Genomic DNA, 55,653 nt, shown 5'->3' on the forward strand with positions numbered 1-55,653 from the left:
CCGCAACATCGCCTCACGCGGTGTGGCGGACTGGGCAGTGAGTCACGCTGCCTGACGCGGACCTCGCCGCCGAAGCCAGCGACGGTGAGGAGCTGCAAGCTCGGTCGTTTACGGCCGAGAAGCTGACGCTCGGGTGTTCTTCGCCACCGTGTCATGGAAGGGAGGCGGCCATCGCGTGGTCCTTCGAGTGCGCAGTCCAAGATCGAAGGAGAACACGGCGATGGCCGTTGACAGCAGTGTGACGCCCGGCGAGCGGCTGGCGAAGCAGATCGGGGCGGATGGCCGGGACATGTTGCGTTCCATGGTCAAGGCCATGGCCTTACAGCCCGTCTCTCCTCGGGCGAGGAAACGTTCGGCATGGTGGGGAATTAGCCCACCGTCACGGCTGCCCCATCGAGCAGGGCCGGCCAGACACCCTGCGTTCCGATCTTCGTACGGACATGATGCTCGGCGCGCGGGATCTCACGGCGCCACCGGGCCCGCCACTTCATCCGCCGTGGCGGTTTCCGACGAATACTTCAAGGAAGCGCTCAACGGCTTGGGCGAAGTCGCTGGCGCCGCCGAGCGTTCACTGTTACCTGCTCTTACCGGAGGATGCGTGAAGGAAAGACTGCGGAAGCTCGGCCTTGCCTTTGTGGCGGTTCTGGTCCTGGGGCTGGTCGCTCTGACGGTGGTGATCTTTGTGCCTGATTCGCTACCGTATGTTCTTTTTGTCGTGGTGACCATTCTCGTGGTGGGCTCCATTCTCTTTGAGCGCTTCGTCCTATCCGACCCGGAGCCCCCCGACCTGCCGCCGCGGTCGGCTCACGACGTGAGGAGGGAACAACATCGTCGTGATTCCTGGTGACGTGCTGCCCCGGCTCGCCAGCCGATGGATGCTGCGTGGCAGGTGAGTGAAGGCGAGGGCGGGCGCGCGGTCGCCCTCGGTAACCGCGTTGGTGGTGGTGCAGTAGCCGGGGATGGATCCGCCGTGGCGCCAGGCGGTGTCCCCGCAGGTCAGCTTTGATGCTGCTCAGGCCGAGCCCATACCGGCTGCCTGGCGCCGCGCTCCGGGGGCGTCGACGGTGGTCCGCATCTGCTTGTCGGCTTGCCTTCGAGGAGCGCGGTGAAGAAGCGGTTGAGGTCACTGGGGTGGCGACTATCTGCGTAGCGATCCAAGCCTGAGACGGGTCGAACGTGGTGACGGCGGTCATCGGCTTGGCCGGGTCATCGCGGTGGTAGCCCTTGGCGTGCGGAGTGGGAAGGCTCCGGTCGCCGACGTTCGGGAAAGCCGACGTTCGGAAGGGGGTGTGGCGCAGGCCGATGCGGTCGATCGCGCGCTTGCTGCGGATTGACCACGGCGCAGCGTCGCAGCGCACGTCGCACGCGGGCTGACCAACAGGGAGACGGCCGCGGAGCTCTTCATTTCGCCGCACACCGTCGACTACCACCTACGGCAGATGTTCCGCAAACTGCGCCTGGAGCTGGCCCGGATGCTGGCCGACCGTCGATGAATAATCGAGTGGCCCATGTTCCCCCTCCTCATTAGCGTGACCAGATGCTGAGCTATGACGTGCTCGTCGAGCAAGCCATCCAGGCATCCGTCCGCGGATGGGACTTCAGCTGGCTGCGCGGCCGAGTGAACGGTGGAAATCCGTCGTGGGCGTACACCGAGCGAGCCTTGTCGCTGCTTCCGACGGCGCGGCGGGTGCTTGACCTGGATACCGGCGGTGGTGAGGTCCTGGCGTCCTTGTCTCCGCTTCCGCCCTACACGGTCGCCATGGAGGGATGGCAACCCAACATCCCCATCGCCGGCAAGCGGCTGAGGCCGTTGAGGGTGCCGGTATTGGGCGGTACCGCCGATCACATCCCCGTGCGCGAGACCACGTTCGACCTTGTGCTCAACAGGCACGGTGCGCTGAACGCGGCCGAAGTCGCCCGGGTTCTCGTCCCTCATGGCCGACTGCTTACGCAGCAAGTCGGCAGCCGCAACGGGTTGGACCTGAACGCCGCCCTGGGTGCGCCACCCCCGACCGATCCGGAGAGCTGGACATTGGCCGTCGCGGTCGACCGCCTCCGCCACTGCGGGCTGCACGTGCTGGACGCTCGCGAGGAGATGGTCGAGTACGTCTTTCACGACATCGGCGCGGTCATCTTCCAGTTACGTGCCGTTCCTTGGCAAGTCCGCGACTTCGATCGCAACCGCTATGACCGGCCGCTACGTGCACTCCATGAGCGCATCTGTTCCGAGGGCGCTTTCACTACTCGCGATCACCGCTTCCTCATCGAAGCCGAACTCCCTCGTCTCTGACGGCACTCCCGGACCGGCAAACCGCTGCTCATCAACGTGATCTTTCGCTCGGTAGCATCGGTCGGGGAATCAGGGGCGTGAAGGGGACACATGGAGTCGGAGGCACGGTTCACGCTTCTCGGGCCGGTGTCGGTCCATGGACCTGACGGGCCGATCGCGCTGGGCTCGCCGAAGCAGCGGACCGTGCTGGCCGCGCTCCTTCTCAATGCGGACCACACGGTGTCGGACGACCGGCTCGTCGCTCTGGTCTGGGGCGAGCGGCCGCCGCGCACGGCTGTCGCGCGCTTGCAGGTGTACGTACACGAGCTGCAGGCGCTGGTCGGCAAGGGGCGCATCAGCCGGGTCGGCGCCGGCTACCGCATCCACATCGGCGCGGACGAGCTCGACCTGCGGCTGTTCGAGCGGTACAGAACAGCCGCGCGCGCCGACGCCGAAGAGGGGCGACACGCCGACGCCGTGGCGCGGTTGCGTGCCGGGGCAGCACTGTGGTGCGGGCCCGCGCTGGCGGGGACCAGCGCAACGCTCATCGACCAGGAACGCCCAGGCCTCGAGGACAGGCGGATCTGCGCCCTGGAGGAGCTGTACGACGCGGAGCTGGCATCCGGGCGGCACGCCGAGATTCTCGGCGAACTTCACACCGCGGTGGCCGAGCACTCACTGCGCGAGACCGCTGGGCTCTCATGACCTACTAGGGGGTGGTCATGTAACCACGGTCGTGCTTGTAGTCCCTTTTCCTCTCCCTGATCGTGTCGTTCAGTCGGGGGCAGGGAGAGGAAAAGGGGTCGGTCTCGTCAGGCCTGCTTGAGGGTGGCGCCCACGTTGCCGCAGCGGCGTCGAACGACCCACGCGCCGCCTCCAGGCAGGCCGGCCTCACGAGCCCGAACGAATGCCGCTCGACCGGCAACACCAGCGCCGCACCGGCAACCTGCCAGCAGGCATGACCAACGTCCGCCGCGCCTTGGAAACCGACGGCACTCGCCGAATAGCGATCACCCACAACCTAAAAGACGCCTTTATTGGCGCTCTCCTCATTCCGGATGGCGTCGCGGCCTACGACGCTGAGGCCCGGTCCCGCGCGGAGTCGGCACCCACCGTTTCTCATGTCTGATCGCCAGTCGAACCGCCCAGTAGATGAGGAAGAACAACAGCACCACGGGGCTGATCCATAGCACCACCAGGGACAGGGCCTCAATCATCAAAATCGCCATTCGATCATCGACATAAGGGGCACAAGGATGCCCGATCTACTCGTCAGCGTCTACCAGCGGCTCCACGTCTACTAACGCCACCAACCGCCGCCGCGAAGAACGAAACGACGCGAGGAGCTGAGGTCATAGAACCTCCGGCAGGGCGCTCCGTCCGGATGATCGCCGCACGGGACGAACCCTTGCGTCTCGCGGCCCTGGCCTGTTTTCCCTTCGGGCGGGAGGGACAGCGCACGGGCCGTATCTCGAACGACAGAAATCGGCCCGTCGTCGTAGCATGATCAGGACAACGGAGGAGCCAATGTGCGCATCGCCATCCCGCTGTTCGATCGGTTCACCGCTCTCGACGCAGTCGGCCCGTACGAAGTGCTCAAATTCCTGCCGGGCGCCGAGATCGTCTTCGTAGCCACGGAGCCTGGACCCGTGCGGGATGTTCCCAAGTGGTTGGCCATCAGTGCCGACGCGACGTTCACTGAGATTGACGCGTGCGATGTGCTGCTTGTGCCTGGAGGCCCCGGCGCCCGTGGACTCCTTAAGGACGAGGAGCTTCTCGGCTGGATCGGGCGAATGCACGAAGGGAGCAGCTGGACCACCTCCGTATGTACGGGATCACTGCTCTTGGCTGCCGCTGGACTGCTTACGGGGCTTTCCGCGACGACGCACTGGGCAGCCATCGATGTCCTGGAGTCGTTCGGGGCGACGTACACGGCCGAGAGAGTCGTGTTCCAGGACAGAATCGTGACCGCCGCAGGAGTCTCCTCCGGTATCGATATGGCGCTCGCATTGGCAGCGCACATCGCAGACCAGACCACGGCAGAAGCGATCCAACTGGCGATCGAGTACGACCCTCAGCCGCCGTTCGACGCAGGTTCCCCTGCCAAGGCCCCGCAGGCCGCCAAGGATCTTCTTGCCAGAGGGATCCGCTGACATCGAAGCGGACCGCATACAGTGCCGCCGTGCTGCTTCTCCAGTACACCGAGGTTGACCACCGCCGCGGGTGCCTCATCGGGGTGCGCGTAGGTGTCACTGTCGAGCAGCGCGCGGCGTTCGGCCGATCCGATCGCGTCAAGGTCGGCCTGAACGGCGTGCTGGTCGAGGTCCGGAAGGCGGGGGTCGTCGTGGATGCCTCGCCACTGCCGCGGAGTCTATGTTCAGCTACCCTTTGGGCCGTGAATCAGAACGAAAGTGTCGAAGGAGCCGAGCAAGCTCTGGCTGGTCTTGGGGGAGATTCCTCTCGCGTGACCGTGCGCCGGCTCACCATCGACGATCAAGACGAGTTCATCGAGTTGGTCCGTGCCAGTGCCGACCTGCACCATCCGTGGATGGCCTTGCCCAGCGCGCCGCCGGAATTCCGCAAATTCCTCGCACGATTCGACGACCCTCTGTCTGCCGAGGGCCTACTGGTCTGCATGCGTGACACCGGTGCTATAGCGGGCAACATCAACATCAACAGCATTATCCGGGGGCGGTTCCAGTCCGGCTCGCTGGGCTATGCGGCCTTCGCTCCCGCCGCCGGCCGAGGGTACATGTCCGAAGGTCTCGGTCTAGTGCTGCGCTATGCGTTCGAGCACTTGCGCCTTCACCGGCTGGAAGCCCAAATCCAGCCCGACAATCATGCTTCTCTGAAGCTGGTTCAACGCCTCGGGTTCCGATCCGAGGGTTACTCGCCTGACTTGCTCTTCATCGCCGGCGCCTGGCGGGATCACGAACGGTGGGCCATCACCAACAGCATGAGTGGGATTGTTCCGAGCGCTCCGCATCCAAGCCTGCCTATCCCTTGAGGTCACTCCGTATCGGATGGTTCGGCGGGGGACTCGTTTCAGACAATAGTTGTGCGGCGGCTTTTGCGCCGTCGGTGCGTACTGTGGTGGCGATGGATTGGGCGCGGGCTGCCACGTCCGGCTGGAGAGTACGGCTGAGAGCTTCGGTCAGGGAATTGGTGGTCGGCGCGCCGGGCGAGTGCGCTGTTCCGATATTGAGGTCGTTGATTCGTTGTGCCCAGTAGTGCTGGTCGAAGTGCTGGGGGATGGCGACCTGGGGTGCTCCGGCACGTGCGGCCGCGGTGGTGGTGCCCGCGCCGCCGTGGTGTACGGCGGCGGCGACCCGCTGGAAGAGCGCCTGCTGGTTGACCTCTCCGATGGACAGGCAATCGGGTTCGCTGTCGAGTAGCGCCAGGTCGGCCCAGCCGCGGAGCACGATCGCGCGGCAGCCGAGCGCGCGGGCCGTTTCGATCATCGTCTTGCTGAGGTCATGGGGCGCGCGGATGCTGCCGAAGCCGAAATAGACGGGTGGTTCGCCGGCCTCAAGGAATGCCTCCAGCTCCGCAGGCAGCGGACGCTCGTCCGGCAGGATCCACGCGCCCGTCTGAACCACATCCGGGTCAGCGGGCTCAGGCCAGGGCCCCAACGTCGGGTCGGCTGCCAGCCAGGGCTGGTCGGTGAACATATGGCTCCGGACGTCAGGGACCGGAGCCAGGCCGGCCGAAGCCCGATGGGAGTCGAGAGCAGCGCCCCAGAGGTCGTTCCAAAGTTGTGCGTCCTGAGCCCAGAGAGTGCGGTTGTCGCCCTTTCCGTCTCCTGGTGTGCCTTCCCGCATCGGCATGAAGGGTGGCGCATGGTGGGGGGAGGGTAGAGCTATGGGGCAGTAACCGGCGAAGACGTAGCGGATTCCCATCTGCTCGGCCACCGAGCGAGCGGCCATCACCAGGTATCCGCCGGCCATGATGACGTCGCAGCCCTCGGCGGCCGCCGGCAGCGTCTCGAACTGGGTGGCGACCGTGGCTTCCACCATCTGACGCCGCTGTTTGGGCGAGGGCGGGGCTGCGGTGGGGCTGGCTTTCCCGGTTGACCGCAGTTCGGGGCCGAGGGGCACGAACGGGATTCCGAGGCCGTCGATCCAGTCGCGGAAGTCAGGGGGCGCGCATACGCGGACTTCCTCGCCAAGGGCCCGCAACTGCACCGCCAGCGCCACTATCGGCTGGACGTCGCCACGCGACCCGATTGTCGACAGCAGTACACGCATCGAAACTCCCCCCGTGAAGGTTTCGGCCGCAATTGGCCGACACATTGTGAATGTGAGCCGCATTCGCGTCCATCTCCGTTTGGCGTGCGCTTGCGCTGATTCAGCTCACGCCCAGAATTCTGGACCGGCACTGGGGTCTTGCCGCAAGCCCCCCTCGCTGCTATAGCTTGGAAATGGCGGGGTTGCGTGGATGGGATCGTCTTGCAGTGAGATTGCGTGTCGAGAAAGTGCGAACGTTGAGCAGAACCACAGGGGCTTCTCTAGGTGGAGGGCAGTGAAGGTCTCGTCGGCCAGGATGGTTTTATCTGGGCCGATGGTGAAGCGGGTCAACATCACTTCATCATCTGGTTCTTGGCTGCCGAGGGAGGTCACGGTGAAGCCTGCGTTGTCCGTGGCCTGCCACTCGCCAGAGAAAGATTGCTGATGGCGTAATTCCAGAAGAGCGGGCTCGGGGCAACGCCAACGGAATCGGGTCATCTCCATTCCGCCACTTGCGCTCTCCCAGCCGCTCCAGCCTCGTCCATCGGGGAGGAAGCCCAGCCAACTGCTTTCCATCGCTCCGTAGTCGTAGGGGCCGCTGTCCCAGAGGCCAACGAGGAGTTCGGTTTCCATGTTCGCCAGGATGTCATGAGTACGGACTGCCGGCTCGGGAGGTGCGGTTAGCATTATCGGTATGAACGAGCCCCAGCCCGTCACACTTCCCCACGGCGCCAACCTGAGCTGTGACACCTGCCAAAACGAGCTCTTCGAGAGCTATCAGTGGAAGCTCCAGACCACCGGGATGACATTCTTCGGCCTTGACTGGGCCAACCGTGATGCGACCTGCTTTGTGTGCACCACGTGCCGTCGCATCCATTGGTTTCATTTATGAACAGGGGTGTCGCTGAGGATCTTCGAATACACATACATGTCCCGACGCTCACCTCCCACCTCCTGCCAACTACGCAAGAGACCCTCGCGAACGAACCCCGCCCGCTCGGCGGACTTCCACGACGGTGCATTCCACGGCTCCACATGTAACTGCAGCCGGGGAATCCTCAGCCGTTCCAAGCCCCAAGACGAGATCGCCCGCAAGGCCGTACACGCGATCCCCTGACCCCGGGCCGACTTCGCAACCCAGTAACCCACCGACGCTCGACCATGAGGGCTCGGCCACAACCCGATCTGGCCCACGGCTCGGTCGTCGCCGGTGTTCGCGATCGCGAAGGAGTAGCCGACCCTGTCGGTGGCCCTGCTCCACTGACGTTGGATGAAGGCGGCGCCCTCCGCGTCTGAGTAATTCGGCGGTACGCCGGTGATCAGAGGGATGTACGCGTCTTCGGACGCCTCTCGCACCACCGCGACATCATCCAGCCGCCATGGGCGAAGAATGAATTTCTCGCCAGCCGGGAGTTCGGGAACGACGAGCGGGTTGTCCATTCCCGCATCATGCCACCGGAGGTGATCATTTCCCTCACCGTCAAGTGATCCTCGGCTCGCGGGGTGGAATAGCGGGTGCCGAATAGACTGCGGCGATGACCGCGTACCGGATCCTGGCGGTGGACGACGATCAGGCCATCCTGCGCTCGCTGCGGCGCGGCCTGCGGTTGGAGGGCTTCGCCGTGGATACCGCCGAGTCGGGGCGGCAGGCGCTGGAGCGGGTGGATGGCCGGCCCGATGCGATCATCCTTGACGTGTCTATGCCGGAAATGTCGGGCATCGAGGTGTGTAGCCGGTTGCGTGGGGCTGGGTCGCAGGTGCCGGTGTTGATGTTGTCGGCCATGGATGAGGTGGCCGACCGGAAGGCCGGGCTGGCGGTGGGCGCCGACGACTACGTCGTCAAGCCGTTCGATCTGGGTGAGCTGGTGCTCCGCCTGCGCGCTCTGTTACGCCGTGCCGGATGTGCCCCGGGAACGGTGGTGCGCGTCGGAGCGCTGGTCGTCGACCCTGACGCGCGCCGGGTCACGTTGCGCGGTCGGGAGGTGGAGGTGACGCGGCGTGAGTTCGATCTGCTGGAGGTACTGGCGCGTAACGCCGGCATCGTGTTGTCCCGATCTGTGCTGCTGGAACGCGTCTGGGGCTATGACTTCGAGGTGACCGGCAACGCGGTGGACACGTTCGTCGGCTATCTGCGGCGCAAGCTGGAAGCGGGTGGCGAGCCGCGCATGCTGCACACGGTACGCGGGGTGGGGTTCGTGCTGCGGGAAGCGCGGCCGTGAAGCTGTCCACGCGGTTCGCGCTCTGCCTCGCTGTCGCCGTTCCGCTGCTGGTCGCGCTGGCGGGGCTGGTCTTGCTCGGGCTGGTCTCGCAGGACCTGCGCGCTGAGCGGGACGACCAGCTCACGGCGCGGCTGCGGGCGCTGACTCCGATGGCGGCGACGTTCGCGTGGCGGACCCGCGTACTGCCCGCCATCCCGCCCGACTTCCTTCAGCAGCGGCTGACCGCGGCCGCCGGCGTGGGCGGGGTCTGCGTCGTGGAGAAGGGGGAGAAACTGCTGGTCATCGGGGATGTTCCGGGTACGCTGCCGGTCGGCGCCGGGCCTGCCGACCATGTCGAGGGGGAGCGGCGCTGGCGGTTCGTGGCCGCCGACGTGGGGCGGCAGAGGACCGCGCGGCTGATCCTCTTCGAGCCGGAGGAGCGCCTCGGCGACCAGATCGCGGTGCTCGGCAAGCGGCTGGTATCCGTCACGCTGGTCGCGGCCGGGGTGGGCGCGGTGGCCGGGTTGGTGCTGGGCAGGTTCGCGGTACGTCCGCTGTCGAGGCTGGGCAGGCAGGCACGTACGATCGGCAGACAGCAACCGCCGCCCCGTACGATCGGCAGACAGCAACGGCCGCTAGACCGGCGGGCACGTACGATCGACACGCCATCTCGTACGGAGACGCGCCTGGCGACCACGGCAGGCGTCGCCGAGATCGACGAGCTGGCCCGCCTCCTGAACGATCTCCTGGACCGGCGCGACGCGGCCGTGACCCGTACCGGCGAGGCACTGGAGACCGCGCGCGCCTTCGCGGCCACCGCCGCGCACGAGCTCCGTACCCCGCTCACCAGCATGGGCACCAACCTCACCCTCCTGGACCACCCCGAGCTGGACCCCGCGGACCGCGCCGAGATCATCACCGACCTCGCCGCCGAACACGGCCGCATCCAGCGGCTCATCACGATGCTGCGCCGACTCGCGCGCGGCGAACTGCTCGCCCCCGACGCCTTCGCGGATACCGACCTGACCGAGATCATCAACGACGCGGTCGAGGACGCGCGGCACCGTCACCCGCACGCCACGATCACGGCCCGTCTGGTGGACGGCGTGCGCGTACGCGGCTGGGCCGAGGGGTTGCGCATGGTCGCCGACAACCTGCTCGACAACGCCGCCCTCCACGGCGCCGACGGGTCCGGCCGGGTGGCGATCACCGTGACGTTGGAGGTGGGGGAGGAGGTCGTCCTCGCCGTTCAGGACGCGGGCTCGGGGGTGGTGCCGCGGGGGCGCGATGCGATGTTCGTCCGCTTCCGTCGTCGCTCCGGCAGTCCGGGCTCCGGGCTCGGCCTCACGCTGGTGCGGCAGCAGGCGACGCTCCACGGCGGCACCGCCACGCTGGGCGCTTCGCTTGACGGTCCGGGAACACGGGCCGAAGTACGTCTTCCCTTGACCGGCCGGCAAGCGCCGGGACCTGGGCCTTCCTGGCTGGAATAGCCCGTCGGCATGCCAGAGAGCTGCCAAGAAGGTGCGTCACCATCTCGCTCGGAGCACAACACCGCATCCTCCGGAGGAGACGACATTGCGCATCATCCGTTCCGCGCCCGCCGCCGCCGCGCCCGCCGCCGCGCTTGCCGCCTCGCTCACGCTGGCGATCGTTGCCGCGTCAGCGTCCGTGCCAGCGTCGGTATCGGCGTCCGCGTCCGTGCCAGCGCCAGCGTTCGTGCCCGCTGTGTCCGTGAGCACTGTGGCCGAGACCGCCGACGTGCTGAAACCGTCGGCGCACCCCGTCAAGCTGCGCACCGCGCCCAGGAAACTCTCGGTGACCTACACCTACCAGGGGCAGGAGCACACCTTGAACGACTTCCTGTCTCGTACCAAGACCAACGGCTTCGTCGTCCTGGACGGCAAGGACGTCGTCGCCGAGCGCTACACGGACGCGAGCCGAGCCACCCGGTTCCAGTCCTGGTCGATGGCCAAGTCGTTCACCTCGACGGCCATCGGCATCGCGCTCAGCGAGGGGCGGATCCGGTCGATCGACGACAAGGTGGACAGGTATCTGCCCGAGTTGGCCGGCTCAGGCTACGCGGGGGTGTCCATCCGCGACCTGCTGCGTATGTCGTCCGGCATCGACTGGGATGAGCTCACCGACGTGCCGCGCCTGCAGGCCGCCGCCAACAGGGGGTATTCGATCAGGAGGATAGCGGCCCGCCAGGTGCGGGGCTGGGAGCCGGGCAGCAGGTTCGAGTACACCAGCATGAACTCCTTCGTCCTCGCTCGGCTCGTCACCAAGGTCACCGGCATGCCGTACCACGAGTATGTGGAGCGGAAGATCTGGCGGCCCGCCGGGATGGAGTCGACGGCCACTGTTGGCAAGGACTCTCGGGGTGACAGCCTCGGCTACTGCTGCTACTACGCCACCGATCGCGACTTCGCTCGTTTCGGCCTGCTCTACCTGCGCGGCGGTAAGGTCAACGGCCGCCAGGTCGTCCCGGCCTCCTGGGTCAAGGCGTCCACCAAGCCGTCCTCCGCGGTCAACCCGCGATATGGACTGCACTGGTGGCTCGGTGACGGCGGGGACTTCATGGCGGCTGGGTTCGGTGGTCAATACATCTACGTCTCGCCCGAGTACGGCGTGGTCATCGTCAAGTCGGTCACCGCCGCGGGCCGCCCGGACCAGGACGAAGCCCTCACCGCGTTCCGCGCCGTGGCAGCCGAAGTGGCCAGGACCCGCTGACGCCGGAGGGCGCGTCCCCGGATGGTGCGCCTCTCCGGACGGTGCGCTTCCCCGGACGGTGCGTCCCCGGGCGGCGCGCCTCCCTAGACGGTGCGTCCCCTCGGACGGGCAGCGTTTGGTGCCTTATTGCCAGAGATCTGCCAAGGAGCCTTGTCACCATGCCTCGCATGATCACACCAAGACTGGGTGCCGCCCTGGCCACCGCCACCCTTCTCGTCACGTTTCCGCAGTACGCCGCCGCAGCCGCCCCGCCGGTGACGCCCGAGTGCGCATGGGGGGTCAAGGTCTCCGCCGACACGCGCAACGTCTTTTACCCCGACTCCGCCGCCACGTACTGGGTGCTGCCGTTCACCGTGCAGGAGGGGTTACGGATCACGCTGGCCGGCCAGTACCCCGACAGCCGGTACGCCTCCGTCCAGGTGTACAAGGAGGGAGGCGGTCTGTTCGAGGCGAACGGTGTCGCCTCGTCGCTCACCGACCATCGCATCCAGCCGGACGCGGGCAGCGTCAACCCCTGGCAGCAGCAGGCGTCCCCAGGCGGCCACTACACGCTCACGGTGACCGCCGATGCGGCTCCGGGACAGGTCAACACGCTGCCGCTGGCCCCGTCCGGCACCCCTGAAGGGGCCAAGGGGAACATCGTCTACCGCGTCTACCTCCCCGCCGACGGGGACTTCAGCCAGGTGCGGCTCCCCGCCGTCACCTTCGAGCGCGACGGCGTCACACAGCCCGTACCCACCTGCACGCAGCTCACGACCAGCGCCGCCGCGACAAATGCTGGGGGTGTGGCCAGCGCCACCACACCACCTGCGCAGGAGGCGGGGAGCGCCACCAGCGCCGCCACACCACCAGCGCAAGGCACGGGCGCATCCGCGCGAGGCATCGGCGCATCCGCGAGAGGCACGGGCGCAGCCGCGCAAGACGCGCCCGCGTTCGCCCGCGCGGACCTCACCGACCGTCCGACCGGCGGCTTCCCGAACGGAGACTCCGCCTATCTCTACGCCGACGTCACCCCACCCCTCGGCCGCCAGGTCGTCGTCATCCGCGGCAAGGCCCCGCGCAACGCCCAGGGCTCGCACCCGGCGCCCTGGCCGGCCCCGGGCAAGGACGTGCGCTACTGGTCCATGTGTACGAACCTGACCCTGCCCCCGTACCAGGTCGTGGTGAACCCACTGCCCGACGGCACCTCCGACTATGGATGCCGCGCCGACGACCACACCGGGCTCGACTCCGACGGCCGCTACAGCTACGTGGTCGGCGGGGAGTCGCAGCGGCAGGCGATCGAGCAGGTGCCCGGGGTGACGTTCCTGCCGTTCTCGGCTGCCCGGCCCGCGGCGACGCATCGGATCATCCTCCGCAACATGGTCGTGGACGCCGGCTTCGCCGAGGCCGTGCAGAACGTGCCGGAGGACGGCGATCCCGCCTCCGCCGCGGCCGTCATGGGCGAGTACTACCCGGTCACGAAGGTCTGCTCGCTGGCCGCGCTCACGTCGGAGGGACCGGCGGACTGCTGAGTCGCGGGAGGCCAAAGCGCTGGTGCACGAGCACGACGGTGGGCGAGTCCCGTTGTAGGGGAGCCGTCAGGCTCGGGACCGCTGGCCGGATCGGCAGTCCGTCGTGTCCTGCTGAGCGCGGGTGTTGTGACCGCGTTCCTCATTCGGAGCGCCGCGACTTCATGGAAGGCGGTCCGGACCCTTAGAGGAAGTCGCCGCCCTGGAGATCACCAGGCGGCTCGCGCCGGCGAGCGAGATGCCGAGGCGCTGAGCCGGCTCGCCGGTGGTACAGCTTTCGGCGAGCGCGGGGTCACCAGCGGAGTCTTCTCTTTCGATCGGGATTTCGCCGGCGCAGCATGACCGCCAGCCGTGGCATGCCCACGAGCAACTCCACGGTGAAACGCCTGCGGGCGCGTTGGTCGGGAAGTGCGTGGAGTTCGCCAAGCCACTCCGCGATCCAGCGAGCCCGGACAGCATGCGGAAGAATGGTCGCCCCCGCGGTGATCACCCGGAGAATCGCCTGCATTCCGGCATCACCGGACACACCGAGTCTTGCCTGTGCGAGACCTTCGAGTTCCCGGCCGATCTCGTCCATGCCCAGCCGGCCGGCGATCGGCACGAAGACGTCGAGGGTCTCGCGTGCTTTCCGAAGCTGTTTCTCCGGCGGGAGGAATCGCATGGTCCGCTGGTTGTGCAGGCGATCGGCCAATTTCAGGGTCAACACCCGCTCATCGGTGGTGTCCCGCCAGTCTTCAGCCGGACGTGCGGGGTCCTCGAGCTGCCGCAGGTCCGTCACCAAGCGCACGATCGTCTCGCCGAACTCCGCCACCAGTTCCGTCTCGGGACACGCGGTGTCTTCGAGGAGGTCGTGCAGGAGTGCCGCGCAGAGTAACTCGTGGTCAGCGCCAAGATCGGCGAGGATGGCGGCGACCGCGAGTGGGTGGGTGATGTACGGCTCCCCGCTCCTCCGTGTCTGGTGGCGGTGCCAATAGGCGGCCACCGTGTAGGCACGCTCGACCATCCGCGCCTGATCCGCTGTCAGGTAATCGGGTATGGCTTTTTCCAGGGTGCTCATGCCGTGCCTCCAGCGATGCCGGGACGTCGGCTTCCGGTGGCCCGCCTGCGCTTTTCGGCCGCCCGAGCGATGGCCTCACGGCCGCGTTCGAGGCCGTCTTCGGTGATTCTGTAGTGCCGACGTGGTGGACGACCCTGGTGGGCGGCCGGGTCATCCCAGCGGCTCTCCACCCAGCCGTACTCCTCCAGGCGGATCAGAATGGGATAAAGGGTGCCACCTGCGATTCCGGTGGCTTTACATAACCCCAACCCGTAATGCTCGGCCAAGGGGTCATTCAGCAGCTCCCGCAAGACCGAGAGGGTCTGCGGCGTCATTCGGGGACTGTCTGCCATGAGTCTTAATCTAGCTAGGTAGAGATGGCCTGCCATGTCTCTCGAAAGTGACAGCGATGTGCGGCTGATCTCCGGCGAGGAAGGCGCGGACCGCGTCCTGGAAGGCCTGCGGCTCCTCCGAGAAGACGAAATGACCGGCATCGGCGATCTCCACCAGGTGGGCGCCGGGGATCTGCGCGGCCAGGAGGCGGCCGGCGGCCGGCGGGCACACCCAGTCATAGCGGCCCACGATGGACAGCGTGGGAACCGAGATCTCCGGCAGACGCGGTCGTAGGTCGTACGTGGGTGCCAGCGTACGGAAGAAGTACGCGGCGACGTCGAGGGAGACGTCGGTGAGTCGCATGATCCGCCCGGGGACGTCGGTGTGCTGCGGGCCGGCGTAGAACGGAAGGACCAACCGGCTGAAGGCGTCGAAGGTCTCAGGCGAGAAGTCGCCGCCGAACAGGCGCCGCGCGACCAGGACCGCCTCGGCGGACGCGCGCTGTTCCAGGCTCGGCGGCGGGTCCTCGTCGGGCAGCGGCGCCAGCGTGGGCGCGGTGCCGCACAGGATGAGTCCGCCGACCGAGTCCGGGTGCCGCAGCGCCAAGTGCAGGGCGACGAACCCGCCGGCGGAGTGGCCGAACACGATGGGCGCGGTGATCCCCAACCGGTCGCACAGCCGCGCGACGTCGTCGGCCATCCGCTCCAGAGTGCAGGTCCTGGCGGGCATCCGTTCCGAGCGGCCCTGACCGCGGAGGTCGACGAAGACCAGTTGTACGTCCGCGCTCAGCGGGCCCAGTCCCGGCCGGAGGTATCCCTGGTCGAATCCCGGACCGCCGTGCAACACCACCATGGTCGGCCGCTGGACCAGCCGGTCCCCGTCAAGGTGGAGCTGCGGTCCGTCGACGTCGATGTACAGCTCTGTCCCGTTCACGCTCACGCGCATGGCGTGCCTCCCCGCGGCTCGGCGCGAAAAACTCCCGGCGTCACACCCGTAGGGCGTTCCGTCGCGTGCCTGGCCGTTCCACAATCAGCGCAGAGGTGGGCGGCGGGCCCAGGTGGCCCAGCGCCAGAGCCACTCGAGGGGACCATGCCGGTACCGGCGTAGCCAGAGGGTGGACCAGAGCCACTGGACGGCGAGGATGGCACCAGCGATCAGCAGCACCGTCGTCGAAGACCAGTCGTCCGACTGGCCGCCGAGGATGCGGCTGATCGCCAGGACGAGGATCGTGGCGGTCAGGTAGTTGGTCAGTGCCATCCGTCCCAGCGGTGCGAAGACCGCCTGCAGCGCCGGTCGGACCGGTGTCCTGAGCAGGACCAGCAGGGCGCACACGTACACCCCGGCGATCAGCAGCCCGGCCAAGGCGAACGAGCCACTGAACCCCGATGCGTCGACGTGAGTCTGCCACCACAGGGCGGGCGCGGCCCCCACCGCGAGGACCAGGCCGAGCACGGCAGGGCCGCGGGTGGACCGCTCGATCCGGGCGATCACCCCGTACCGGGTCAGCGCTGAGCCCAGCAGGAACAGCCCGGGGACCAGCGCGAGAAAGCCACTGCCGACGATCAGCGGCGCCACGAGGAGCGCGGCGGCGAGGCCGGCCACGGCCCACCGCGGCAGCCAGGACGAGGGCAGGAGCACCACCAGGCCGACGACGGCATAGATGGCCAGGATGTCGCCCTCCCAGAGCAGAAAGTGGTGCACCAGGCCCATCGCGAGCAGCACCAGGAGCCGGCGCAGCAGGAGGAGCCGCGGGTGAGTGGCGCGGTCGGTGGCGGAGTTCAGCAGCAGCGAGAACCCGACGCCGAACAGCAGGGAGAAGATCGGGAAGAAGCGCTGATCGACGAGCAGCCCCATCCATTCCTCGCCGGGTATCGGCGCACGGTCCACGGCGAGGCTGCCGACGTGGGCTATCGGCTGGACGTTGGCCACCAGGATTCCGCACAGCGCGAACCCGCGTACTACGTCGAGCGCGGCGATACGCGGCCGGCCGGGGGAGGTCGTCTCGGCGCGGGCGGTCTGGCGGCGGTCGTATCGCTGGGTCAGGCCCTCGGTCTCCGGCACCGGAAACGGATCTTGATATGGCATGGGCTCATCCTGCGAGCCCGGCCCGCCGCCGGGCATCGGGCGAAAGCAGGGTTGCCCGGTGCACGACGGTACTTTCGGCCGTTTCGGTGCGCGGTGCCCATCTCCTAGCCTGAACCGTGTGAATGTGCGGGCCGGGATCGCCGCCGACGCCTTGCTCGGCGTCGTGTTCGCGACGGCGCTCGCCTTCCAGGCGTACCGGGTCGCGGGCAGCTGGGGCGACGGCTACTGGCAGTTCGACTGCGTCGCCGGAGCGGTGGTGTGCGCGATAGCTCTGGTACGCCGACGCGGCCGGGCATGGGCGGCGGTGGCGGGACTGGCCGTCGCGGCGGCCGCCATTCTCACCACCCACTTCGTCCATCTCCCCAGCGAGCCAGGCCTGGCCATGGCCCTGGCGCTGTCCGTGCTCGTCGGCTCCGCGATCAGGGCGCTCCCGGCCTCCTCGGCCTGCGCGGTCGCGGCCGGTGGATTCGTGGTGGTCGCCGGCAGCCTGCTCGCCGCCCGCACTCCCTCCGCCGGCGTTTCGCCCGTCGTGATGCTGAACGGCGCGGGATGGCTCGCCGCACTCGCGCTCGGGCTGGGCCCGCGGCTGCTCGCCGCCCGCCGGCGGACCGTCGCCGAGCGGGTACGCCGCAACGAACGCCTGGTCCTGGCCAGGGAACTCCACGACGTCGTCGCCCACCACATCACCTCCGTCGTACTCCAGGCCCAGGCCGCCCAGCTCGTCACCCGCAAGCACCCGGAAAAGACGGAAGACTCCCTCGCGAGCATCGAGGCCGCCGGCTCCGACGCGCTGGCCGCGACGCGCCGCGTCGTCGGCCTGCTGCGCGACGCCGATGACGCGACCCCCGCCACGCCCGGCCCCGACCAGCTCGGCGAACTGGTCGAACGCTTCGGCTGCCACGGCCCCGAAGTACGCCTGAGCTTGCCCGACGACGGATCGGGGTGGCCGCCCGAGGTGTCCAGCACCGTCTATCGGGTCGTCCAGGAGTCGCTGACCAACATCTCCCGCCACGCCCCGCACGCCCGCTCGGTGACGGTCAGCGTCGCCCGCGAGCGGGACGCCGTCACCGTCGAGGTCGTCGACGACGCCCCGCCGGCCCCGGCCCGCTCCCCCCACCGGGGCGGCTACGGCCTGGTCGGGATGCGCGAACGCGTCGAGGTCCTCGGCGGCCTGCTGTCCGCAGGCCCGCGCAACGGAACCGGCTGGTCCGTACTCGCCACTCTGCCCGTCTCCACACGGAAACGCCGATGACCAACCTGCCCGTCTTCACGCGGAAACGCCGATGACCATCAGGGTCCTGCTGGCCGACGACCAGGCGATGATCCGCGGCTGCCTGCGGCTCATCATGGAGGACCAGCCTGACATCACCGTGGTCGCCGAGGCCGCGGACGGCGCCGAGGCGGTCGCCCTGGCCCGGCGCCTGCGGCCGGACGTGTGCCTGGTGGACATCCAGATGCCCCGCCTCAACGGCATCGAGGTCACCCACGCCCTGGCCGGCCCCGGCGTCGCCGACCCGCTGCGGGTCATCGTGGTCACCACCTTCGACCTCGACGAGTACGTCTACGGCGCGCTGCGCGGCGGGGCGGTCGGCTTCGTCCTGAAAGACGCCGGCCCCACCCTGCTCGTCGAGGCCGTCCGCGCCGCGAACGCCGGGGACGCCCTGATCTCCCCGTCGATCACCCTGCGGCTCCTACGCCACCTCACGGCCGCCGCGGCACCGCCCGCCCGCAGGGCCGCCCAGCCGCTGTCCGAACGCGAGGTCGAGGTCGTCCGGGCCATCGCCCGAGGCCGCACCAACCAGGAGATCGCCGCCGAGCTGTTCATCTCACTGAGCACCGTCAAGGGCCACACATCCGGCATCCTGGCCAAACTAGGCATGCGCAACCGGGTCGAGATCGTCGCCTGGGCCTGGGAGAACCGCATCGTGGGGTAGAGAAATACGCAGATCAGCGTAGACGCCCTGGTCGTGAAAGTTGACCCCGCGCCCGCACGTCGGCATCGTGAACCGAATGACCAGCGATGAAACGCGGGACGGAGTGTCGCTGACCAATCTCGACCAGCCGCTGTTCGACGGATCGAACGCGACGAAACGGGATCTGGTCGACTACCTGGACGCCGTCCGCGACCGCATCATCCCAGCCCTGCGGGACCGCGCGCTGTCGGTGATCCGCGTACGGCCCGGCCAGGCGCCGTTCATGCAGAAGAACGTGCCCAAGTACGCCCCCGACTGGATACGTACGGTCTCCGTCTGGGCCGAGGCGTCGCACCGGCAGGTGTCCTACGCCCTGTGCGACGACCGCAGGACCCTGCTGTGGTTCGCCAACCAGAGAGCGGTCGAATATCACCCGGCGCTGTTCCGCGGCGAGCATCCCACCCATCTCGTGCTCGATCTCGATCCGCCGGTCGAGGACGCGTTCCCGCTGGCCGTACGGGCGGCCCGGCTGGTCCGCCAGGCCCTCGACGACGCGGGGCTGGCCGGGGCGGTGAAGACCAGCGGGGCGAAGGGGCTGCATGTGTTCGTGCCCGTGGTGGCGGGGACCGCGATGGACGACCTGGCCTCGGCCACCCGCGCCCTGGCCGCCCGCGCCGAACGCGTCGACCCGGCGCTCGCCACCACGGCGTTCATCCGGGAGGACCGCGAGGGCAAGGTGTTCCTCGACTCCACCCGCGCGGGTGGCGCGACGGTGGTGGCCGCCTACAGCCCGCGCATCCGGCCGGGCGCGCCGGTCTCCTTCCCCCTGGCGTGGGAGGACCTCGACCGGGTCACGCCGTCCGACTTCACCGTCCACACCGCGGCGCGGCTGCTCGCCGACGGCGATCCCTGGGCGGAGCTCATGCCCGAGCCGCAGCCGTTGCCCGCCGACCTGGTCGAGGAGGGGCACACGATCCCGATCGCCCGGGTCCAGGCGATGCACGAGGGCAAGCGGCGGGCGAAGGCCAGGAGAGGCGAGTGATCAGCGGGCCGGGGTGGCCTGCTTGAGTGAGCGTAGGGCGGCGTCCGGGTCGTCGGCGAAGAAGCGGATCGTGGTGGCCTCGGCCCGGCCGCCGAGCGGGCGGACCACGGTGATCGGCTCGGTCAACTGGACGATCACGTTGGTCTGGGAGGAGACCGCCACGCTGAGCCGCCCGTCCGCCACGGAGACCATCCTGCTCTCGTTGTAGTTGCGCGACAGGCGTACCGACGAGATGAGGTCGCGGGGAACGCGCAGGTCGAAGTAGACGCCGAACCGGATGCGCAGTTCGCCGGGCGTCACGACGTGCGGCCGGGTGACGCAGGCCGCGCCGAGCGCCAGGCAGTACAGGATGCCGTAGACGTCGCCGATCAGCACCACGGCGCGCAGCCCCTCCGGGACGTCGATCGCCCGGAGGAGCAGGTCTATCCCCACCGTCTCCACAACCATCACGAACAGGAAGATGAGCAGGATCGGCGCCTGCTCTCTCGCGTACGGCACGGCGGTGGCGCCGGCCGGCACGCCGTGACGGCGCCGCGCGATCCACAGGACGAGGCTCACCAGACTGAGTAGTTCGATCTGGATGATCCGAAGCACCTTGCGTGCCATCACAACTTCTCCTTGAGCGCGATCATGATCAGCCGGAACACCTCGGACTGGGCGGGGGTGAACTCCGAGAACATCGCCTCCAGCCACCCGCCGTCCCCGGCGGAGCCGTCCGGCAGGTACGCGATCATCTGCCGCGCCATCTCGTCGGGCAGGTGCTCGGCGAGGTCGGTGGCCAGCTCGGCGAGGCGGGGGTCGCCGGGATCCGCGTAGGCGAGTTCGTCGAGCCGCCGGTAGAGGGCGTGCCCCCGCACGAGCGCGCCGGGCTCGGTGAGCGGGCGCATCAGGTCGAGCATCCGCGTCTGGGCGGCCGGGTCGGCCACCGTGTTGACCAGGGTCAGCAATTCGCTATCGAGCTCGGCGAACTTCGAACCCGCCGCGGGCAGGTCGCGCAGCACCGTCGCGAGCTCGGGTGGCACCATCGAGCCGGAGTCGAGGTCGGCCCGCTCCAGGAGGGTGGCCAGCCGGTCCCGCTTGGCGTCGATCGCCGCCCGCTGCCTGGCCAGGTCGGCGTCGAGCTCCTGGAGCACCTCGCGCAGCTCGCGCCCCTCGTCGTCGGCCAGGACGTCGCGGAGCTCGTCGAGGGACAGGCCCAGCTCGGCCAGTCGCCGGATGCGGGCGAGGGCCACCGCATCGCGCAGCCGATACTCACGGTAGCCGTTGGCCAGCCGCGCCGGCTCGGGCATCAGGCCCAGGTGATGGTAGTGGCGCACGGTCCGGGTGGACACCCCGACCAGCGCGGCAAGCTCGCCGATCCGCATGTCCTCATTACACACGTTGACCTTACGTCAAGGTCAATCCATCACAGAGCGTACGCAAGCGCCGCTTCCACGATGACCAGCAGCGGCACGAGCGGCACGGCGTACAGGGCCGCCTGGCGAGCCCCCGCGTACCGCTCCGGGACGGCCGTGAGCAGGGCCAGCAGCACCGCGCAGCCGATCGGCGCGAGCAGCCAGGTCGACAGGGTGACCGTGCCCCACGTGCTGACCGTGTCGCAGTCGTCGCTCTGATAAGAGGCCAGCGCGTCGAGACCGCACGCCTTGTCGCCGAGGATCGACACGGCCAGCCAGGCGATGAAGCCCGCCAGCCAGATGACGACGGCGAGAACGGAGGTCAACGCGACGGCCGCGCCGCTCGGCGAGGTCGTCCGGGTGGCGGAGGGAGAGGGGGCGATCACGGCAGGACTCTAATGGCGATCAACGCCGGCCGGGGCCGGCTTTGATCAACCTGGCGGCTAGCGGATGGCCCTCAGACCGGGGAGCACTCGGTCGGCGTAGTCGAACAGGGCCTGGTTCTCCCAGCCGTTGCCCGAGGACGGGTCGGTGGGATCCCAGCCGTTGCCCGGCACTCCGGTCCAGGTCGCCTCCCAGTAGAACAGGCCGAGGCCCCGCCCGTTCGGCACCGCCCTGACGATGTCGCTCACCGCGCGCATCAGCGCGGCCTGGCCCTCGGGGGTGGCGGGATAGCCGGGGTACGGCTCGGCGGAGGTGATGATGTTCGCCCAGCCGTCCTTGTCGGCCGTGGTGAAGGGGTAGGCCGTCTCCGCCACGAACACCGGCTTGCCGTATCGGGTGGCGACGTCGTTGATGTTCGCCTGGAACGCCTCCAGCGTGCCGTGCCAGAACGGGTAGTACGACAGCCCGATCACGTCGTAACGGATGCCGTTGGCCGCCGCGTTGTCGAACCACCACCGGTACAACCCGTTGTCACCCCCGTCGGCCAGGTGGATCGCCACCTTGGTACGCGGGGAGACCGCCTTGACCGCGTCATAGGCCGCGCCGAGCAGCCCCGCCATGCCCGGCCAGTTGTCGTAGCGGCCGTCGGGCCACAGCAGCCCACCATTGAGCTCGTTGCCGGTCTGCACCATGTCGGCCGTCGTGCCCTGTCTGCGCAGCGCGTTCAGCACATCGTAGGTGTGCTGGTAGACGGCCTGTTTGAGCTGCTCGTACGGCAGCGCGGCCCAGGTCGCGGGCTTGTTCTGCTTGCCGGGGTCGGCCCAGCTGTCGGAGTAGTGGAAGTCGACCAGCAGGCCCAGGCCAAGCGCCTTGGCCCGCTTGGCGATGGCCAGGACGTGCGCCTTGTTGTTGTAACCGTCGGCGGGGTCGACCCACACCTTCAGCCGGATGTAGTTGAGGCCGCCGTCGCGCAGGATGCGCAGGGCGTCGCCTCGCCGGCCGTTCTCGTAGCGGTAGACGCCGCCCAGGGCCTCCGACTTGGCCAGGCTGGAGATGTCGGCGCCGCGGATCTGCAGCGGGCGCTCGGCCCGCGCCGGCGACGCCAGGGCGGCGACGCACAGCAGCGCGGTGAGCAGGTGTAACAGGGCCCGTTTCATGGTTGTCTCCTACGGTTCGTTCACCACGGACACACCGCCCGCGGGGACCTCGCCCGTGAAGGGGGCGCCGGTGAGCAGGTCCGTGCCTGTCAGGTCGGTCACCGTGACGGGCGCGTCGCCGTGGTTGATGAGGAAGGCGCAGGCGCCCCGCCGTACGAGCTCCAGGGTGTCGGGCAGGTCGCGCGGCCGGGAGACGCCCGCGCGGTCGAGCACCTCGCCGAGCAGGGCGCGCAGGTCGTCGCCGCCGAGTGCGGCGGCCAGGTAGCTCGCGGTGCCGCCGCCGAACGCGTTGGCGGTCATGGCCGGATGGCCGGCGTCGGGGCCGTCGGTGAAGTGCCGCATGGCCACCGCGCGTTCGAGGCGGACCCGCTCGGACCAGATCCGGCCGGTGGCCCCGCCGGTGAGCGTCACGGTCTCCAGCTCGCGCAGCGGGTGGAACTCCTCGACCGACAGCCCGAGCACCTCGCGCAGCGCGCCGGGGTAGGCGCCCGCGTGGACGGTGTCGTTCTCATCGACGATGCCGGAAAAATACGACACGAGCAGGTGGCCGCCCGACTCGACGTAGCGCTGCAGGTTCTTGGCCGAGCTGTCGGCGAGCAGGTACGAGCTCGGCACGACAACCAGCCTGTATCCCGAAATATCGGCGGAAGGGTGGACGAAGTCCACCGTGACATGCTCCCGCCAGAGCGCCTCGTAGAAGGCGTCCACCCGCTCGCGGAAGCGCAGATCGCCCGAGGGACGCCATTCCAGCTCCAGCGCCCAGTACGACTCCCAGTCCCAGACCATCGCCACCTCGCTCGTGACGCGCCCGTCCTTGACCGGGGCCAGCCGGCGCACGTCGGCGCCGAGCGAGACGACGTCGCGCCAGATCTGCGAGTCGGTCCCCGCGTGCGGGATCATCGCCGAGTGCCACTTCTCGGCGCCGTACCGTGAGGCCCGCCACTGGAAGAACAGCACCGAGTCGGAGCCCCTGGCGACGTGGGCGAGGCTGTTGCGGCGCATCTCGCCGGGACGCTTGGCGATGCCGCGCGGCTGCCAGCTGATCGCGCTCGTCGAGTGCTCCATGAGCAGCCACGGCCCGCCGCCGGCCAGGGAGCGGCTCAGGTCGGCCGACATGGCGAGCTGGATGTGGTTGTCGGGCTGCTCGCCGTTCAGGTAGTGGTCGTTGGCGATGACGTCCAGCTCGGGGGCCCATCGCCACAGGTCCATCGACTTGCAGTTGACCGTGCCGGCGAAGTTGGTGGTGACCGGTTTGCCGCTCTGGCGCAGGATGTCGCGCTGCAGCCGGTAGTGCGACAGGTGCTCCTCGTTGGCGAAACGGGCGTAGTCGAGGCGCTGCGCCGGGTTGACCACGGTATGACTCCACCGGGGCGCGTCGATCTCGTCCCATTCGCCGTAGTGCTGACCCCAGAAGGCGGTGCCCCAGGAGGTGTTGAGCGCGTCGAGGCTCTCGTACCGGTGCCGGAGCCAATCGCGCCAGGCGGCCACGCTCGACTCGCAGTAGCACTCGCCGAGCGGCGCCCCGTACTCGTTGTGCACATGCCACATCACCACGGCGGGATGCTCGCCGTAGCGGGCAACCAGCCGCTCGGCCAGCCGCGCGCTGGCCGCCCGGAACGCCGGGTGGCTGGAGCAGGCGGTCTCACGCGCGCCCGCGCCGACGCGTACGCCCTCGCGGGTCATGGGGGAGGCGTCGGGATACTTTCTGGAGAACCAGGCGGGCGGGACCGTGGTCGGGGTGCCCAGGTTCACCGAGATGCCCGCGTTGTGCAGGCGGTCGATGATGGTGTCGAGCCAGCCGAACTCGTACACCCCCTCGGCGGGCTCCATCAGCACCCACGCGAAGATGCCCAGGCTGACCAGGTTCACCCCGGCCTGCCGCATCAGCCGCACGTCCTCTTCCTGCACCTCCAGCGGCCACTGCTCGGGGTTGTAGTCCCCGCCGAACGCGATGCCCTCGGGCATATAAGTCCCCCTTTTTGATAATTTGTCAGGCCTTAACGGCGCCGCTGCTGAGGTCGGTGCGCCAGAACCGCTGCATCGTGAGGAAGAGCGCGATCAGCGGAATCAGCGCAAGGAACGTCCCGATGAGGATGAGGTTGTAGAGACTCGGGTGGTTCGCCCCCGCGGCCAGCATCGTGTAGAGCCCGACCGTCAGCGGGAACTTGCCGTCGTCGCCGAGCATGATGAACGGCAGCAGGAAGTTGTTCCAGATGGCCACGAACTGAAACAGGAAGATGGTCACCATCCCCGGCCCCATCAGCGGCAGCGCCACCCGGGTCAGCAGCGTCCAATGCGAGGCCCCGTCGATGCGCCCGGCTTCGAGCAGCGAGTCGGGGATGGCCGCGCCGGCGTACACACGGGCGAGATAGATGCTGTACGGATGCAGGATCTGCGGCAGCAGAACCGACCAGTACGTGTCCGCCAGCCCGACCTTCGCGAACAGCAGATACTGCGGGATCGCCAGCACCACCGCGGGCACCAGGATGCCGCCGATCAGGATGTTGAAGATCAGGTTCCGGCCGGCGAAGCGGTACTTGGCCAGCGTGTAGCCCGACACCGCGGACACGGCGGTCGACAGCAGCGCCCCGCCACCGGCGTACAGGAGGGTGTTGAGCATCCACAGCCAGAACACCCCCTCCCGATAGGCGGCGAGATCGGCGAGGTTCTGGAAGAACCCGGTGCCGAGCGAGAAGGTCGAGCTCGAGAACAGCTCGCCGGACGTCTTGGTGGCCGCGATCACCACCCAGCTCACCGGGAACAGGCAGTACACCGAGCCGATCAGCAGGATCCCGGTCGGGGCCAGGCCGAGCGGCGCGTACGCGGCGCGGGCGCGGGCGCGGGCCATCACGCCTCCCCGAACGCGTGGTTCTTCACCACGCGCAGGAACCCGAACGACAGCACCAGCGAGATCCCGGCGATCACCACGGCCGTGGCCGCCGCCGCGTACAGGTCACCGGTCACGAAGGCGTCCCGGTAGATCTTCATCAAGGGACTCCAGGTCGAGCTGATGGTGTTCGTGAGCGGCCGGAGCGTGGTCGGCTCGGTGAACACCTGGATCGTGGCGATGATCGAGAAGACGGTGACCAGGATGATCGCCGGGGCCAGGATCGGGATCTTGATCCGCAACGCGATCTGCAGCTCCGACGCGCCGTCGATGCGCGCCGCCTGGTACAGGTCCTGAGATATCGCCCGCAGGTTCGTGTAGAGCACCAGCATGTTGAAGCCCGTGCCGCCCCAGACCGCCACGTTGGCCATCGAGTACACGATCGCGCTCTGGCTCAGCGGCGCCACCCCGAACAGCTCGCTGATCGGGCTGACGCTCGGCAGGTAGAGGAAGCCCCACATCAGGCTGGCGGCCACGCCCGGCACCGCGTACGGCAGGAAGATCGCGATCCGGGAGAAGCGGGCCAGCCGCACCCTCGCGGCGTCCAGCATCAGCGCGAACACCAGCGCGAGCCCCAGCATCACGGCCAGGACCAGCACGGCGTAGCCGAGCACCCGCAGCCAGCCGGCCCACAACTCGCCGTCGCCGATGGCGGCGACGTAGTTGTCGAGCCCCACGAAGATCTCCCGCTTCGATCCTTTTCCGAGGCCGAGCCCCGAGACCTTGGTCCGGCGCAGGCTGAGGTAGACGGTGTAGCCGATCGGCAGGGCCAGGAACAGGGCGAACAGCGTCACAGCCGGGGTCAGGAACAGGTACGGGGCCCAGCTCTTCCTCGTCGTCATTGGGCGAGCTTGAAGCCGGACTTCGTCATGTCCGCGACCGTGGCGTCCTGGACACTCTGGAGGGCGCCGCTGAAGGAGGTCTTGTTCAGCGCGGCCTTGTCGAAGGCGTCCTTGAAGGCGTTGTAGGCCACGTTGACGTTCGGGCCGAAGGTGAAGCCGCGCGCTCCCGCGCCGAACCCGGCCGCCTGCTTCCAGAAGTCGGGCACGTTCGAGAAGTACGCGGGCGGCTCGGAGAGCAGGTCGGCGCCCTTGGTCGCGGCGGGATAGAGGGAGCCCTCTTTAACCAGCAGGGCGAGCGCCTCAGGATCGCTGTTGAGCCAGGTGGCGAACTTGGCCGCGGCCTCCTTGTTCTTGGAGCCCGCCGACACCGAGACGGCCGAGCCGCCCCAGAAGCCGCTGAAGTTCTCGCCGGCGTTCCACTGCGGCAACTGCGCGATCGCCCACTTGCCCTTGGCCTTGGGCGCGTTGCTCGACAGCGGGCCGGGCGCCCAGATGGCCGACGGCCAGGTCAGCAGCTTGCCGTCGTTCAGGGCCTTGTTCCACTCGGGGGTGAAGTAGGGCATGCTGTCGATGACGCCCTCCTTGACCAGGCCGCCCCAGTAGTCGGCGAGCTTCTTGGTGGGCTCGTCGTTGATGGCGACCTTCCACGCCTCGCCGCTGATCGACCACCACTGCCCGCCCGCCTGCTGGGCGAGGCCGGCGAAGGAGCCCGGGTCCTTGCTGGAGAACGTGCCGAGGTACACCTTGGAGTCCTTCGCGTGCACGGCCCTGGCCGCGTCGGCGTACTCCTGCCAGGTCTTCGGTACGGCTATGCCGTACTTCTTGAACAGGTCGGCCCGGTAGTAGAGCAGCATCGGGCCGCTGTCCTGCGGGATGCCGTAGACCGCGTCGGTGCCGAGTGTGACCAGCCCCCAGATACCCTCGCTGAACTGCGCCTTGACCGGATCCGCCGCCGGCTTGATGTCCGCCACCGCTTCGGCGGCCACGAACGACGGCAGGGCCTGATACTCCGCCTGGACGAGGTCCGGCGGGTTCCCGGCCTTGGCGGCGGTGAGGAACTTGGTGGCCGAGTCGTCCCCGCCCGCCTGGGTGCTGGAGGTGACCTGGATGTCGGGATGCGCCGTGTTCCAGACCGCGACGATCTTGTCCATGCCGGGCACCCAGTTCCAGTAGGTCAGGGCGACCTTCTGGGCGGCGGGGCTCGATGCGGCGGGGCTCGATGGGGCGGCGCTCTGCTGGGCGCCACCACTGGAGCAGCCGGCCACGAGGGTGGCAGCTGCGGCTACAGCGGCAAGCCTGTTCATCTGCATGGGTACCTCGACTTGGGGGGAGTCTGTGAACGTTCACAGCGTGTGTCTGGCCCCTCTGCGCTGTCAACCCTTCGTTACGGGGTCGTTAAATGGGCTAAAAGGTGTGTGCACGTTCACAGTGTTTCGTCTTCGGGCCATGAGATGCTGAACCTGTGAAAAGGCCGACCATCCATGACGTGGCCGCGGTGGCCGGGATCTCGCGCGGCACCGTCTCGCGGGTCCTGAACGGCGACCGTTATGTGAGCCCCGCGGCCCGGATCGCCATCGAACGCGCCATCGCCGAAACCGGCTACGTCGTCAACCGCAACGCCCGCAACCTGGTCAGACAGCGCGCCGGATCGGTGGTCATGGTCCGCTCCGAACCCCACTTCGAGGACCCTAACTACAGCACCACCATCCGCACCTCGATCCGCCTCCTCGGCGAACGCGACCTCTCGCTGGTCATGATGATCGCCAGTGACGACGGGGAGCGCGAACAGGTGCTCCGCTACGTACGCGGCGGCCACGCCGACGGCGTCCTCCTCCTGTCCACCCACGCCGGCGACCCCCTGGTCGACACACTCCACGGCGCCGGCATCCCGGTGGTCTCCTGCGGCGCCGTCATCGGCAGGGAGACGGTGATCCCGTACGCGGCCTGCGACGAACGGGGCGGCGCCCGCCAGATGGCCGAATACCTGGTCTCGCTCGGCCGCAAGAAGATCGCCATGATCACCGGCCCGATGGACACGCCGGGCGGCATCCAGCGCCTCGAAGGCTTCGCCGACGTCCTCGGCCGGAAGGCGTCCAAGAAACTGATCGAACACGGCGACTGGACCCACGCCAGCGGCGAGACGGCCATGGTCCGGCTGCTGGAACGCGTACCAGACCTGGACGCGGTCTTCGCGGCCTCGGACGTGATGGCCTCGGGGGCCCTGCACACGCTGCGGGCGGCGGGGCGGCGGGTGCCTGAGGACGTGGCGGTGGGCGGCTTCGACGACTCGTCGGTGGCGATCTCCACCCATCCGCCGCTGACGACGGTGCGGCAGCCGCTGGGGGATGTGGCCAGGGAGACGGTACGACTACTGCTGGCACTCATTGACGGCGCCGAGCGAGTCGACTCGATCGCCCTACCCACCAGCCTGATCGTCCGCGACTCGGCCTAGCCCCCTAAAGGGCCTTCGCTTCGCTCCGGGCGTTCTTTCTTCCCACCCGTTACCCGATTGGGTGGTTGGCCGTTTGATGCCCGCCCGCCCACAAAGGCCCTCCGCATCGCTCCGGACGTTCTCCCAGGCGGGCTGACGCCCGCCCCCTGAAGGACCTCGCTGCGCTCGGACCGCCTTCCCAGCACGCTTCGCCGGGCTGGCTGGGCGGGGTGGGACCAACGGGCTGGGGTGGCCGAGTCGTCCCCGCCCGCCCTCATCTCCCGGTGGGGTACGTTCTCGCGGCCCACGGCCGGCGACGGCGTCCGCGAGGCCCGCAGCCAGGTCTCCGTGGCCAGTAGTGTGCGGAAATGACAAGAAGCGAGCGGCTCGCGGAGCAGTTGGACCGGCACTGGCGCAAGAACCTGCGGCCGCGGCTGGACGGTCTTGCCGATGAGGAGTACTTCTGGGAGCCGGTGCGCGGCTGCTGGAGCATCCGCCCACGTGGCAGGTCGGCCGCACCGATGTCGGCAGGTTCGGGGGAGTGGACGATGGACTTCGCGTCCCCTGACCCGGTGCCGGCGCCGGTGACCACGATTGCCTGGCGGCTGGCGCACATCATCGTCTCGTGCCTGGGCTATCGGGTCGGATGGCACTTCGGCGGCCAGGACGTCGACTCCCAGACATTCGCCTACGCGGGGACCGCTGATGAGGCGCTAAAACAGCTCGATGAGATGTACGGCAGATGGAACGCGGGGGTCCGCGAACTCTCGGACGCCGACCTGGAGAATCCGCCCACGGTGGGTCCCGAGCAGTTTCCCATGGAGGGCATCGTCCTGCACGTCAACAGGGAGCTGATCCATCACGGCGCCGAGATTTCCCTGCTGCGCGACCTCTACCGCTGGCAGGACGGAGCCGTACCGCGCCGAATATGACTTTTCGGTAATCGGCCATCGAGCTTCGGACATGCAGGTAGAAGGCCCCGGTGCACATCAAGCGTCCCACCACAACCCCTTAGATGGGGCCAAAACTCAGCGGAACGCACTTCTCCGATCACAGGATGGGGCCACCTGGGCCACTTGTCACCCGTAGAACCATGGCTGGGCGGGGCGGGACCAAATAGACGTCCACGTAAGGGCGTTCGGCATGCTTGACGCCAACAGTTGCCATCAGTCACCGGACAGCAGGGTTCCGTCCCTAGCCGATCAGGGCGGCCCGCTGTCTCGTCGAGCTGTTCACACGCCCTGCGAGCCGTACCAGCGCCACTCGGTGAGTCGTGGGCGATCAGGGAGAGCCATGCGTCCGGTCGCCCACAGCAGGGTCTCCCAGGCATCAAAATCGATGGCGACGTGGGGAAAGAGCCTCTTGAGGACCCGTTCGCACAGCTCCCTTGGCGGCGACCACTCCAGATTCAGCCCCTGAGCGATGTCATGGATGTGCACGAGGGTCTCAACGACGGCCATTGCGGCGAAGCCCTCTGGAGTCGAGGGCCCGAAGACGTGGTAGGCAACGGTGGTCGAGGGGGCCGTGCGTAGGACGGACGCGAGCAGGCCACCACACGCCTCAAAGATGGTCAAAAGGCCCTCGGGGCCCGAGGCCGGCTCAACGAAGATGACGTTTTCCGGCCCACCGCTTCGGTCACTGCTCGTCCGGAACGGCAACAGCGCGGACATGGGCGGCTTTGCGAGCCCGAACCTCGCGGCGTAAGTGAACAGGTCATCGGCCAGATGCTCGAGCGTCTCCCAACACGTCCACTCGAGCGTTCCCGCCTTGGCCTCCCAGGCGTTGGGATCCGCACCCTTTAGTGTGTCGATGGCCAGAGCGACGACCTGACGTACGTCTTCTCCGTCGACTGCGCTGTCTGCTCCGTGCATGCGAAGGATCGTAACAACGGCCAACTTGAGCCCTGGTCCGCCTGACGCCTAAAGGCCCTCCGCTTCGCTCCGGACGTTCTTCTTTCCCGCCCGTCACCCGATTCGGTGCCAGCCGCCCCGCACGGATAACAAGCCTGTGACCAGGGCAGATTCACCTCTGTCGGGTCCTCTTGCGGGGAGGAGACCACAGATGGACCAGAACAAGGTGACGGAGTTCCTGGGCAGGGCCGTGAGCGACCTGGGGGCGACCGAGGCGGCGGGCTCCGTCGTGATCGGTCACCGGCTCGGCCTGTATCGCGCCCTCGCCGAGGGGCCCGCGACTCCCGAGGAGTTCGCCGAGCGCACCAGGTGCCACCCGCGCTACCTCACCGAATGGCTGCGTGGGCAGGCCGCCGGGGGGTACGTCGGCTACGACGCGGCGACGGGCCGGTTCTCGCTCTCGGAGGAGCAGGCGTACTGCCTGGCCGACCCGGCCGGCCCGAACATACCGGCGGCGTACCTCATCGCGCTGGGCATGCTGCGCGCCGAGCCGCGCATCACCGAGGCGTTCCGCACGGGCGCCGGCTTCGGCTGGCACGAGCACGTGGAGGACGTCTTCGTCGGGTGCGACGCGTTCTACCGGCCGGCCTACGTGGCCGCGCTGGTGTCGAGCTGGATCCCGGCACTCGATGGGATTGAGGAGAAGCTGAAGGCGGGGACCGTGGTCGCGGACGTCGGCTGCGGCCTCGGGTCGTCCTCGATCCTCCTCGCGCAGTCGTACCCGCGTACCACGGTCGTCGGCTCGGACTACCACGCCGAGTCCATCGAGCTGGCCCGCGAGCATGCCGCCGAGGCCGGGGTGGCCGACCGGGTCGACTTCGAGGTGGCCACCGCGCACACCTTCACCGGCACCGACTACGACCTGGTGACGATGTTCGACTGCCTGCACGACATGGGCGACCCGCTGGGGGCCGCCCGGCGGGTGCGGGAAGCGCTGGCTCCGGAGGGCGCGTGGCTGCTGGTCGAGCCGTACGCCGCCGACGCGGTGGAGGAAAACTTCACCCCCGTGGGGCGGCTGTACTACAGCGGGTCCACGTTCCTCTGCGTGCCCAACGCGCTGTCCCAGCCGGGCGGCTACGCGCTGGGCGCGCAGGCGGGCGAGGCGAGGATCCGCGAGCTGAGCCGCGAGGCGGGCTTCACCCGGTTCCGAAGGGCCGCGGAGACCCCGTTCAACCTCGTCTACGAGATCCGACCGTAGGAGGATCGGCCCGCCGTGTGACGGCGCGATCATTCACCCGCCGATGGACGGGTGATCTGCGTCGATGAGTTCGGGCCGCACCAGTTACCCGGCCAAGGTTGTGTGACGGGCCACTAGACGGAGCGGGACAAGATGGACTTCCACGTCAGGGCATTCGGCATGCTTGACGCCCGTCCCCAGTACTCCAGATCGTGATCTTTCCGTTCAGTGTGGCTGGGCAGGCGAGATGGCCGAGTGGCGCATGGGATCAGTGTCATGCCGCGGGCCATGCGGCCAGGGCCAGTTCGGCGGTCTCGGTCAGCTCGGCCGCCGCAGCCCCGTCGCGGGCGCGCTGTGACATGCCCTGGATGATCGCGGCGAAGTACGCGGCCAGCGCACGGGGGTTGGCCGCATCGGACAGCTCGCCGGCCTGTTGCGCCGTGCGTAGGTGGGCTTCGAAGACGTTCAGGTTCTCGTTGCGTATGTTGCGCAGGAACGCCTCCACCTCGGCGTCCTGCGGGGTGACGTTGGTGGCTGCGCTGATCGTCAGGCATCCGGCCGGGTGGGCGGGGTCGGGATAGATGACCGCTGCCTCACGCAGGATGCGGGTGAACGCGGCGTGGGCGGTGGGTTCCTCCTCAAGGGCAACGCCCATGAAAGCGCCCACAGGTGAGCGCCCATAGCTGCGCACCACTTCCTTGAACAGGGACTTCTTATCCCCGAAGGCCGCGTACAGGCTGCCGGGCCTGATGCCCATCGCCTCGGTCAGCTCGCCGATGGAGGTGGCCTCGTAGCCGTGTTCCCAGAACAGACGGGTGGCCGCGGTCAGTGCCGCGGCGCGGTCGAACGCCCTCGGCCGTCCTCGCTTCGCGCGTGTCTCAGTCACGCCGCCATTTTAGAGCGCTCGTTCAAGAAGGCGTGCTATCGTATTTATTGAGTCATCGCTCAACAAATCAGGAGTGGCCAAATGGGAACACGCACACTTGAAGGAAAGATCGCACTGGTCACCGGCGGCAGTCGCGGGATCGGCCGGGCCATCGCGCAACGTCTCGGCCAGGACGGCGCCACCGTCGCGGTCGCCTACGCCCGCGACGAGACGGCGGCGAACGAGGTCGTCGAACGCATCCGCAAGGATGGCGGCCGAGCCTTCGCCCTGCACGCGGAGTTGGGACGGCACGGTGACGCGGCCGCCCTGTGGGCTGCTTTCGACGCCCATGCCGACGAATACACACCTGGCGGAGCCGTCGACATCATCGTCAACAACGCCGGCATCGGCCGCAGCTCTGATCTGGCGTCGCTGACCGAGGACGACTTCGACCAGGTCTTCGCCGTGAACGTCCGCGCACCGTTCTTCATCGTGCAGCAGGGGCTGGAGCGGCTGCGCGACGGAGGGCGGATCATCAACATCTCCAGCGGCGCGGCCCGCCTCGCCATGCCAGAGATCATCGCCTACGCCGCCACCAAGGGCGCGCTCGACACCTTCACCCTCAACCTCGCCAAGGAATTGGGACCCCGAGGCATCACCGCGAACTCGGTGGCGCCCGGCATCATCGACACCGACGTCAACGCAAGCTGGCTACGCGGCAATCCGCAGGCCGAAGCCCAGGCGGCGTCCCTGGCCGCGCTGGGCCGGGTCGGGCAGCCGGAAGACGTGGCTGACATCGTGGCCTTCCTCGCTTCGGACGACGCACGCTGGGTGACCGGCCGGGTGATCGACGCGACGGGCGGTTCTGGGCTGTGAGCCTCTCTCCTTGGGCGGGAGCACCCCGCAGTGATTTCCCGCCTGAGGGGCTAGCTGGAGTACGCAGGCTCTCACACGCCCTGCGTGCCGTACCAGCGCCACTCGGTGAGTTGTGGGCGATCAGGGAGAGTCCGGCCCACCGCTTCGGTCACTGCTCGTCCGGAACGGCAACGGCGCGGACATGGGCGGCTTCTCGAGCCCGAACCTCGCGGCGTAAGTGAACAGGTCATCGGCCAGATGCTCGAGCGTCTCCCAACACGTCCACTCGAGCGTTCCCGCCTTGGCCTCCCACGCATGGAGATCTGCACCCCTTAGTGTGTCGATGGCCAGAGCGACGACCCGGCGTACGTCTTCTCCGTCGACTGTGCTGTCTGCTCCGTGCATGCGAAGGATCGTAACAACGGCCACCACGGACCCTAGTCCGCCCGGCTCCTCCCGCCCGTTACCCGATTCGGTGGTTGGCCATCTGATGCCCACCCGCCCAAAAAGGCCCTCCGCTACGCTCCGGACGTCCTCCCAGGCGGGCTGATGCCCGCCCCCTGAAGGACCTCGCTACGCTCGGACTGCCTGCCAAGCACGCTTCGCCCGGTCGGCTGGGTGGAGCGGGACCAAGCAGATACGTGGCGCCGAGGGTGCCAGATGAACGTGGACCAGGTCTAGTTCCACTCCGTCGACCTCGGTCGGCAGCTGACACACCGCGTGCGACCAGGGGCGCCTCTGATCGTGCTGTATCTCCGGTACCCGGATCAGCGGTCCACGCACGAACCACACCAGGTGGCAGCCGTCGTGCTTGGATGTCCCTGAGAATCCGCGCATGCCTAGCACCTGCACAGCCCACATCAGGGCGCGAAACTTAGCCTCCTGGACACCGAGCGCGTGAAGGTCGAGTTCGGCCAGCCTGGGGATCTGCCGACGCAGTCCAGTGTCGTCTCGGCCGTCGTTGTCGAACTCGTCGTCAGGCGTATTGGATGGCCCCACCCGTAACAGCTCGCTGATCTTCTCTATTCGGCGGAAGTGAGGCCCCCGGTTGGAAAGTGCGTCCAACCGGGGGCGACCTCATCCGCGGAACATTAGGGACGGACGTCCGCAGATGAGGGGATGCCCTGGTGGGGAGGTAGGGGGCAGTTCTCAACCAACCAGGGCGAGGTTGAGAGAGCTTGTTGCGGCCTTCGTCGTTACCGGATTCAACGACGAAGGCCGCCCCGAAGGCCCACTTCAAGAGACAACTTGGCGGCCTGTCTCCCTTTCCCGCTGCTCAGCGGTGGGGGCCGGGGCGTGACCAGCCGTGGCGGTGGCACTCGGCTGGTCACGAGCATCAAGGTTGGCGCTCTAGCTTGGCGTCCAGTTGGTCGAGATCACCGGCAACAAGCGTGAGGGGCATTCCTCCTCGGCGCTGATCGTCAGTCATAGTCGCCGACTTCCGAGCTGCCCCGACGCCGATAGCCAGGTCAGGAAAGATGTCCCACTGATCGAACTTCTCTGCGAGACGTTGGGGGGTCATCTGGGCTCCTGGTCGGGCAGGGAGTGGGGGATCTCAAGGTCGCACCACACGACGCGGCGGCCGAGCGGAGTGACGTATGTGCCGCACCGCATGGAGAGCCTGCTTACGATGTCGAGGCCGCGGCCCGACTCGGCCTCAGCCTGCGGAGACTGGCCAGGGATGAATCGTGGCTCTGGAGCCGGGACACCTGGGTCAATTACCTCCAGACGGATGAAGCCGTTCCCGTAGCCCATCCGTAGTTTGAGCCAGTCGCGCTGCCGGCCTTGCGGCACGTGCACACAGGCGTTCGTCACCAGTTCGGAGACGACTTGGAGTACGTCGTCCCGTACCGGGTCACTGGCGGCAAGCCATATCTTGATCGCTTGCCGCGCATGCCAGGGCGCTTTGACATTTCGACGTAGCGTTATGAACGTCGATACGACAATTTCCGCTGTTTGTGCTGGCATAGAATCACCCACTATGTCTGGGTTCGATATGCGGCCCGCATCACAACGAGGGCAGAGTTGTCCTGTTATGAGCGACTGAACCGCCGTCCTTTGTTCCCCGAAGGGCATTTCCAAGAATGCTCTGGGCCAGGTAGTTTTGGGATAGGGCGGCAGCGACACCTTTCAACAATTCTGTTGCGGCTGTTGTTGTTGCCGTCCGCAACTCCTGTTGTCCCTCTGAACGGAGTGTCGAAATGCCAGCAGGGCCAGACCTACCGCCGGCCACCTCCCCAGAGGTGATTTTCGGCCTTGAGTTGCGCAGGCTGCGCAATGCTCAGGGCTGGTCGCTAGAAGCGTTCGGATCCAGGGTCGGGTACTCCGGGACGATGATCGGTTACTACGAGCTTGCGAAGCGGCCAGTGCCCGAGGAGTTCGTGACGCGCGCCGAAGAGGTTCTAGGACTCCGGGGGGAACTGGTGGCGCTCTGGAAAGAGATCAATCCGAAGGTCGCGCCGAAGTGGTTCAGGGAGTGGCCGAAGATCGAGGCGGCGGCCCGGACCATACGGAGCTGGGAACCGCTCATTGTGCCGGGCCTGCTGCAAACAGCTGACTATGCTCGTGCTGTTCTGCGGGGCAGGCCAGGAGCGACCGAAGAGGAGGTCGAGCAGGCGCTTGAGGCGCGGCTCCAGCGGCAAACCATCTTCGACCGGCCTACGTGTCCCATGTTCACCGGTGTCATGGATGAGGGCGTCTTGCATCGTCAGATCGGCGGACGCGAGGGCATGCGGCAACAGCTTGAGCGGCTGCTGTCGCTGACCGACCATCCGAAGATCACGATTCAGATCGTCCCGCTTGAGACCGAACAGACCACGGGCCTTCTCGGCGGCTTCGCCATCGCACAGCTACCCAATGCGCAGCACTGGGCTTACCTGGAGTCTCCATCCAGCGGCCAAGTAACCGATCGCGCGGAAGAGGTGCAGGCTATTAGCCTGAGGTACGAAACGATCCGTGCATGGGCACACCCCTTGCATGTCACCAAGAACGTGCTGCGCGAGATGCTAGGGAGGTATGAGCATGAATGAGGAGCTGTCCGAGGAACTGGCCGGCGCCGCATGGCGTAAGGCCAAGGCATCGGGCTCGAACAACGGCAACTGTCTGGAGGTTGCCCCGCTGTCCGGTGGGCGTGTCGGTATTCGCGACACTGAGGCTCCCGACCAGGCCCCGTACGTCGTCACTGCTCCCGTGTGGGAAGCTTTCAAAGACGGCGTCCGAAAGGGCGAATTCGACTTCTAATGGCACGCAAAGCTCCCGATGTTACATCGGGGGCTTTGCTATTGCTATATTCTGGTTTGTCTTGTTGGTTGTGCCACAAACAATCGCCACATCTGGCCTAACTTGAATTAGGCATCTAGCGTCAGGTGGAGAACGGTCCCCTACATGGAGGCTCAAATGACCTTGACGCAAGATCAGCCTGTACGCCCGTGGGGTTTGGGCCGGATGGCCAAGCCTTCCCCGGTGGGACCACCGGAGTACGCCACCGTCGAATTCGACCCCGCAACCCAGCTCACCCACTTCTACGACGCCGGGGGCGAGATCGTGGACATGCAGAGGGGCACGGTGACCAAGTCGCCAAAGAACCAGGGGAACGACGGCACGGGCGGCCCGCTAGTTTCAGACGATTCCGACGACTGATGTCGCGCACCCCGCGCACCGTGTTGGTCGTCACGTCTCCAGCGGACGAGACGGCCAACACGGTCATTCGAGCCTTGCAGGAGCGCAGGGCGCACGTGGCTCGCGTTGATCCAGCCGACATCGGGGCAGGGCTGACATTCAGCGCCCGCATCGGGGACGGCCGCGACTGGTGGAGTGGCCAACTGGTGACGCCAAGCCGCAAAGCACCCCTGGAAGAGATAGGGGCGGTCTACTATCGTCGGCCGAGCCCTTTGCGCAGCGACGCCACCGACGAACAGGCCCGGTTGTTCGCGATCAACGAGGCCCGTCACGGGCTGGGTGGCCTGTTGAGAAACCTACCGAACGGCCGCTATGTCAACCACCCCGGGGCGACAGAAAGAGCAGATTTCAAGATTGCTCAGTTGCGGGTGGCAGCCCGCCTCGGCATGCGCATTCCCAATACGCTCGTAACGAACGATCTGGACGCTGCTCGAGAATTCGCCCTCAAGCATGTGCAGGTCATCTACAAGTCATTTCGATCGGTCCCGGCCGCCCCGGACGGCCGCGTGGGTGCGATATGGACACAGCGCGTAAATCCGGATGAATTGGACCACTCGGTATCCATGACGGCGCACATGTTCCAGGAAAAGATCCAAAAGTCGAGTGACGCCAGAGTGACCGTAGTCGGTCGCCAGGTGTTCGCCACTAGGATTACGCACCCGGACGATGCCGTCGACTGGAGGGAGGGAGACTGGGACGATCTGATGTATGGCCACATTGACGTGCCCGAAGTGATCAAGAGTGCTCTATACGCCTACCTCGGACATTTTGGCCTTGTATTCGGATGTTTTGACTTTGCCCTCGAAGACGGCGAATTTGGCGAAGCCTGGACATTCATGGAGTGCAATCCAAACGGCCAGTGGGCGTGGCTTCCAGATTTCGGCACGATAGCGCAGGCCTTCGCCGACGTACTACTTGAAGGATGGTGGCCATGAGCGACACGGCCGCAACGCTCCGCCTCGAACTGGCAGACAAAATAGGGTCTGTCAGTTGGCGAAAGGCACTGGAGACGGTGCCCCGCGAACGGTTCTTGGGAGAAGCTGTTTATCGCCCCGACAAGAACCGATTCGGCTGGTGGACACCCGTCCGCCGCGCCGACGCACCCGAGGGCGCATGGCTCGCCCTGGCATACGCCAACGAGACATGGCCGACTCAGGTTGAGGGACTCCTGGCTGAAGACTCGACACGGCCCGTATCTGGGTACCCGTCGTCATCATCCACGCTTCCCGGCCTGGTCGTACGGATGCTTGAGGCCGCCGAGATCGAGGAGGGCAACAAGGTCCTGGAGATCGGAACAGGCACGGGCTACTCAACCGCGCTGATGTGTCAGCGACTTGGAAACGACGCCGTCTTTTCGATCGAGTACGACCCGCTGGTTGCCGCCCGCGCCCGTGACGCGATCACGGGTGCAGGCTACGCTCCCACGCTGGTGGAGGGCGACGGGCTGCGCGGGTACGCAGAGAACGCCAAATACGATCGGCTCATCGCGACCTGCTCTGTCCGCACGATCCCCCGGGAGTGGCCGCAACAGATTCGTGTCGGGGGGACCATCACAGCTCCGTTGTCAGGATGGATGGGTGAGACCGCGTTCGCGCATCTCACCGTGGCCGACGACGGCACGGCGAGCGGCCGTTTCCTTGAAGATGACCTCTCCTTCATGACCGCCCGATCACACCTGCCCCCGCCGCGTCCGCCGTTGGTGAGGGGTTTGGGGATTGCCCGCGAGTCCAGAGTCGATCCGTCGGTCCTCCAGGACAGAACAGCTCTATGGGTCGCCCAGCTCGCCATTCCGCAGGCGCAAGTTGCCTGGGGCGATGGCGCCACGTTCCTCGTCGACGCCAGCACCGGTTCGCGGGCCGAAGCCCAACCAGATCCCGCAGGTGGATGGACTGTGCGCCAGCACGGACCGCTCAAACTGTGGGACGCGGTCGAGAAGGCCATCGAAACGTGGCAGGAAGCAGGCAGCCCGCATAAGTCTGGCTTCGGGCTCACGGTCACCCGTGAGGGCCAGCGGGTGTGGCTTGGTAACCCTGCTGGGCCGAACTGGAGTCTGCCGGCGTAGAAGGTCTCTGCTCGAAGTCGAAAACGAGCCTGGCAGCTCTCACGGCCTTTCGGAGGCCGGCTCCTCCACGATGGCGAAACGGTCGGCGAACGCAGCTCTGTTGGCGGAATCGGGTGAGCGGTCCCAGACCGCGAAGACAACCCGTTCGAACACAGTCGAGAATGCGCCGCCTGCGGTGAGATGGTGGTGAAATGCCTCGGCGACGTGGCGCGGGTCGTTGCGGAACACCCCGCATCCCCAGGCACCGAGCACCAGTTGGCGCGCGCCGTGGTGAGCGGCCACGGCCAGTACTCGTTCCGCACGCTGGTGGAGCACACGCTGGATTCGGTTCCGCGCGCTCGGCTCACGGCGCAGCACTTGTCCGGCATTGGGAGCGGGGCAGGTCAGGAACGAGACCGGATATGGCTCGGTCAGCAATCGGCCGTCGTCGTCGCGGTGCACGGGAACGTCGGGGGACCAGATGACGCGGTGACTGTAGAGCAGGTCAGGGGAGTCGCGGTGGGCGGCGTAGAAGTCGGGAGCCTGAAGGAGGCAGGGATACAACAGAGCGTTGCGACAGAGATCCTCTTCCTGTGCTTTGGCGCCGCCGAGGTAGCCACCTCCGGGGTTACGGGCCGAGGCGAAGTTCAAAACGGCGATCCGGTCGGCCCCGGCAAGGTGCAGCCGTCGCGCGGCCTGAAGGCTGCCCTCGGGCGTCACCTCGAAAGACGTCCGGTGACCGGTCGCTGTGTGGGGCACATCGACGAGCCCGTCCGGTGGATGGCTCACGGTGCCGGAGACCGCTGCCTCCAGCGCCGGGCCCACGACGACGATGGTGCCATCATCGGTCGTGTACTGGCCATCGGTGATGATCTGGGCGTTGACGGCCGCGATCCCACGCAATCTTCTGCTCACGCGTCCGCATGCTAGGCCGTGACCATCTCACCGGGCGAACAGTTTTGCCCGGCTAAGAATCGCCACGCACGCCCGTCCCGCTGACCCACCTGGTCGAGGAGTCGCGCCGCCCGGGCCGATCGAGGCCGACGAACACGCCGTACTCTGCCAGACCCTGTAGGCGTCCTCCACCGACATCACCGAGCAGACCGCATCGTGGGTGCGCCCGCGGGCACCGTACCGCAGCAGACGCCAGGATGTAAGGGAGGTGCAAGTGATGAGAAAGCATCAAAGTGACAATTGTCGCGATTGCTAATATTCGCGCGTCCCTGACCACTTCCTCTCAGCTCGCCCTCCCACGGTTCATCGAGCAGATTCCAGGTGGCCGGGCCGACAGGACAGGGTAGTCATGGCCACACGACGAGAACTTCTGCGCTACCGGTTCGACAACAGCATGTCGAAAGGCACACCGGCACTCATTGGCTGGCTCGCGCTGGTCACCGTCGTCATGGTCACGGTGTTCGCGGGCCTGTCCATGCTCTTCGCCGACAAGGACGTACACGATAGCTGGTACGAAGCGCTGTGGGGCAGCCTCATGCGCGCGATGGACGCCGGCACCGTGGCGGGCGACAACGAGGGCAGCGCGATCTTCACGATCCTCGGGTTCACCATCACGATCGGCGGCCTGCTCATCGTCTCCAGCCTCATCGGCGTGCTCACCACCGGCCTGGACAACAAGCTGACCGAGCTGCGCAAGGGCCGCTCCAGAATCGTCGAGTCCGGCCACACGGCGCTGATCGGCTGGTCGGACCAGATCTTCACGATCATCCCGGAGCTGGTCGAGGCCAACGAGAGCGAGGCCAAGTCCTGCATCGCCATCCTCGGCGACGGCGACAAGCTGGAGATGGAGGAGGAACTGCGCGCGCGGGTCGGCGACACGGGCAAGACCCGGATTGTCGTACGCAGTGGCAGCCCGGCCGAGCCGTCCGACCTCGACCTGCTCAGCCTGGACACCGCCCGCTCGATCATCGTGCTCTCGCCGCCCGGCGAGGACTCCGACGCGCACGTCATCAAGACGTTGCTCGCGCTGACCAACCGCAACTGGCGCAGGCGACGCCCGCCGATCATCACCTCGGTAATCGACACCAACAACCTGGCCGCCGCCAAGCTGGCCGGAGGCGGCCACGCACAGGTGGTCGACAGCGATGACATCGCCTCACGGCTCATCGTCCAGACCTCCCGCCAGTCGGGCCTGTCGGTGGTCTGCACAGATTTGCTGGACTTCGGCGGCGACGAGATCTACATGCGGGCCGAGCCGAAGCTGACCGGCTTCCCGTACGGGGAGGCGCTGTTCGCCTACGGGACCGCCTCCCTGATCGGGATCCGGCACGGCGACGGCTCGGTGGTACTGAACCCGCCGATGGACACCCTGATCATGGACGGCGACCAGATGATCATGATCGCTGAGGACGACTCGACCATCCGGCTCGTCCGCAGCTTCCCGCCCATCGTCCAGCAGGCGATCACCCACCCCGCCCGCCAGCCCACGCCCCCGGAACGCACGCTCCTACTGGGCTGGAACGATCGCGCCCCGAAGATCGTCGCCGAGCTCGCTCAGTACGTCTCTCCCGGCTCGGCGCTGAACATCGCGGCCAGCGTCATCGAGAACACCGAGCACCTGGACCGGCTCACCGTCGAGCTACGCGACCTGGTGGTGAACGTCAAGGAGTGCGACACCACCGACCGTTTCACGCTGGAGTCGCTGGACCCAGGCATGTTCGACCACATCATCGTGCTGGCCGACGGGCACCTGGAGTCGCAGCACGCCGACTCGCGCACCCTGGTCACCCTGCTGCACCTGCGCGACATGGGCTCCCAGACCGGGCAGCGGTTCCCGATCGTCAGCGAGATGAACGACGACCGCAACCGCCGCCTGGGCCAGGTCACCCAGGCCGACGACTTCGTGGTCGGCGACAAGCTGATCAGCCTGCTGATGACTCAGCTCTCGGAAAACCCGCACCTGGGCGCGGTGTTCGACTACCTGTTCGACGCCGAGGGCTCGGAGATCTACCTCAAGCCTGCCACCGACTACGTCCACCCCGGCATGACGGTCAGCTTCGCCACCGTCATCGCCTCGGCGCGGATGCGCGGCGAGACCGCCATCGGCTACCGGCTGCAGGTCGAGTCCACCGCCCCGCCCAATTTCGGCGTGGTGCTCAACCCCGGCAAATCCGACCCGGTAACGCTCGGCCCCCGCGACATGGTCATCGTCCTCGCCGAAGATTGATCCCTTTTCCGGCACGCCCGGTAGAACCAGCGCAGGCACGTTCTAGCGGCGCCAATGGCTGGTCTTACAGTCCCACGCCGAACAGCACGTTCGCCGCGCGTGGCCAGTCGACGGCGAGTGAGATGAACGTGCCGCTGTCTGGGGCGGGTTGGGCACCCCACTGGCCGCGGCCATACGTCACTTCGACCTGCGCCCAGGTGAAGGCGTCGCGGTCCAGGACCGCGCAGGCGGCGAGAGGGTCGTGGAGAAGCTTGCCCTCGGGACGGTGCGAGAGATAGAGGGCCATGGCCTCACGGGCGAGGACGGCGCCGGGCGGGAGATCGGGGGTGGCCAGGAGGCGGGCCTGGAGAGCATTGTCCCAGACGACGCCGTGGGTGACGTTCTTGGAGACCAGGTCGCGGTGGGCGATGCGCTCGGAAGCCAGGGCGGTGAGGGTGGCCTTCTTGTCCCCGCCGAAGTTGAAGGTCTCGCATTGGGTACGGCCGGCGAATTTCGAGAGGCGGTGCTCGGGCGGGACGAGGTTGTCGCCGGCGAAACCGCCCTGGGCGACCCAGCGGGGGATGGCCAGGCCGGGGTGGTGGAGCAGGAACTGGCGGAGGTTGTGCAGCGGTGCGCCGGTGAGGAGAACAGCGTGGGGGGCGGCAGTGAAGGCGGCGGCAAGGATTTCGTGGGCGACGCCGTCGGGACGGGCCGCTGGAAGTGGGCCGAGCCAGTTGTGGTGGAAGGCGGAGACGGCATCGGCGGGACTGTCGGCGTGGCGAGCGCCGACCGGAACGCCGACGCCGAGGCGGTTCAGCAACTCGCGTACGACCGCGAGTTGGGCGCCGGTGCCGGGATTCACGGTAACGGCGGCGAGCCGGACGCGAGGGTGAGTGGCGAGCAGACACAGGGTCAACGCGTCGTCGGGGTCGCGAGTCTCCATGTCGAAAACGACACAAACGGTCTGTGTGTCAGAGCTCACCAGGCGAAGATAGCCGATCGAGGACGCGAGGCGGCGGGCGCGTCTCGGTATGGGTCCCGTCGCGCCAGGGAGTCGACGCAACGGGACCCTACTTGCCTCGGAGCGTCAGGTTCGGTGGCGCCGAGGCGGTAGTGCGCGCGTTCGGGATCGGGATCGGGATAGGGAATGAGCTGTGCACCCACATCGGGTCCACCGTGCAGGCGGTCATCCGCCACACTCCGTCGTCGTCTTTGCGGAAACGGTGGATTTGGGTCCGTCACCGGGCGGCATCACCGCCCGGCCCGACGTGAACCTGGACCTTGACCTTCGAGGGGTCAGTTCTCGCGGGTCCAGGCGGGCGTGATCCGCTGTTCGCGGAATCGCCAGCCCGCCGGCGTCCGTACCACGGTGCCGGCCAGTCGCAGGCCGCCTGTGAAGTGGGGCGCTTGGCCGTCGCGGTAGTAGTACACCAGCGAGTAGGCCGAGACGGCCGCTTGGTCGCCGTCGACGTCCACCAAAAGGTCAGTGGTCGTGTGGAGGGCCTGCTGCCCCTCGACCTCGCCCTGTCGCATGAAGCCGGCGACCTTGTCGAGGCCGCGGAGTTCGCCTCCGCGCGGTGAGTGCACCGTCACATCGTCGGTGAAGACGGTGTCGGCGTCCTCCCACCGCTTCTCGTCGAGCAGGCGTGCGAAGCGGGTGAACAGGTCGGCGATCTCGATACGGTCGGCGATCAGCGTATCTGTGGACATTGCATCCTCTTTCATTCTGGAGGGCGGTGATGTTGTCTTTGTGCCAGAAGGGTTCAGGGGCCGACCAGCACCGCGTTGGCCCTGTCCAGGACGATGCTCAGGACGCGGCCCGCGGTGGCCAGGTCCTCGGCTGGCAGGTCGCCCCACAGGCCCTGGGTGATCGGGCCGATCGCGGTGCGGACCTGCGTCCAGCGCGCCTGTCCCTCGTCGGTGACCTGAACGCGGCCGTCGCCGCCGTCGCGCAGGAACCCTGCGGCGGTCAGCTCGGTGATGCGTTCGGCAACCGCCGCCTGGCTGAACTGTGTGGCACCGCTGACCCGGCGGATGAGCTCGGTCCGGTCGATGACCCCGCCACTGACCACGGTCAGCGTGAGGGTCACCCACTGGGGCTCGGTGATGCCGGTCCCGGCGAGCTGCCGGTCCAGGATCGCGTTGAGCGCCTTCTCGGTCTGGCCGATGAGCGCGGTACCGAAGGCCTGGGCTGTGGTCGTCACGATGATCTCCAAATCCGTTCATAGAACCAACGTTTGCTTAACTAACGTTTCCGGCACGAACGAATTTACATCGTTAGCGCGACTAACGCAACAAGGTAGGATCGGCGTCATGACCAGCAGAGCCGAAGCCGCGGACATGCCCGACGACGGCGAGATCAAGACGCCGGACAGGCTGCGCCGACGGGCCAGTCGCCTGCTGTCACAGATGACCGCGCAGTCGGACCGGCTGACGAACGAAGGGCTGGCCCAGGCCGACGCCCGCAAGTGGCACTACGCCGCGCTCGCCTCGTTGCAGGAGTACGGTCCGGGCAGCCAGGCGACGCTGAGCCGACGCACCGGCATCTACCGCAGCGACATGGTCGCCGTCCTCAACGAACTGGCGGAGCGCGGCCTCGTCGAGCGGGCACCGGATCCCGGCGACCGCCGCCGCAACGTCATCACGATCACCGCCCAGGGCCGCCGCCACCTGCACTGCCTCGACAAGGTCCTGGACGACCTCCACGAAGAACTGCTCGCCCCGCTGCTCCCCGCCGAACGCGACCAGTTCGTGGACCTGCTCACCCGCCTAGTGGACCACCACACGCAGCAGGCGCACCGGGCCCCCTGACCCCCGGCATCACACCAGTGGGCGGCGAGGACCCGGTTCGCGCAGGCCCGGCGTGTGCTCACGCGTGGGCCTCGACGTCGAAGACCGCCTTCCCGGCCACGCGTCGGCCGCGCAGTGCGTCGACGGAAGACAGGGCTAGCAGATCGATGTCTCGTGGCGCAGGACGGCCCGCCAGCCGTCGGGGGTCCGGCGATAGGCCGTCGACGCGTACCAGGACTGCGTTTCCTCGCCCATGGTGCTCATCACCTTGTAGGCGATCACGGCTGCCGCGTCGCCGAGCCGCTTGACGACGACATCGTGTGCCTGGCTGCGGCGTTCCGGCTGGCCGGACTCCTGGGCGTAGATCTCAAGAAGCTCCTGCCTGGAGCTGAAACCGTCGTCCCCCATGTGCACGAAGTCCTCGGCGCAGTGGTCCAGCAAGAACCCTCCGTCGCCCGTCACCTCGGCGTCCAGCCAGTGCTGCTCGATTTCCCGCAGCGTTCTTTCCAGGTCGCTCATTTCTGCCAGCCCCTTCACCTGATGTGAGGTGCGGCCCCCTGTTTCCAGCTTTGCCTGACGCCTCCCCGCCGGGCGCGTCCTCTTATGTGATGTGCGTCACACTCGACCAGAACGGAGCCGCGGTCGCTCGCCCGACTGGACGGCAACAGCGGGTACCGCTCCTGCCGTCACACCACCTCGAAGCGGAGCGGCATGTGACGGCCGCCGCGATCCTTCGCGCGCCCGGCTAACCGCTCCAAGAGCAGTAACGGACTGCGGGCCGCCGCATGTCAGGCGTCCGGCATGTCTGAGTCGGCCGGGTGGTGGGCTTGCTGACCTCCGGGTCGGGCTCCTCGGTGGCCGCCGCGCGGCCCTCGCCACCCTTCGAGCGTGCCCGGTACGTGGTCCAGTAGTCCGACGAGTGGTACGTTCCGCGCTCGGCCCTTGCGCCCACCCGGGGGATGCGGTGGGAGATCGGGATGTAGTACCACGCGTAGCCGCCATCCTCGTCGTCGCAGTGAACGTCGCCCGTGCGGACGCGCGTGCTCGTCCGCACGCAGACCTCGACGCGATCGGCGTCATCGGACAGCGCGATCGCATCTCCGCTGCCGCCCTTGTCCGAGACGCGGACCCGGTCATCGCCCGGCGATTCGAACGAGCCGGACTTCGGCTTCTTGCCGACCGGCGGGATCTTCTCGTCGAGGGTCAGGTAGTACCAGGCGTAGCCCTTCTGGGCGTCGTCGCAGGGCCGGTACGCCGTGCGCAGCATGGTTGTCTTCCCGACGCAGATCTCCGCAACGGAGGGCAACTCGTCTTCGTCGGAGAAGTCCTCGTCTTCGGCGAATGGGTCGTCTTCCATGTCACCGAAGTCCGAGGATCCCGTGTCGTCAAAGTCCGAGGGCCCCCAGCCGTCGAGCCCCTTTGAGGGGGTAGAGCATGCGACGGCGGCGAGCAACGCGGCCAAGGCCAGGCCCAGCCGGGCGGCGCGTAAGGCGGATGGCGACAACGGCCCTCCCATAACGGAAATGTCGGCATTTCGCAGAGGGAGCAACGAGAGCCGCCATCGCAGAGTTCCGCTTTCGCGAAGCCGGAGTTCGAGGCACCAATCTAATGATCTCCTTGAGCGCGGTGGGCAGCTTCTCTCCTCCGGTTCCGGCAGGGTGCGGCTCGAATTGGCCGGGGCCGAAGGGGCGGGAATGCCCAGGCCGGTGCCTCGGCGAGGAGGAGGAATGAGATGGTCTGCGGCGCCAACCGGCACATCATCCCGATCCCGGATTTGATGTTAGGAACGGATCTTGAGCATGGCTCGGTGATGGCAGCTATTCACGCCGTTTGCACACCTGTGGATTTCTCTCCGAGCAAGTAGCTCACCATCGCCTAATCCGTGTGACGCAGATCACACCCCATAACGCGAACTCGTGCCAGCCGTATGGGCGAAAGCTGACGAACCAGCGCGTACGGACAGGAGCACCATGTGATCGCCGAAGAATTCGGCAGAACCGACGACGCCGAGCTGATACGGCGCTCGGAGCGCGTTCCGGAGGACTTCGCCGACCTCTTCGACCGGCACGCGCCCGCCATGCGGCGGTATGTCGCCAGGCGGCTGGGCCCCTCCCTGGCCGACGACATCGTCTCCGACGCCTTCCTGACCGCTTTCCGGCGCCGACACCGCTACGACCCGAGCCACCCCGACGCGCGGCCCTGGCTGTACGGCATCGCCGCCCGGCTCATCAGCCGGCATCGGCGGGTGGAGATCCGGTTCTACCGGGCGCTGGTCCGCAGCGGCGTCGACGAGATCGCCGAGCCGTACGCCGAGCGCGTCGACGATCGGGTCGCCGCGCAACAGACCGGGCTGGCGGCGGCTCTGGCGCAGCTCTCACCCGGTGACCGGGAGGTGCTGTTACTCATCGCCTGGGCCGACATGTCGTATGAGGACGTGGCCCGTGCACTGGGCATCCCGGTCGGCACCGTCAGATCCCGCCTGCACCGGGCCAGGGCCAAGACGCGCCAGGCGCTCGGCGGAGCCAACCCTGTGACCACCCGAGAGGAGTCTTTCGATGGATGACCTGCGATCGCTGCGCGCCTGGCGCGCCGAAGTCCCCGAACCGGGCGAGGAGTGGATCATCCCGGAGCGCCGGCGGCTGCTGACGCGGATCCGGGGGCGCCGGCGGGCGCTGGGGCGCCGCCTGCTTGTGGTCGGAGCGCTGGGGGCCGCCGCCGCGCTCGCCGTGGCCACCCTGCGGCCCGAACCGCCCACCCCGGGCCCAACCAGCACGCCGTCGGTCGTCCGGCTCGACTCCAGCGTGGTACTTGCCCGCGCCGCCGAGGTGGTCGGCAGGCGCGGGAGCGCCCAGGTGCCCCTGCCGACACAGTGGCAGTACACCAAGACCCTGGACAAACAGCCGAACTCAGACACGATCAGGACCAGCGAACAATGGGTGCGCTACGACGGCATGCAGGCCGCCAACTTCGGCGAGGACGGCGAGCTGCACGTCGGCCCCGAGGGCGATCCTCGGGATCCAGGCGATGACGACCTGACGCCGCAGCAGTACGACGCCAAGCTTCGCGACCTGCCGACCGACCCGAGGAAGCTGCTGGCCAAGGTCACCGGCGATCGCCACTGGATCGAGGGGGCACGCGAGGAGGGTGTTCCCAAGAGCGTCGTACCCGCCAACGTTCGCGCCTATAACGTGATCATGCTCTACCTGAGCAGGTACGGCACGATGCCACCGAAGCTGGAGGCGGCCATGTATCGCGCTCTGGCGCTCATTCCCGGAGTCCGGATCGAGCAGGGCGTGAGCGACGCCGCCGGCCGCCGTGGGCTGGGCGTCTGGCTGGAGCTAGCTGGTGATGCGTGGGCCGTCCGCAAATACGAGATCCTGGATCCGGCTACCTACCGCTACCTGGGTAGCCGGATAGTCTGGCTGCGTGATGAATCGCCGCCCGGCATGAGCGGGCCCGTCACCCGCAAGGGGGCGGTCTGGAGCACGGCCCTGCTGTCGTCGGTGATCGTCGACCGTCCCGGCCAGCGAGGCTGAGCGCCGCGGTGGCTACTGGATGGGCACCGCGGTGCCGGAGACCTTGACGCGAGAGTCGCCGGGAATGGTGCTACAGGTCAGGAGGCTGGGCCGCCCCATGTCGACGCCCTGGTGGATGGTGAGAACGGCGCCGTCTTCCAGGCGTCCCAGCGTACGTAGGTAGCCGGTGAAGGCGGCGGCCGCGGCGCCGGTGGCCGGGTCCTCGACGACGCCGCCAGGCGGGAACGGGTCGCGGGCGTGGAAGACGGTGGGGGATTCGGGCCAGAAGAGGTGGACGGTGGTCCATCCCGAGTCAGCCATGATCTTGCCCAAGGCCTCGAAGTCGTAGTCGAGATCGGCCAGGCGACCCCGGCCGGCCGCGGCCAGGACGAGGTGGTCGTTGCCGGCGTTGGCGATGTGCGCCGGGTAGGCGGGGTCCACGTCGTCGGCCGACCAGCCCAGTGCGGCGAGCGCGGGCCGTACCTCCTCTTCGGAGGCCGGGCGGGTGGAGGTCGGCGGGCTGGTCAGGGTGGCGGTGATCCCACCGGCCTGATCTGCGGTGATGTCCACCGGGACCGGGCCCGCCTGGGTGGCCAGGTGCACGGTTCCGGGGCCGATCCGCTCGCCGAGCGCGACCGAGGCCGCGATCGTCGCGTGGCCGCAGAAGGCGACCTCGGCCAGGGGGCTGAAGTACTGGATCCGGTAGTGGCGCTCGTCCGTCGGGTGCAGGAAGGCACTCTCGGAGTAGCCGAGTTCGGCGGCGATGGCGAGCATCTCCGCGTCTGACAATTCCCGGGCATCCAAGACCACTCCGGCGGGGTTGCCGCCGGTGGGAGTGGTAGTGAAAGCGGCATACCTAAGGACTTCGTTCATGCGGTCATCATGACGCATGCCGGTCTGGACAGACGCCACGAGCTGGGCGGGATCGGCTGCGTCGATCGCCGCCCACCGTGCTCACCAGCGGCTGCTGGTGAGGCTCACCTCCGAAGGGCCGCGGCCGGGGGTGCCGGTGCAGGTGTGGTTCTTCTCGGCCGGGTGGTCCCACAGTTTGGTCAGGCAGGTGCCGATGGCCTGCTGGCCGTAGTAATTGGGGTGAATGGATTCCTGCGACTGGCCCTGGGATTCCAGGACGACAAGGAAGCGGGTCCATTCACTGATGTCGCCGGGTAGCGGGTTCTGCAGAGAGTTGGCGGCGGTGGCTTGCTGCGCACGGTTGGCGCAGACCTCGTGGCCGTCGAACAGGTTGCGCAGGTCGAGGAATTCCAGGTCATGGGCGCGCGCGACCTCCCGCAGCATGTCGGAGATCTCGGGAATGACGGTGTTACGGGCCCAGTCGGAGTCGTCGTTGAACATCGGGCAGCCGCCCACGTTGAAGCGCGAGTCGCTGAACTCGTGGTAGCGGTTCTGGTCGCCGGGTGGAATGGGAGAGGGGTAGGACTGCAGGACGAACCGGTAGGAGCCGGCATTGGTCATGGCCCGCTGGATTTCGCTGACGGCCTGCTCGACCTTTCGCTTCGTCTGGACCAGGCCCTCACGGATGACAGGCGCCTGGTCCACGTGGCAGTGCTCGATCCCGTGCTGCTTCTGCCATCTCTTGACGCATTTCTCAAGGACGGAGGCGAAGCCGAGGTCATTGCCGCCGATGGACAGAACCACCATCTGGACGTTGTAGTGGCGGGCGACGTGGCGGAGTTGGTCGGCCTGGGGAGGCTCTCCCTTGAACGTCTTTCCACCTGCGTCGGCCCCGATCACGTTGATGGTTTTGGCGCCGGAGCAGGCGAGGTTGATCCGGCGCAGTACGTTGATGGAAGCGCTTTGGATCTCGGCCGAGTCCGAGCGGTTGCAGCCGTTGTCGAAGGACTCCCCGTAGACGCGTCGGGCGTTGTGACTGCACCGCAAACCGATCTTAGTGCAGTTGTAGGCGGCGCGGTCGGTCCCCCAGCGGTCCCCCAGCGTGCTCGCCGGGACGGCATTGCCCTGCCAGCGGCCGGCCTCGCCGGAGATGTAGCTGTCACCGAGGGACACGATGGCGGTCCGGTCCACAGGTTTGTCGAGAACGGCCACACCGATCGGCAGTCGGCCGACGTTGATGGTGGTGGCTACCTCGTTGGTGGCGGTGTTGATCACCGACACGGTGTCCGACCGGTTGTTGGTGACGTAGGCGCGGGTGCCCGCGGTGTTGATCGCCACGCCACTCGGTGACTGACCGACCTTGATGGTGGTGGTCTCCTTGTTGGTGGTGGTGTCGATGACCGACACATTGTCCGAGAAGTTGTTGGCGACATAGGCGAAGGTGCCCGCAGGGTTGATCGCCACAGCGATCGGATGGTCGCCGGCGCGGATGGTGTCCGTGACCTTGTTGGTGGTGGTGTCGATCACCGACACGAGGTTGGGGTTGGCCGCCCCATAGTGCGTCACGTAGGCGCGGGTGCCGCCGGGCGTGATGGCCACACTCTTGGGGAAGCTCTTGACGCCTATGGTGGCGACCTTGTTGTTGGTGTCGGCGTCGATGACCGACACGTTGCTCGCCCCGTAGTCGGTGACGTAAACGCGGGTACCGGCCGGGTTGATCGCTACACCTGTCGGCCATTTGCCGACGGCGATCGTGGTGACGGAGGGTGGGTCGGTGGTGGTGTCGATCACTGACACGCTGCCCTCGCCGCTGTTGGCGACGTAAACGCGGGTACCGGCCGGGTTGACCGCCACACCGCTCGGCAAACGACCGACGGCGATCGTGGTGACACCCTTGGTCTCGGTGTCCACCACCGACACGTTGCCCGTGCTGTTGGTGACGTAGAGGCGGGTACCGGCCGGGTTGATCGCCATGTGGTTGGGAGAGCGGCCGACGCCGACGGGGGTGGTGGTCTTGTAGAGCGTGTCGATCAGCGACACGTTGTCCGAACCGCTGTTGGCCACGTAGAGGAAGTCCTGGAGCTGTGGGTCCGCGGTCGCCGGCGGAGATTCGGTCATCGGCACCGCCAAGCCCGCTGCGATGACAACCCCGGCCGCCGATACCCAGATCCGGGACCGCCGCACTCTCGTCTGACGTGTCAGCATCGGAACCCCCGTACTACATGATGAGGGTCCTGTTCTAGCTGGGACGGCAGCTCACTCAGTGGGGAGACGCGCCCGGAAGGGGTTTCCTGGCTGATCATTGGCAGGTTGCGGAGGCAGCCGGGTTCCCGGATGCGCTAATCATTTCTAGGCACCTGCTAATGTTTGTTGGCATGTGCTGGAGGTTGAGGTGAGCGATCCCGCGCCGACGGGCGACGACCTGGTGCGGGTGCTGGCCACCTTGTCCAGCCCGCACCGGCTGCGCGTCATCGCGGCCCTCGCCGGCGGCCGTAATTACGTGAGCCGACTGGCCCGTGAGCTCGGCATCAGCAGGGCGCTGCTCCAGGTCCACCTGAAGAAGCTGGAGGCCGCCGGTCTGGTTACCTCGCAGCTGGAGCTGTCGGAAGAAGGAAAGGCAATGAAGTACTACGAGCTACGCAGGTTCTCGGTCCACCTGACGCCGGAGCGCATCCTGGACGCCGTACGGACGCTGACCACCGACAAGGGCTCGGAGCGATGAACGAGCACGAGTGGCAGGAGGTCATCGGCACCATCGGCATGTTCGTCCTGATCACCGCCGTCATCGTCACGGTCATCTGGCAGTTCGCCATCTCCTGGCGGGCCAAGGCTCAGCTGGCCCGCGAGGCGGAGTACAAGAAGATCGCCGAGACCGCCGCCGCGTCCCAGCAGCACATCGGGCAGCAGCTCGCCGAGATCAATGACCGGCTCTCGGCGCTGCGCGACCGTACCGACGCCATCGAGCTGGTGCTCAAGGACGTCGAGTAGTCCCCGGGACATGGTTCCGGGCCGCCGAGCTGCAACTCGACGGCCCGGGAGCGGGGAGACGAACCACCTCGCCGACAGGCGAGTTCGACAGGAACACTCCACCAACACCGAGGAGAGCAGTTCATGCTGCCCGAAAGCAAATCGGCCCCTCGCGCCGGCACGCCGCCCGGCCCCGGGACGGCCAGGACCGGCGTGATCACGACCGTCGCGGGCTGGTCCGTCCGGCACCGCACGCTGGCCATCGCCGGCTGGCTCGCGCTCGTCCTGGCCGCCGTGCTGTCCAGCGCGCTGGTCTCGGGTGACGACGCGCGCGCCGTCGACGCCGGCGAGGCGGGCCGCGCCCAGCAGATGGTGAACGCCCAGCGCGGTGACAACTCCGTACGGGAGAACGTGCTGATCCAGCCGCATGACGGCACAGGACGCTTCTCCGACGACCCGGAGCTGCGCGCCGCCGCGAAAGACCTGGTGGCCCTGCTGGGCCGGACACCGGAGGCAGTTCGCGACATCGGCTCCCCGCTGGCGGCTCAGGGTGAGCGCTGGGTGTCGCGTGACGGTCGTGCCGGGCTGGTCACCTTCGAGGTGGCCGGTCCGGACGAACGGCGCGCCGACAACTACGCCGCCGCCACCGCAGCCGTGGAGCAGGCCCAGCGGCATCATCCCGAGGTGCGCTTCAGCCAGGCGGGCGACCGCAGCCTGTCCGGCGCGGTCGACGAGGGCATCAAGGACGATCTGGGGCGCGCCGAGACGATGTCCCTGCCGCTGACCATCGTGATCCTGCTGGCCGTGTTCGGCTCGCTGATCGCCGCCGGGATCCCGCTGCTGCTGTCGGCGACCGTCGTGGCGGCCACGTTCGGACTGCTGGGGTTCATCGGGCAGTGGGTGCCGTTCAACAGCGCCGCCTCGGCCATCGTGCTGCTGATCGGCATGGCCGTCGGCATCGACTACTCGCTGTTCTATCTGCGCCGGGTCCGGGAGGAACGCGCCGCGGGCCATGACGTGCGCGAGGCGCTGCGGCGTACCGCCGAGACGTCGGGGCACGCGATCGTGGCCTCCGGATTGACCGTGATGCTCTGCCTGGTCGGGCTGCTGTTCACCGGCGTGGACGTCTTCAAGGGACTGACCGCCGGCACGGTCCTGGTCGTCGGCCTGGCCGTGCTCGGCTCGCTGACGGTGCTGCCCGCGCTGCTGGCCGTTCTGGGGCGCCGGGTGGACTGGGCCCGCGTCCCCTGGCTGGGCCGGCGCAGGATCGCGGCCGACGAGTCCCGCGTCTGGGGGCAGGTGGCCCGGACCGTGGTCGCCAGGCCGGTGCTGAGCGGGGCCGCCGCGGGCATCGTGCTGCTGGTGCTGGCACTGCCCGTACTCGGCATCCGGCTCCAGGACGCGGCCGTGACCGCCAGCCTGCCGCCCGGCCTCTCCCCGGCGGTGGACTCCGCGACCGCGATGCAGCGCGACTTCCCCGGCGCGGCGACGGCTGCCCGGGTGGTCCTCGCCCGCGAGGACGGCGGCTCGGCCGACACCCGGCAGGTGCGCGCCGCGATCGACGGGCTGCATCGGCAGGCAGCCGCCAGCGGCGGCCTGCTGCTCGAACCGATCACCGCCGTCCCGGTCGGCCACGCGATGATGGTACGAGTGCCGCTGGCCGGGGCCGTCACCGACCCGGTGGCCGATCGGGCGCTGGCCATGCTGCGCGAGCGGGCGCTGCCCGCGGCGTTCGGGCAGGTGACCGGCGTCTCCTACGCGGTGACCGGCAAGACCGCCATAGCCCACGATTTCGCCGAGCAGGTGAACGAGCAGACCCCGATCGTGGTCGTTTTCATCCTCGCCCTGGCGTTCGTACTGCTCGCCGTGACGTTCCGGTCGTGGACGATCCCGCTCATGTCGATCCTGCTCAACCTGCTGTCCATCGGTGCCGCGTGCGGGGTGTTGGTCTGGGTCTTCCAGGACGGCAATCTGGAGTCGCTGCTGGGGTTCGGCTCTTATGGCGGGGTGGTGAGCTGGCTGCCGCTGTTCATGTTCGTCATCCTGTTCGGGCTGAGCATGGACTACCACATCTTCATCCTCAGCCGCATCAAGGAACGGCGGCTCGGCGGAGCCTCCGCCCGCGAGGCGATCGTCGGCGGCATCGCGGCCAGCGCCGGGGTTGTCAGCGGTGCGGCGTTCATCATGATCGGCGTTTTCACGGTCTTCGTGACGCTGTCCGCCATCGAGTACAAGATGCTGGGACTTGGTATGGCGGTCGCCATCCTCATCGACGCGACCGTGGTCCGCGGCGTGCTGCTGCCGGCCGCGATGGCACTGCTCGGAGAGCGAACCTGGAGGCGACAAGCCGCCGTAGTAGGCACCGCCGGTGTGAACGAACGTCCGGCCCGGCGCATCGTCGGCGCATAGCGAATGTATTAATCCGGGCAGGCACTCTGATCTCACACGAACGCCCCCGATCCGGCAGAGCGGGCTCACCCGGTGATCGGGGGCGCAAACCTCACCGGTGAGGAGTCCACCACGTGTCCAAGTCGGCCGACGCTTCCTCCGCGACGGCGAACCGCTCGTATCGCGACGTGCTGCGCAACAAGCGCGTGGCCGGGCTGCTGCTCGGCGACATGCTGGCCAACATCGGCACCGGCATGATCATCGTGGCCATGCCGGTGCAGACCCTGCGCATCCACGGGCACTTACCCCCGGCGATCGCCGTCGGGATGGTGGAGGCGGCCCCGTTCATCCTGTCCACGGTCCTGGCACTCGGCATCGGCCTGGGCCGGGTCCGGATACCGCCCCGTACCCTGCTGATCGCCGACTGCGCGCTGCGGGCGCTGACCTTCACCGGCCTGGGCATGGCCGCGGTGACCGGCCGGCTCAGCCTGCCCATGCTGGTCGCCGGGCTGCTGCTGGGCGCGGCCTTCCGGATGGCCGGTGCCAGCAGCCGCCGGCTGCTCGTCACCTCGATGGCGGACGAGGCAGAACGGTACGGCGTCAACGGACTGCTGGGCCTGAACGGCAATGTCGCGCTCTACGTGCTGGGACCCGTGGCAGGCGGGCTCATGGTGGCGGCCAACGGGCCCGGCGCGGTGTTGTTCGTCGACGCGTGCGGTGCGCTGCTGCTGATGGCCTGCGTACTGCGCTGGGTGCCGCGGACGGGGGCGGAGTCGAAGGAGCCCACGGACGCGCAGGAGGACGAGTCGGGCTGGCGCATCCTGCGCCGCCGCCCCGTGGCCGCCCGGCTGCTGGTCGTAGTGTTCTTCTTCAACTTCTTCTACATGCCGATCGAAGTGGCACTCCCCTTGTACGTCCAGGGCACCCTGCACAGCGGCGCGTCCGGTCTCGGCCTGCTCTGGAGCACGCTGGGCGTCGGCGCGATCGTGGGTGCCGCTCTGGTCAACCTGATGCGCG

The 55,653-nt window shown here is 67.7% G+C and carries 57 protein-coding genes and 1 pseudogene (1 of these 58 only partly in view); 32 read left to right on the forward strand and 26 right to left on the reverse strand.

The features are described from left to right. Positions 1–496 precede the first annotated feature (496 nt). The 7 genes and pseudogenes from KLK06_RS45970 (at position 497) to KLK06_RS46000 (ending at position 5,276) form a co-directional block, all read left to right on the forward strand. The gene (locus KLK06_RS45970) at positions 497–847 is read left to right on the forward strand and encodes a hypothetical protein (RefSeq protein ID WP_214642067.1); all 351 of its coding nucleotides are present in this window, start codon (positions 497–499) and stop codon (positions 845–847) included. 505 nt (positions 848–1,352) lie between these two features. Beyond that, positions 1,353–1,493 (forward strand): annotated as a pseudogene (locus KLK06_RS45975) (helix-turn-helix transcriptional regulator); the annotation flags it as partial. 44 nt (positions 1,494–1,537) lie between these two features. Further along, positions 1,538–2,290, forward strand: a complete 753-nt coding sequence (locus KLK06_RS45980; RefSeq protein ID WP_214642068.1) for a class I SAM-dependent methyltransferase — start codon at positions 1,538–1,540, stop codon at positions 2,288–2,290. Positions 2,291–2,380: 90 nt separating this feature from the next. After that, on the forward strand, positions 2,381–2,974 hold the full coding sequence (locus tag KLK06_RS45985) for a BTAD domain-containing putative transcriptional regulator (protein ID WP_214642069.1): 594 nt from the start codon (positions 2,381–2,383) through the stop codon (positions 2,972–2,974). A gap of 202 nt (positions 2,975–3,176) precedes the next feature. Further along, complete coding sequence (locus KLK06_RS45990) at positions 3,177–3,398, forward strand: hypothetical protein (protein WP_214642249.1); 222 nt, start codon at positions 3,177–3,179, stop codon at positions 3,396–3,398. 400 nt (positions 3,399–3,798) lie between these two features. Beyond that, positions 3,799–4,422 (forward strand): DJ-1/PfpI family protein, encoded by a 624-nt coding sequence (locus KLK06_RS45995; protein ID WP_214642070.1) that lies wholly within the window; start codon positions 3,799–3,801, stop codon positions 4,420–4,422. A 29-nt stretch (positions 4,423–4,451) separates the two neighbouring features. Next, the gene (locus KLK06_RS46000; protein WP_308168745.1) at positions 4,452–5,276 is read left to right on the forward strand and encodes a GNAT family N-acetyltransferase; all 825 of its coding nucleotides are present in this window, start codon (positions 4,452–4,454) and stop codon (positions 5,274–5,276) included. On the opposite strand, the gene KLK06_RS46005 is transcribed toward KLK06_RS46000, so the two are convergent. Both KLK06_RS46005 and KLK06_RS46010 read right to left on the reverse strand, forming a co-directional pair. Then, complete coding sequence (locus tag KLK06_RS46005) at positions 5,266–6,516, reverse strand: glycosyltransferase (protein WP_214642071.1); 1,251 nt, start codon at positions 6,514–6,516, stop codon at positions 5,266–5,268. The genes KLK06_RS46000 and KLK06_RS46005 overlap by 11 nt on opposite strands. A 105-nt stretch (positions 6,517–6,621) precedes the next feature. Beyond that, positions 6,622–7,128, reverse strand: coding sequence for a hypothetical protein (locus tag KLK06_RS46010; protein WP_214642072.1), 507 nt, complete (start codon positions 7,126–7,128; stop codon positions 6,622–6,624). A 61-nt stretch (positions 7,129–7,189) separates the two neighbouring features. Here KLK06_RS46010 and KLK06_RS46015 point away from each other — a divergent pair, with 61 nt between their 5' ends. Then, a complete protein-coding gene (locus KLK06_RS46015) occupies positions 7,190–7,387 on the forward strand; it encodes a hypothetical protein (protein WP_214642073.1) in 198 nt (65 codons plus the stop codon). Here KLK06_RS46015 and KLK06_RS46020 read toward each other — a convergent pair. Next, positions 7,378–7,935, reverse strand: coding sequence for a GNAT family N-acetyltransferase (locus tag KLK06_RS46020; RefSeq protein ID WP_214642074.1), 558 nt, complete (start codon positions 7,933–7,935; stop codon positions 7,378–7,380). The two genes, KLK06_RS46015 and KLK06_RS46020, sit on opposite strands and share 10 nt — an antisense overlap. 95 nt (positions 7,936–8,030) lie before the next feature. On the opposite strand from KLK06_RS46020, the gene KLK06_RS46025 reads away from it, so the two are divergent. The 4 genes from KLK06_RS46025 to KLK06_RS46040 all read left to right on the forward strand — a co-directional run bounded on the left by KLK06_RS46025 (position 8,031) and on the right by KLK06_RS46040 (position 12,937). Further along, positions 8,031–8,714, forward strand: a complete 684-nt coding sequence (locus KLK06_RS46025) for a response regulator transcription factor (RefSeq protein ID WP_214642075.1) — start codon at positions 8,031–8,033, stop codon at positions 8,712–8,714. Then, complete coding sequence (locus KLK06_RS46030; RefSeq protein ID WP_214642076.1) at positions 8,711–10,183, forward strand: HAMP domain-containing sensor histidine kinase; 1,473 nt, start codon at positions 8,711–8,713, stop codon at positions 10,181–10,183. The genes KLK06_RS46025 and KLK06_RS46030 overlap by 4 nt, the downstream gene beginning before the upstream one ends. A gap of 241 nt (positions 10,184–10,424) precedes the next feature. Beyond that, positions 10,425–11,423, forward strand: a complete 999-nt coding sequence (locus KLK06_RS46035) for a serine hydrolase (RefSeq protein WP_308168746.1) — start codon at positions 10,425–10,427, stop codon at positions 11,421–11,423. 167 nt (positions 11,424–11,590) lie between these two features. Continuing rightward, entirely contained in the window at positions 11,591–12,937 is a 1,347-nt protein-coding gene (locus tag KLK06_RS46040; RefSeq protein ID WP_214642077.1) for a hypothetical protein, read from the forward strand. A 289-nt stretch (positions 12,938–13,226) separates the two neighbouring features. On the opposite strand, the gene KLK06_RS46045 is transcribed toward KLK06_RS46040, so the two are convergent. From KLK06_RS46045 to KLK06_RS46060, 4 genes are all read right to left on the reverse strand, one after another. After that, positions 13,227–13,991 carry an HD domain-containing protein gene (locus tag KLK06_RS46045; protein WP_214642078.1) on the reverse strand — a complete coding sequence of 255 codons (765 nt, stop codon included), beginning with the start codon at positions 13,989–13,991 and terminating at the stop codon, positions 13,227–13,229. Next, on the reverse strand, positions 13,988–14,305 hold the full coding sequence (locus KLK06_RS46050; protein WP_214642079.1) for a PadR family transcriptional regulator: 318 nt from the start codon (positions 14,303–14,305) through the stop codon (positions 13,988–13,990). Before KLK06_RS46050 ends, KLK06_RS46045 begins: the two co-directional genes overlap by 4 nt. A gap of 28 nt (positions 14,306–14,333) precedes the next feature. Continuing rightward, complete coding sequence (locus KLK06_RS46055; protein ID WP_214642080.1) at positions 14,334–15,248, reverse strand: alpha/beta fold hydrolase; 915 nt, start codon at positions 15,246–15,248, stop codon at positions 14,334–14,336. An 84-nt stretch (positions 15,249–15,332) separates the two neighbouring features. Beyond that, positions 15,333–16,388, reverse strand: a complete 1,056-nt coding sequence (locus KLK06_RS46060; protein WP_214642081.1) for a DUF418 domain-containing protein — start codon at positions 16,386–16,388, stop codon at positions 15,333–15,335. Positions 16,389–16,506: 118 nt separating this feature from the next. Here KLK06_RS46060 and KLK06_RS46065 point away from each other — a divergent pair, with 118 nt between their 5' ends. The 3 genes from KLK06_RS46065 to KLK06_RS46075 all read left to right on the forward strand — a co-directional run bounded on the left by KLK06_RS46065 (position 16,507) and on the right by KLK06_RS46075 (position 19,343). After that, positions 16,507–17,640: a histidine kinase gene (locus KLK06_RS46065; protein WP_308168748.1), complete on the forward strand. Its 1,134-nt coding sequence runs from the start codon at positions 16,507–16,509 to the stop codon at positions 17,638–17,640. A gap of 31 nt (positions 17,641–17,671) precedes the next feature. Further along, positions 17,672–18,322: a response regulator transcription factor gene (locus KLK06_RS46070; RefSeq protein WP_214642082.1), complete on the forward strand. Its 651-nt coding sequence runs from the start codon at positions 17,672–17,674 to the stop codon at positions 18,320–18,322. 76 nt (positions 18,323–18,398) lie between these two features. Continuing rightward, a complete protein-coding gene (locus KLK06_RS46075; protein ID WP_250907068.1) occupies positions 18,399–19,343 on the forward strand; it encodes a DNA polymerase domain-containing protein in 945 nt (314 codons plus the stop codon). On the opposite strand, the gene KLK06_RS46080 is transcribed toward KLK06_RS46075, so the two are convergent. The 8 genes from KLK06_RS46080 to KLK06_RS46115 are packed head-to-tail and all read right to left on the reverse strand — an operon-like array spanning position 19,344 to position 27,311. Further along, positions 19,344–19,949, reverse strand: a complete 606-nt coding sequence (locus KLK06_RS46080; protein WP_214642084.1) for a hypothetical protein — start codon at positions 19,947–19,949, stop codon at positions 19,344–19,346. Then, positions 19,949–20,707 (reverse strand): MerR family transcriptional regulator, encoded by a 759-nt coding sequence (locus tag KLK06_RS46085; RefSeq protein ID WP_214642085.1) that lies wholly within the window; start codon positions 20,705–20,707, stop codon positions 19,949–19,951. Before KLK06_RS46085 ends, KLK06_RS46080 begins: the two co-directional genes overlap by 1 nt. Before the next feature lie 41 nt (positions 20,708–20,748). Next, entirely contained in the window at positions 20,749–21,123 is a 375-nt protein-coding gene (locus KLK06_RS46090; RefSeq protein ID WP_214642086.1) for a hypothetical protein, read from the reverse strand. Between the two features lie 57 nt (positions 21,124–21,180). Further along, entirely contained in the window at positions 21,181–22,278 is a 1,098-nt protein-coding gene (locus KLK06_RS46095; protein WP_214642087.1) for an arabinogalactan endo-1,4-beta-galactosidase, read from the reverse strand. Between the two features lie 9 nt (positions 22,279–22,287). Then, positions 22,288–24,243: a beta-galactosidase gene (locus KLK06_RS46100; RefSeq protein WP_214642088.1), complete on the reverse strand. Its 1,956-nt coding sequence runs from the start codon at positions 24,241–24,243 to the stop codon at positions 22,288–22,290. A gap of 25 nt (positions 24,244–24,268) precedes the next feature. Beyond that, on the reverse strand, positions 24,269–25,126 hold the full coding sequence (locus KLK06_RS46105) for a carbohydrate ABC transporter permease (protein ID WP_214642089.1): 858 nt from the start codon (positions 25,124–25,126) through the stop codon (positions 24,269–24,271). Further along, complete coding sequence (locus tag KLK06_RS46110) at positions 25,126–26,007, reverse strand: carbohydrate ABC transporter permease (protein WP_214642090.1); 882 nt, start codon at positions 26,005–26,007, stop codon at positions 25,126–25,128. The genes KLK06_RS46105 and KLK06_RS46110 overlap by 1 nt, the downstream gene beginning before the upstream one ends. Beyond that, positions 26,004–27,311: an ABC transporter substrate-binding protein gene (locus KLK06_RS46115; protein ID WP_250907069.1), complete on the reverse strand. Its 1,308-nt coding sequence runs from the start codon at positions 27,309–27,311 to the stop codon at positions 26,004–26,006. Before KLK06_RS46115 ends, KLK06_RS46110 begins: the two co-directional genes overlap by 4 nt. A 158-nt stretch (positions 27,312–27,469) precedes the next feature. Here KLK06_RS46115 and KLK06_RS46120 point away from each other — a divergent pair, with 158 nt between their 5' ends. After that, the gene (locus KLK06_RS46120) at positions 27,470–28,459 is read left to right on the forward strand and encodes a LacI family DNA-binding transcriptional regulator (protein ID WP_308168749.1); all 990 of its coding nucleotides are present in this window, start codon (positions 27,470–27,472) and stop codon (positions 28,457–28,459) included. 347 nt (positions 28,460–28,806) lie between these two features. Then, a complete protein-coding gene (locus KLK06_RS46125; RefSeq protein ID WP_214642092.1) occupies positions 28,807–29,370 on the forward strand; it encodes a DinB family protein in 564 nt (187 codons plus the stop codon). Positions 29,371–29,670: 300 nt separating this feature from the next. On the opposite strand, the gene KLK06_RS46130 is transcribed toward KLK06_RS46125, so the two are convergent. Beyond that, positions 29,671–30,309 carry a maleylpyruvate isomerase N-terminal domain-containing protein gene (locus KLK06_RS46130; protein ID WP_214642093.1) on the reverse strand — a complete coding sequence of 213 codons (639 nt, stop codon included), beginning with the start codon at positions 30,307–30,309 and terminating at the stop codon, positions 29,671–29,673. A 190-nt stretch (positions 30,310–30,499) separates the two neighbouring features. On the opposite strand from KLK06_RS46130, the gene KLK06_RS46135 reads away from it, so the two are divergent. Continuing rightward, positions 30,500–31,546, forward strand: coding sequence for a trans-aconitate 2-methyltransferase (locus tag KLK06_RS46135; RefSeq protein WP_214642094.1), 1,047 nt, complete (start codon positions 30,500–30,502; stop codon positions 31,544–31,546). 253 nt (positions 31,547–31,799) lie between these two features. Here the strand turns inward: KLK06_RS46135 and KLK06_RS46140 are convergent, their stop codons facing one another. Next, positions 31,800–32,411 (reverse strand): TetR/AcrR family transcriptional regulator, encoded by a 612-nt coding sequence (locus KLK06_RS46140; protein ID WP_214642095.1) that lies wholly within the window; start codon positions 32,409–32,411, stop codon positions 31,800–31,802. A gap of 81 nt (positions 32,412–32,492) precedes the next feature. On the opposite strand from KLK06_RS46140, the gene KLK06_RS46145 reads away from it, so the two are divergent. Then, positions 32,493–33,266 (forward strand): glucose 1-dehydrogenase, encoded by a 774-nt coding sequence (locus KLK06_RS46145; RefSeq protein ID WP_214642096.1) that lies wholly within the window; start codon positions 32,493–32,495, stop codon positions 33,264–33,266. A gap of 1,497 nt (positions 33,267–34,763) precedes the next feature. Here the strand turns inward: KLK06_RS46145 and KLK06_RS63315 are convergent. Then, complete coding sequence (locus tag KLK06_RS63315) at positions 34,764–35,321, reverse strand: ATP-binding protein (protein WP_374197192.1); 558 nt, start codon at positions 35,319–35,321, stop codon at positions 34,764–34,766. A 125-nt stretch (positions 35,322–35,446) separates the two neighbouring features. Here KLK06_RS63315 and KLK06_RS46155 point away from each other — a divergent pair, with 125 nt between their 5' ends. From KLK06_RS46155 to tgmC, 5 genes are all read left to right on the forward strand, one after another. Then, positions 35,447–36,274, forward strand: a complete 828-nt coding sequence (locus KLK06_RS46155) for a helix-turn-helix transcriptional regulator (RefSeq protein ID WP_250907070.1) — start codon at positions 35,447–35,449, stop codon at positions 36,272–36,274. Next, positions 36,267–36,485: a DUF397 domain-containing protein gene (locus KLK06_RS46160; protein WP_214642099.1), complete on the forward strand. Its 219-nt coding sequence runs from the start codon at positions 36,267–36,269 to the stop codon at positions 36,483–36,485. Before KLK06_RS46155 ends, KLK06_RS46160 begins: the two co-directional genes overlap by 8 nt. A 156-nt stretch (positions 36,486–36,641) precedes the next feature. After that, a complete protein-coding gene (tgmA, locus tag KLK06_RS46165; RefSeq protein ID WP_214642100.1) occupies positions 36,642–36,884 on the forward strand; it encodes a putative ATP-grasp-modified RiPP in 243 nt (80 codons plus the stop codon). Continuing rightward, positions 36,884–37,858 (forward strand): ATP-grasp ribosomal peptide maturase, encoded by a 975-nt coding sequence (gene tgmB, locus KLK06_RS46170; RefSeq protein ID WP_214642101.1) that lies wholly within the window; start codon positions 36,884–36,886, stop codon positions 37,856–37,858. The genes tgmA and tgmB overlap by 1 nt, the downstream gene beginning before the upstream one ends. Beyond that, positions 37,855–38,985 carry an ATP-grasp peptide maturase system methyltransferase gene (gene tgmC, locus KLK06_RS46175; RefSeq protein WP_250907071.1) on the forward strand — a complete coding sequence of 377 codons (1,131 nt, stop codon included), beginning with the start codon at positions 37,855–37,857 and terminating at the stop codon, positions 38,983–38,985. Before tgmB ends, tgmC begins: the two co-directional genes overlap by 4 nt. Positions 38,986–39,024: 39 nt before the next feature. On the opposite strand, the gene KLK06_RS46180 is transcribed toward tgmC, so the two are convergent. Beyond that, positions 39,025–39,867 (reverse strand): TIGR02452 family protein, encoded by an 843-nt coding sequence (locus tag KLK06_RS46180; protein ID WP_250907072.1) that lies wholly within the window; start codon positions 39,865–39,867, stop codon positions 39,025–39,027. Between the two features lie 400 nt (positions 39,868–40,267). Between KLK06_RS46180 and KLK06_RS46185 the strand changes: the two genes are divergently transcribed. Beyond that, positions 40,268–42,145 (forward strand): potassium transporter TrkA, encoded by a 1,878-nt coding sequence (locus KLK06_RS46185; protein WP_214642103.1) that lies wholly within the window; start codon positions 40,268–40,270, stop codon positions 42,143–42,145. Between the two features lie 64 nt (positions 42,146–42,209). Here the strand turns inward: KLK06_RS46185 and KLK06_RS46190 are convergent, their stop codons facing one another. The 3 genes from KLK06_RS46190 to KLK06_RS46200 form a co-directional block, all read right to left on the reverse strand. Further along, positions 42,210–43,067, reverse strand: a complete 858-nt coding sequence (locus tag KLK06_RS46190) for a nucleoside hydrolase (protein WP_214642104.1) — start codon at positions 43,065–43,067, stop codon at positions 42,210–42,212. A gap of 353 nt (positions 43,068–43,420) precedes the next feature. Further along, complete coding sequence (locus tag KLK06_RS46195; RefSeq protein ID WP_214642105.1) at positions 43,421–43,834, reverse strand: nuclear transport factor 2 family protein; 414 nt, start codon at positions 43,832–43,834, stop codon at positions 43,421–43,423. A 53-nt stretch (positions 43,835–43,887) separates the two neighbouring features. After that, complete coding sequence (locus KLK06_RS46200) at positions 43,888–44,328, reverse strand: MarR family winged helix-turn-helix transcriptional regulator (RefSeq protein ID WP_214642106.1); 441 nt, start codon at positions 44,326–44,328, stop codon at positions 43,888–43,890. A gap of 109 nt (positions 44,329–44,437) precedes the next feature. On the opposite strand from KLK06_RS46200, the gene KLK06_RS46205 reads away from it, so the two are divergent. Then, a complete protein-coding gene (locus KLK06_RS46205) occupies positions 44,438–44,935 on the forward strand; it encodes a MarR family winged helix-turn-helix transcriptional regulator (protein WP_250907074.1) in 498 nt (165 codons plus the stop codon). Positions 44,936–45,070: 135 nt separating this feature from the next. On the opposite strand, the gene KLK06_RS46210 is transcribed toward KLK06_RS46205, so the two are convergent. Further along, positions 45,071–45,433 carry a nuclear transport factor 2 family protein gene (locus KLK06_RS46210; protein WP_214642107.1) on the reverse strand — a complete coding sequence of 121 codons (363 nt, stop codon included), beginning with the start codon at positions 45,431–45,433 and terminating at the stop codon, positions 45,071–45,073. A gap of 226 nt (positions 45,434–45,659) precedes the next feature. Then, complete coding sequence (locus KLK06_RS46215) at positions 45,660–46,271, reverse strand: hypothetical protein (RefSeq protein WP_214642108.1); 612 nt, start codon at positions 46,269–46,271, stop codon at positions 45,660–45,662. Positions 46,272–46,886: 615 nt separating this feature from the next. Here KLK06_RS46215 and KLK06_RS46220 point away from each other — a divergent pair. Then, positions 46,887–47,477: an RNA polymerase sigma factor gene (locus KLK06_RS46220; RefSeq protein ID WP_214642109.1), complete on the forward strand. Its 591-nt coding sequence runs from the start codon at positions 46,887–46,889 to the stop codon at positions 47,475–47,477. After that, entirely contained in the window at positions 47,470–48,450 is a 981-nt protein-coding gene (locus KLK06_RS46225; RefSeq protein WP_214642110.1) for a CU044_5270 family protein, read from the forward strand. The genes KLK06_RS46220 and KLK06_RS46225 overlap by 8 nt, the downstream gene beginning before the upstream one ends. Positions 48,451–48,462: 12 nt before the next feature. Here KLK06_RS46225 and KLK06_RS46230 read toward each other — a convergent pair whose 3' ends face one another. Both KLK06_RS46230 and KLK06_RS46235 read right to left on the reverse strand, forming a co-directional pair. After that, positions 48,463–49,302, reverse strand: a complete 840-nt coding sequence (locus KLK06_RS46230; RefSeq protein ID WP_214642111.1) for a PhzF family phenazine biosynthesis protein — start codon at positions 49,300–49,302, stop codon at positions 48,463–48,465. An 81-nt stretch (positions 49,303–49,383) separates the two neighbouring features. Continuing rightward, complete coding sequence (locus KLK06_RS46235) at positions 49,384–51,399, reverse strand: beta-propeller fold lactonase family protein (RefSeq protein WP_214642112.1); 2,016 nt, start codon at positions 51,397–51,399, stop codon at positions 49,384–49,386. A gap of 274 nt (positions 51,400–51,673) precedes the next feature. On the opposite strand from KLK06_RS46235, the gene KLK06_RS46240 reads away from it, so the two are divergent. The 4 genes from KLK06_RS46240 to KLK06_RS46255 form a co-directional block, all read left to right on the forward strand. After that, the gene (locus KLK06_RS46240) at positions 51,674–52,003 is read left to right on the forward strand and encodes an ArsR family transcriptional regulator (protein ID WP_214642113.1); all 330 of its coding nucleotides are present in this window, start codon (positions 51,674–51,676) and stop codon (positions 52,001–52,003) included. After that, a complete protein-coding gene (locus tag KLK06_RS46245; protein ID WP_214642114.1) occupies positions 52,000–52,269 on the forward strand; it encodes a hypothetical protein in 270 nt (89 codons plus the stop codon). Before KLK06_RS46240 ends, KLK06_RS46245 begins: the two co-directional genes overlap by 4 nt. A 123-nt stretch (positions 52,270–52,392) precedes the next feature. Continuing rightward, positions 52,393–54,657, forward strand: a complete 2,265-nt coding sequence (locus KLK06_RS46250; protein WP_214642115.1) for an MMPL family transporter — start codon at positions 52,393–52,395, stop codon at positions 54,655–54,657. Positions 54,658–54,770: 113 nt separating this feature from the next. Then, positions 54,771–55,653, forward strand: partial view of an MFS transporter gene (locus KLK06_RS46255; RefSeq protein ID WP_214642116.1) — the 5' portion only. 380 nt of this gene lie beyond the right edge of the window; only the first 883 of its 1,263 coding nucleotides appear in the window; the start codon lies at positions 54,771–54,773; its stop codon lies off the right edge, out of view.

Source organism: Nonomuraea sp. NEAU-A123 (assembly GCF_018603905.1).
GTDB lineage: Bacteria > Actinomycetota > Actinomycetes > Streptosporangiales > Streptosporangiaceae > Nonomuraea.

Coding starts and splice junctions, on each gene's coding strand:
- KLK06_RS46245 (WP_214642114.1), top strand. CDS start 52,000: ATGAACGAGCACGAGTGGCAGGAGGTCATCGGCACCATCGGCATGTTC.
- KLK06_RS46100 (WP_214642088.1), bottom strand. CDS start 24,243: ATGCCCGAGGGCATCGCGTTCGGCGGGGACTACAACCCCGAGCAGTGG.
- KLK06_RS46105 (WP_214642089.1), bottom strand. CDS start 25,126: ATGGCCCGCGCCCGCGCCCGCGCCGCGTACGCGCCGCTCGGCCTGGCC.
- KLK06_RS46040 (WP_214642077.1), top strand. CDS start 11,591: ATGATCACACCAAGACTGGGTGCCGCCCTGGCCACCGCCACCCTTCTC.
- tgmC (WP_250907071.1), top strand. CDS start 37,855: ATGAGCGACACGGCCGCAACGCTCCGCCTCGAACTGGCAGACAAAATA.
- KLK06_RS46095 (WP_214642087.1), bottom strand. CDS start 22,278: ATGAAACGGGCCCTGTTACACCTGCTCACCGCGCTGCTGTGCGTCGCC.
- KLK06_RS46250 (WP_214642115.1), top strand. CDS start 52,393: ATGCTGCCCGAAAGCAAATCGGCCCCTCGCGCCGGCACGCCGCCCGGC.
- KLK06_RS46230 (WP_214642111.1), bottom strand. CDS start 49,302: ATGAACGAAGTCCTTAGGTATGCCGCTTTCACTACCACTCCCACCGGC.
- KLK06_RS46135 (WP_214642094.1), top strand. CDS start 30,500: ATGGACCAGAACAAGGTGACGGAGTTCCTGGGCAGGGCCGTGAGCGAC.
- KLK06_RS46115 (WP_250907069.1), bottom strand. CDS start 27,311: ATGAACAGGCTTGCCGCTGTAGCCGCAGCTGCCACCCTCGTGGCCGGC.
- KLK06_RS46010 (WP_214642072.1), bottom strand. CDS start 7,128: ATGGAAACCGAACTCCTCGTTGGCCTCTGGGACAGCGGCCCCTACGAC.
- KLK06_RS46045 (WP_214642078.1), bottom strand. CDS start 13,991: ATGAGCACCCTGGAAAAAGCCATACCCGATTACCTGACAGCGGATCAG.
- KLK06_RS45990 (WP_214642249.1), top strand. CDS start 3,177: ATGCCGCTCGACCGGCAACACCAGCGCCGCACCGGCAACCTGCCAGCA.
- KLK06_RS46205 (WP_250907074.1), top strand. CDS start 44,438: ATGACCAGCAGAGCCGAAGCCGCGGACATGCCCGACGACGGCGAGATC.
- KLK06_RS46025 (WP_214642075.1), top strand. CDS start 8,031: ATGACCGCGTACCGGATCCTGGCGGTGGACGACGATCAGGCCATCCTG.
- KLK06_RS46190 (WP_214642104.1), bottom strand. CDS start 43,067: ATGGAGACTCGCGACCCCGACGACGCGTTGACCCTGTGTCTGCTCGCC.
- KLK06_RS46110 (WP_214642090.1), bottom strand. CDS start 26,007: ATGACGACGAGGAAGAGCTGGGCCCCGTACCTGTTCCTGACCCCGGCT.
- KLK06_RS46050 (WP_214642079.1), bottom strand. CDS start 14,305: ATGACGCCGCAGACCCTCTCGGTCTTGCGGGAGCTGCTGAATGACCCC.
- KLK06_RS46155 (WP_250907070.1), top strand. CDS start 35,447: ATGCCAGCAGGGCCAGACCTACCGCCGGCCACCTCCCCAGAGGTGATT.
- KLK06_RS46215 (WP_214642108.1), bottom strand. CDS start 46,271: ATGGAAGACGACCCATTCGCCGAAGACGAGGACTTCTCCGACGAAGAC.
- KLK06_RS46210 (WP_214642107.1), bottom strand. CDS start 45,433: ATGAGCGACCTGGAAAGAACGCTGCGGGAAATCGAGCAGCACTGGCTG.
- tgmA (WP_214642100.1), top strand. CDS start 36,642: ATGACCTTGACGCAAGATCAGCCTGTACGCCCGTGGGGTTTGGGCCGG.
- KLK06_RS46145 (WP_214642096.1), top strand. CDS start 32,493: ATGGGAACACGCACACTTGAAGGAAAGATCGCACTGGTCACCGGCGGC.
- KLK06_RS46195 (WP_214642105.1), bottom strand. CDS start 43,834: ATGTCCACAGATACGCTGATCGCCGACCGTATCGAGATCGCCGACCTG.
- KLK06_RS46085 (WP_214642085.1), bottom strand. CDS start 20,707: ATGCGGATCGGCGAGCTTGCCGCGCTGGTCGGGGTGTCCACCCGGACC.
- KLK06_RS46015 (WP_214642073.1), top strand. CDS start 7,190: ATGAACGAGCCCCAGCCCGTCACACTTCCCCACGGCGCCAACCTGAGC.
- KLK06_RS46130 (WP_214642093.1), bottom strand. CDS start 30,309: ATGCACGGAGCAGACAGCGCAGTCGACGGAGAAGACGTACGTCAGGTC.
- KLK06_RS45980 (WP_214642068.1), top strand. CDS start 1,538: ATGCTGAGCTATGACGTGCTCGTCGAGCAAGCCATCCAGGCATCCGTC.
- KLK06_RS46070 (WP_214642082.1), top strand. CDS start 17,672: ATGACCATCAGGGTCCTGCTGGCCGACGACCAGGCGATGATCCGCGGC.
- KLK06_RS63315 (WP_374197192.1), bottom strand. CDS start 35,321: ATGCCCTTCGGGGAACAAAGGACGGCGGTTCAGTCGCTCATAACAGGA.
- KLK06_RS45985 (WP_214642069.1), top strand. CDS start 2,381: ATGGAGTCGGAGGCACGGTTCACGCTTCTCGGGCCGGTGTCGGTCCAT.
- KLK06_RS46055 (WP_214642080.1), bottom strand. CDS start 15,248: ATGCGCGTGAGCGTGAACGGGACAGAGCTGTACATCGACGTCGACGGA.
- KLK06_RS46020 (WP_214642074.1), bottom strand. CDS start 7,935: ATGGACAACCCGCTCGTCGTTCCCGAACTCCCGGCTGGCGAGAAATTC.
- tgmB (WP_214642101.1), top strand. CDS start 36,884: ATGTCGCGCACCCCGCGCACCGTGTTGGTCGTCACGTCTCCAGCGGAC.
- KLK06_RS46185 (WP_214642103.1), top strand. CDS start 40,268: ATGGCCACACGACGAGAACTTCTGCGCTACCGGTTCGACAACAGCATG.
- KLK06_RS46075 (WP_250907068.1), top strand. CDS start 18,399: ATGACCAGCGATGAAACGCGGGACGGAGTGTCGCTGACCAATCTCGAC.
- KLK06_RS46125 (WP_214642092.1), top strand. CDS start 28,807: ATGACAAGAAGCGAGCGGCTCGCGGAGCAGTTGGACCGGCACTGGCGC.
- KLK06_RS46005 (WP_214642071.1), bottom strand. CDS start 6,516: ATGCGTGTACTGCTGTCGACAATCGGGTCGCGTGGCGACGTCCAGCCG.
- KLK06_RS46160 (WP_214642099.1), top strand. CDS start 36,267: ATGAATGAGGAGCTGTCCGAGGAACTGGCCGGCGCCGCATGGCGTAAG.
- KLK06_RS46225 (WP_214642110.1), top strand. CDS start 47,470: ATGGATGACCTGCGATCGCTGCGCGCCTGGCGCGCCGAAGTCCCCGAA.
- KLK06_RS46060 (WP_214642081.1), bottom strand. CDS start 16,388: ATGCCATATCAAGATCCGTTTCCGGTGCCGGAGACCGAGGGCCTGACC.
- KLK06_RS46080 (WP_214642084.1), bottom strand. CDS start 19,949: ATGGCACGCAAGGTGCTTCGGATCATCCAGATCGAACTACTCAGTCTG.
- KLK06_RS46235 (WP_214642112.1), bottom strand. CDS start 51,399: ATGACCGAATCTCCGCCGGCGACCGCGGACCCACAGCTCCAGGACTTC.